Source organism: Arthrobacter sp. 01T419 (assembly GCF_056398865.1).
On sequence record NZ_JBFTQF010000011.1, the window covers coordinates 1 to 54,946 of the forward strand.

The following is a 54,946-nucleotide window of genomic DNA, read 5'->3' on the forward strand; positions in this document are numbered from 1 at the left end:
CGCCGACGGCACCGAGCTCGCCGCGCAGAAACTCGAACGCCTCCTCACCAACGACCCCGGCATGGGGCAGAAACTCGAACGCCTCCTCACCAACGACCCCGGCATGGGCGTCATCCGCCACGTCGACGCCGGCTACCCCCGCGCCGTCGAAGTCGCCCACGAACGCGGCGTCCGCATCCCCATGGAAGAAAGCAAGTAGGAACATCGTGACTGTTACAGCAACATCCCTTGGCCGTCAGACGGTCATCCTCGGCTCCAGCGGAGTCACGCCGGAGGACGTCGTCGCCGTCGCACGCCACGACGCCAAGGTGACCATCTCCCAGGAAGCCCTGGACACGGTTGCCAAGGTCCGCGCCCACATCGACGGCCTCGCCCACAGCGAAGTTCCGGCGTACGGCGTCTCCACGGGCTTTGGTGCCTTGGCCAACCGCCACATCCCCAACGAGCTCCGCACCCAGCTGCAGAAGTCCCTCATCCGCAGCCACGCCGCCGGCATGGGCCCGGCGGTGGAGCGCGAAGTGGTCCGCGGCATCATGTTCCTGCGCGCCAAGACCCTGGCCTCGGGCCGCACGGGCGTACGTCCCGTGGTCCTGCAGACCATGGTGGACGTCCTCAACGCAGGCATCACCCCGGTGGTCCGTGAATTCGGCTCCCTGGGTTGCTCCGGCGACCTCGCCCCGCTGTCCCACTGCGCCCTGGTCCTGATGGGCGAAGGCGAAGCCACCGGACCCGACGGCGAGCTTTACGGCGCTGTCGGAAAGAAGCCGGTTGCCGAGCTCCTCGCCGCCCACGGCATCGAGCCGGTTGTCCTTGCGGAAAAGGAAGGCCTCGCGCTGGTCAACGGCACCGAGGGCATGCTCGGCATGCTCCTGATGGCCATCGCCGACCTGCACCTGCTGCTCACGAYGGCGGACATCACTGCCGCGCTCAGCGTCGAGGCGCTGCTCGGCACCGACCAGGTGTTCCTGCCAGAGCTGCACGCCGCACTGCGGCCCCACCCGGGCCAGGCTGCCAGCGCGGACAACATGCTGCGTGTGCTTTCCAACTCGCCGATCGTTGCATCGCACCGGGTGAATGACACCAAGGTCCAGGATGCGTACTCGCTCCGCTGCGCACCCCAGGTGGCCGGCGCGGTCCGCGACACCGTGACGCACGCTGAACTCGTGGCCTCCCGCGAGTTGGCTGCAGCCATCGACAACCCCGTGGTGCTCCCGGACGGCCGCGTGTCCTCCAACGGAAACTTCCATGGCGCCCCGGTGGCCTATGTGCTGGACTTCCTGGCCATCGCCGTCGCGGACTTGTCCTCGATCGCCGAGCGCCGCACGGACCGCATGCTGGACCCCGCACGCTCGCACGGACTCCCGGCGTTCCTTGCCGACGATCCCGGCGTGGACTCTGGCCTCATGATCGCCCAGTACACCCAGGCCGGCCTCGTCTCGGACAACAAGCGACTGGCCGTTCCGGCGTCGGTGGACTCGATCCCGAGCTCCGCCATGCAGGAGGACCATGTCTCCATGGGTTGGCACGCGGCCCGCAAGCTCCGCAAGGCCGTGGAGAACCTGCGCCGCGTCCTCGCCGTGGAACTCGTGACGAGCACCCGTGCCCTCGACATCCGCGCCAAACTGTCCGGTGGGGAACTCACTCCGGGGCCTGCTGGGGCCGCCGTGATCGAGGTGCTGCGCGGCGTCGTCGATGGTCCCGGAACTGACCGTTTCCTCTCACCTGAGCTGGAAGCGGCGGACCGTCTTGTAGGCGCTGGCGAGGTGCGAGCGGCCGCCGAATCCGCCGTCGGAATTCTCGCCTGACGCCGAACAAAATACCGTTCGAGTGAACAATAGGAAGCGCCCCGGAAATGTTTGGCAATACGTGCCCCGGGGCGCTTTCTGTGTAGTAGAACTTATGGGGTACGGCATGTCCACGCCGACGATGTCGTGGGCCTGCCGGGGAAATTGCATACACACAACTGAAACAACGAACATCCACAAAGGGGTAGAAGTTCAATGAAGGCACGCGGGACAGTCCTGTCCAGGCGAATCGCACATTCCGCCGTCGTTTCCAATTGGGGAACGTTGAAGGTGGGGGAGCGGATCGAAGTCGTAAGGCACGCACACGTGGTCGCGGCGGGGGAGGTGCAGGAAGTCTCGGGCAGCGGCAACGTTGTATGGCTTGAACCCGCAGGACCCGGCGCCGACGAGGCCGCCAAGCAGCTTTTCATGAAGTCCGACGGCGTGGAGTTGCGTCGGGTGTAGCCGGCAGAGTCGCCGTCTACACCAGAGAAGGTCTTTTAAACCAGAGAACCCGGGGCTTGTTTCCCATTCCGTGCCATCTTGGCGCGGTTGACGAAACAAGCCCCGGGTTTTTGTTTCTAGCTACCTAGCCTGCGACTAAGCGGCGACGATCTCGCGGGTCTGGCCGAATGGCACTGACTCGTCCAAGGCAACCGTGTAGCTTCCGGGCTCGCGGCGGGTCACAAGGATCCCACAACGGCCGTTTTCGGCTGCGGCTTCGATGAGCGTGCCGACAGCACGGTCAAGTCCTGCATGGACCTCATCGACGGATGAAAAGGACAAATGGATCTCGCTGTTTTCAATCGTGGCTGTGCTCATTGGGGGCCTCCTTCTGCAGGATGCCGCGGGGGGAGCGGCAATTCCTGCATAAAAGATAGCAAACTGTCATGGGATGTCTGTCATTCTGGGAGCTAGGTCACCGACGGACCATGGCCCGAAGGAGCTTCACGGCTACCGAGAGTGCCGCGATGTCCACTGGACCGGGCTTGATCGCCGCCTTGATGGTGTCCTGGACGCGCGAGAGCTGTTCGATGTTTCCGCGTTCCCAATCCATGATCCGCTCTACGGGGTCCGCACTGGCCTCCGAGGCGCGGGGAGTATGCCGGACAACTGCCTTGGTCATGTCGGCAAGAACCAAGTACATGTCATCACGGAGGGCTGCACGCGCCAACGCTTCCCAGTGCGTGTCCCGCGGCAACAGCGTGATGTGTTCCAGCAAGGGAATGGCCGAGATCCGTTCGAACACGGCAAAGTAGACTTCCGCCACCGCCGCGACGGGCTCCTGCAGTTCTTCTGCGATCGCCGAAATGTCCAAGAGGCCGTAGCTGACAAGGAGCTCGGAGGCCCGGATGCCCAAGTCGTGTGGCAGGCCCACCGAATCTGTGTGGGCAAGGCGGTTCAACGAGTGGGCTAGGTTGATGCCGTGCAGGAAGCTCGTGAAATTGGCCCGCATCAGGGACATGGGCCGTTCGAGCCGTGCAAAGGCGTCCGCAATGGGTTTGTCCCGGAAATCGTGGGTGACGTACCAGCGGGTGGACCGGTCAAGGAGGCGCCGCATGTCCAAGGCCACAGCGCATCCGTGTTCCTTGGGAATGCCCGCCGGCACCCGGGCGATGGCTACAGTGACCGAATCCAAGTCCCAGATATGGCGCATCACCACGAATCCACGCGCCACCGCGGCCGCCGAAACGGTGGTTTCCTCCATGGCACGGAACGCGAAGGCTATGCCGCCGAGGTTGATCATGTCGTTGGCGACCACCGTAGCCACGATTTGGCGGCGCAAGGGATGCGTGGAGAGGTCATCCCCGAAGCGTTCCGAGAGTTGGCGAGGGAAATACTCCCGCAGCGTCTGCGAAAACCATGGATCGTCCGCGAGCCCACCCTCCGTCAGTTCCCGGGCCAGTTCGATCTTGGCATAGGCGGCCAGTACCGCGAGTTCAGGCGAAGTCAGCCCGGCTCCGGTCTCTACGCGGGCCCGCAATTCCTCGGTAGTCGGCAGGCATTCGAGCTTCCGGTCCAAATCCGTGGCCGAGTCGAGCCAGTCCATGGTCCGTTCGAAGCTAGGGCTCCATTGGAGGACCAATTGCTTGTCATTGAGTAGGAGGACGTTTTGGTCAACGTTGGTTTTCAACACCAGGCGGCCAACTTCAGCCTGGAGCGAATGCAGGAAGTTCGTCCGTTCTTTCGGGGACATCTTGCCTGCCGCGATCATCTGGTCCAGGAAGATTTTGATGTTCACCTCGTGGTCCGAGCAGTCCACACCGGCGGAGTTGTCGATGGCATCGGTGTTCACAAGGATCCCGGCCAGCGCGGCCTCGATCCTGCCTCGCTGGGTGATTCCCAGGTTTCCGCCTTCCGCCATGATCCTGGTGCGCAGTTGGGCGGCGTCGACCCGAATGGAATCGTTCGACTTGTCTCCGACGTCGGCATGCGTCTCCGTGGAGGCCTTGACGTAGGTGCCAATTCCACCGTTGTAAAGGAGGTCGACGGGGGCCATGAGGACTGCCTTGAGCAGCTCAGGCGGGGACATCGCCGTCGTGCCTTCATCCAACCCCAAGGCGAGGCGGACCGGTTCGGTAATGCCGATTGATTTCTCGAGCCTGGAGAACACCCCACCGCCGGGACTGAGCTTCGCGGGATTGTAGTCGGCCCAGGACGAACGGGGGAGCCCGAAAAGCCGTTTCCGCTCGGCGAAGGAAGTGGCCGGGTCAGGGGTCGGATCCAGGAAAATGTGCCGGTGATCGAAAGCCGCCACGAGCTTGATGTGGTCCGAGAGCAGCATGCCGTTGCCGAACACATCGCCGCTCATGTCCCCGATGCCCACCACCGTGAAATCCTCCGTGCTGGAGTCGATCAGCAGTTCGCTGAAATGCTGCCGCACGGACTCCCAGGCGCCGCGCGCGGTGATGCCCATCTGCTTGTGGTCATAGCCCACCGAACCTCCGGACGCGAACGCATCCCCGAGCCAGAACCCGTAGTCCGCGGCCAGCGCGTTGGCGATGTCGGAGAACGTGGCCGTGCCCTTGTCCGCAGCAACCACGAGGTAGTAGTCGTCGCCGTCGTGCCTCACCACGCGGGCAGGCGGGACGACGCGGGCCGGCGAGACGACGCGGCCGTTCGCCCCGCCGTCGGATCCCGCAACCAGATTGTCCGTGATGTCCAACAGCCCACGAATGAAGATCCTGTAGCTTTCCTGGCCCTCGGCCAGCCAGGCTGCCCGGTCTTCTGCGGGGTCCGGGAGCTGTTTGGGGTAGAAACCACCCTTGGCTCCCGTGGGAACGATCACGGCGTTCTTGACGGTCTGGGCTTTCACGAGTCCCAGGACCTCCGTGCGGAAGTCCTCACGCCGGTCGGACCAGCGCAAGCCGCCGCGGGCAATGGCGCCGAAGCGCAAATGGACGCCCTCCACCCGCGGCGAGTAGACCCAAATTTCGTACAGCGGGCGGGGTGCCGGTGCGGCGGGGATGTTGGAGGGATTGAGCTTGAAACTCACGTACGGCTTGTCCAAGTAGAAGTTGGTGCGCAGCGTTGCTTCCACCAGGCTCGCCAGAGAACGCAACAGCCGGTCGGCGTCGAGGACCGGTACGGCGTCGATCGCTTCCGTGAGTTCCTTCCGGGCGGCGTTGGTGGCCTGCGTCCGGGAGGTGTACTTGCTGCGGTCCACGTCGAACACGTCGCTTCCATCCGGCACCGGCTCAGCCGGCTCCGGCCCGATCAGTTCAGGATCGAAAAGCTCGGGTTCGAACCGGTCCGGATCGAATTTCGCCTCGAAAAGTGAAAGCAAGGCGTGGGTGGCGCGGACATTTTCGCGAAGGGTGTCCGCGATGAACCCGTACGAGTTGGTACTCCCCAGCTGTCGAAGGTACTTGGCATACGCGCGCAGGATGGCTGTCCGCCGCCAATCGATCCGCTCCCGGATGACCAAGGCATCGAAGGCGTCGGACTCCGCGTCTCCCCGCATCGCGGCACAGAACGAACCGGCCAGAAGATCGCCCGTTTCCAGCGGATCAACTCCGCGCGGGTACACGAGTCCAAGGTCGTACAAGAAGAAGGATCGCCCGTCGGCACGCTGAACATCGAACGGCCGCTGGTCCAGGACGCGCAAACCCAGGTTGTGGAAGAACGGCAAAATCTGGGTCAAGCTTTGTGGGCGGGTCAGATAGAGCCGAATCCGGGCATCTTCGGCAAGCACGGGTGTCCCAGGGCGCTTGTACACGGTCAGCAGCGGGTCAGCAGTGTGGTCCTCTGTCATGTCCCCGTCCCGGGGACCGAAGCTCTCGAACCGGACGATGTCCTGAATCGCGTCTTCCACGTCGTAGTCTGCTTTGTAGCTGGCTGGAAAGGCGGTGGCCCATTGGCGGGACAGCCGGCTGGCTTCGTCCGCGGGGAACCTTGCATGCAGGGCCTCGTCCAGTCCTTCGGCCCAGGACCGCGTGGCGGCGATGATCCGCTGCTCCAGTACCGCGGAGTCGACGACGGCGGGCGCCCCCTCGTGTGGCAACAGCACCCGGAAGAACACGCGGGCCATGGCGGATTCGCCCAGGCGGAGCTCGAACTCGATCGCTTCGGAGCCGAAGGCCTCGCGAAGCTCACGTTCAATATTGAGCCGGACGGCTGTGCTGAAGCGTTGGCGCGGCAGGAAGACCAGGGCCGTCATGAACCGGTTGTGCGAGTCAAGGCGAAGGAACAGCCGTGTGCTGTGCCGTTCTTGCAGACGCAGGATGTGGCGCGCGTGTTCGGCCAACTGGCGCGCATCGATGTGGAAGAGCTCGTCGCGCGGATAGGCCTCCACCACGGCCAGGAGTTCCTTGCCACGGTGTGATGTGGGCGAGTAGCCGAACGTCCGCAACACCTCGTCCACAGTGTCCCGGATGACCGGAATCTGGAGTGCCGAGCGGGAAGCCGAACTGGGAGCGAACAGTCCAACGAAGGTGTGCTCGCTTTTGCCACCCGTGGCGAGGCTGACTTCATCGAGGTAGGCGCGCCGGAGGACGGTCGAGCGGAGGGTCGATTTGGTGAGAGTCAGGAGGGGTGCCGTGGACTGCTCACCTTCGGAAGCAGTGACTGCAACATTCCTGAGCAGCCCTAGGCTCCGCCGGCCGCGGTAGCCGAGGAACACGAAATTCCCGTCGTCCAGCCAGCGCAGCAACTCCTGGACCTCTTGCCCGCCGGTCACTCCGTCCAAGCGGCGGACCTCGTGTGCAAGTTCCTGGTGGATGGCAGCCGTGTCTTCTGCTGCCGCCCGGACGTCTCCAAGGACGGTCTGCAGCCGCTCAACGAGGTGCTCGGCACTCGCTTCGTCCGGAAGCCGGGAGATCTCGACGGCGATCCACGCCTCGGTGAGGGGGCCGCCGTCGTCGTGGTCCAAGAGGGTGACCGATGCGGAAGGCTCGACGCCGGACGGAAGTCCCGTCCGCAGTGGCCCCTTGTGGATGTCGGTCAAGCGATGGGTGGCCGGATCCCGGATGACGCTGAACGTGGGGTGGACCAGGAGGCGGATGGAGGAGTTGTCCCTGGCGATTTCCGCAGTGACCGACGGGACCAGGTAGGGCATGTCGTCGGTGACAATCGCCACGAGGCTGGCATCGGCCTCGTTCAGGACGCCGATCACAGCTTGGCCAGGCGCCCGTCGTTCCGCCAACGAGCGGTGGTACCGTGCACGCTCCAGGAGCGTATCCGAGGTGTAGTTGCCAACATCGTCGTCGGCAACGTGTTCGTAGTAGTCGGTAAGGAATCGGTCCGGGGCGCCGGAGGAAATACCTGCCGGGGGCTGATCCGCGGGTTCGATCCTGGGTGACATGTCTTTGTGCCTCCGCCGGGCAGGGAGCGGCCGTGCTGTAGCGGTCGGCGAATTCCCTGCGCCTCATTTCATGATGGCTGGCGCGGGGCAGGGCGTAAAGGCTTGAAAATGCACCGCGAGATGGCACATGAGACGTGGTGGCGGGATTCGAACCCGCGTGCGCTGCTTTGCAGGCAGCTCCCTGGCCTCTCGGGTACACCACGTGCATCGAGGTTAGGCAGGCTGCGGCGCATGAACCAACAATGGTTTCGAAGCCTTTCGCCGGGTTGCGCGGCGTTGCTTCAGGTGACCTCCCGCGACGTCGGCTGAGGCCCAACTGACTCGCAGTAGTTGTCGTTTTGAGGGCTCATAACGACAACAACTGCGAGTCAGTTGGGTTGGGGAACGCCTACCCCAGCAGCGTGTTCACCAAGCGCGCGGCCACCTTGGCGGTCCGCGAGTCGATGTCAAACTCGGGATTGAGTTCGGCGACGTCCAAGTGCAGGAGCTTTCCGCTCGCGGCGACCTGCCGGCACACCGCGCTGATGACGGGCAGCGGAACGCCATACGCCGCGGGAGCGCTCACCCCGGGAGCCACCGACGCCGGCAGCACGTCCAGGTCAATCGTCAGGTACAGCGCGTCCACGCCGTCCAGGAACGAAACCACAAACTCCCGCACGGCCTCCGTGGAGCACTCCTCGTCCAGGAGGTATTTCACGCCTAGGCGGTCCGCCGTGTTGAAGAGGGTGCGCGTGTTGTTGGGCTCGGAGATTCCGACGACGGCGTAGTTCAGTTCGCGGCCGGCGGCGGCTTCCGCATGTGCCATCTGTAGGAACGGCGTGCCCGAGCTCGGCACAGGCTCGTCCCGCAGGTCGAAGTGCGCATCCAGGTTCAGGACGCCGAGGCGCTTGCCCCTCGTCACAGCCTCCGAGCGAGCTACGCCCAGGTAGCTGGCGAAGGCGGTTTCGTGTCCGCCTCCGAGCAGCACCGTGAGCTTGCCGGCGTCGAGCAGTTCCGAAATGACCCGGCCCGCCCGCTCCTGGCCCTCCTCAAGGGAGCCATCCTCCACAACGACGTCGCCGGCGTCGAACACCTCCCTGTCGAGATGGAAAGCCAGCGGAGCCAAGGCTTTGCGGATTGCCGCCGGGGCTGCCGCCGCGCCAATGCGGCCCTTGTTGCGGCGCACGCCTTCGTCACTGCGGAAGCCCACGACGACGGCGGGCCGGGAGCCCGCTTCGGTCGCACCCGGGGTGTCCGCGCCGGGAGTGTGGGGCGCCACCGCTTGCCACCAGCGGCGGTGCTCGTCGCCGTCGCCGTCGAAACGGCCGGTCCACGGCGTCGGGCGGACATCAGCGACGGTGGGTGAAATCTCCATGATTCAAGCTCAACGCATGGCGGCGTCGAAAAGCACCGCTTGCGGGTGGCGGGTGTCCGGTATTCCGGAAAGGGCTACTTGACGCCCAGGATTTCCTCGACGGAACCGATCCCGAAGAACAGCAGGAACGCTGCGGCCACGGCCCACATGAGCGGGTGCACCTCGCGGGCCCGGCCCTGGAAGGTACGGATCAACGCGTAGGAGATGAATCCGGCGCCCAAGCCGTTGGCGATCGAATAGGTGAACGGCATGAGGGCCATGGTCAGGAACGCGGGAATTCCAACGCCCCAGTCCTGCCAATGGATCTTGCCCACCTGGGACACCATCATGAAACCCACCACCACCAGGGCCGGTGCCACAGCCTCGAACGGGACCAGGTTGATCAGCGGGGTAAAGAACATGGCCACCAGGAACAGCAGGCCGGTCACGATCGAGGCCAAGCCTGTCCGTGCACCTTCGCCGATGCCGGCACCCGATTCCACGAAGATCTGGTTGGAGGACACAGACGAACCGCCGCCCACGATCGCGCCGAGCGCGTCCACCTGCAGGACGCGGTCCACATTGGGGATGTTTCCGTGCTTGTCGATGTTTCCTGCTTCCCTTGCCAGGCCCACCATGGTGCCCATGGCGTCGAAAAAGATGCTGAGCAGGATCACGAACGCCAGCAACGTGGCGGCGATGATGCCGAGGTGCTGGAACGCGCCGAGGGGGTTCGCCTTGCCGATGAGGGATAGGTCCGGGGCGGCCCATTCGGTGAACTTGGGGGCCACCAGGGACCAGCCGCGGGGGTTGTACGTCTTGCCGTCGAAACTCGGACCGATGTGGAGGGTGAATTCCAGGATGGCCGCGAGGGCGGTGGAGGCGACGATGCCGATCAGGATGGCGCCACGTACTTTGCGGACCACCAAGGCGATGGTGAGGATCAGGCCCACGACGAAAACCAAGGTAGGCCAGCCCAGCAGCTTGCCATCCACGCCCAGGCCCAGCGGGACCGTGGTGCCGGCGGCGTCCGGGATGCGGCGCACGAAGCCGGCGTTGACCAGGCCGATCAGGGCAATGAAGAGGCCGATGCCCACCACGATCGCAGTCTTCAGCGCTTCAGGAACGGCTTTGAAGACCGCGGTCCGGAAACCCGTGAGCACCAGGATCAGCATGGTCAGGCCAGACAGCATGACGAGGCCCATCATGTCCGGCCACGTCAGGCCGGGGTGCGAGGCAATCGTGACGGCCACGAAGGCGTTGACGCCCAGACCTGTAGCCACGGCAAAGGGGTGCTTGGCCCACGCTCCCATGAGGATCGTCAGGATGCCGGCTACGAAAGCAGTGGTGGCGGCGACGGCGGGGAAGCCGAGGGACGCGCCGCTTGAGTCCGCACCGGAGAGGATCAACGGATTGAGGACCACGATGTAGCTCATCGCAAAGAAGGTGGCGAAGCCGCCCCGGATTTCACGGGAGTAGTTGGATCCGCGCTCCGAAATCTTGAAGTAGCGGTCGATGGTTGAACCCTGTTTGAGCATGGAGGTCTCCGGGAATCGGGGAAGCGTGCTCTCAAATCCTATGCCCGCGGCTTCGGGCCTCCCGCGAATTCGCCTAGTCTGTAAGGAATCCAACACCAAGGGAGTCACTCGCTCATGCGCCCCATCCGCCAGTTGCTGGCCGTCGTCGTCGCTTTCACCGCGGTTCTTTTCTCTGCCGCCCTGTTCTCGGCGGCACCGGCCTTCGCGCACGACGTCGCCGAGTCAACGTCACCGGCCAACGGCTCAACGGTTGCCAGCGTCCCGGACTCCGTATCGGTCACCTTCAACAACCGGCCGCTCCTGCTCGGTTCGCAGATCCGGGTGAACGACGCTTCCGGCCAGAACTGGGCGGATGGCTCCGTGGAAATCGTGGACGCGGTGGTGTCGCAGAAGCTGAGGCCCGGCGCCCCTGCCGGGGCATTCACCGTCATCTGGCGCGTTGTCAGCTCGGATTCGCACCCCATCGAGGGCACGTTTACCTTCACTGCGAAAGCAGGAAGTACGACGCCGGGCGGCGCCTCCTCAGGCACCCAGACCTCCGCGCCAGTCCCCACCGCCGGCACAGTCGCGCCGGGTTCCACCACGACGCCGGATAAGGCGCCTGATGCTTCCCAGCCGTTCCCCTGGAGCATTGTGATCTTCGCGGTGGTGGCCGCGGCGCTGCTGGTGTTCCTGGGCGTCACCGCGCGACGCCGACTGGCAGGCGGGGACCCTGGCGACTCCAGCGATTCCGGGGATTCCCGTGACTCCGCGGATTCCGGGCGCGACGAGGACTCATAGGAGAGTCTGCACCAACCTCGCCTCACAAAACCGGCGCTTGTTTTCCAGACCCGCCCTTGAAGGGCCGGAACGGAAAACAAGCGCCGGTTTTTTGTGCGCGGGACTCTTTCTAGGCCAGGGCGGGAACCGCCGCAAACGTCCCCGTAAGGGCCGCATGGACGCTGTCCGGGTGGACTTTGGCGGAGATCGCCTGGCCCACAACCTTGGCTTGGCGCAGGACTTCCTTAGGTGTGGGCGTGGCCAGTTCGCCGACGCCTACCAAGTACATTCCAATCGCACGCATAGCAGCGACGAGGTTCTGGCCGATGGCGATGCCGAGCTCGGCGAGCATCCGGCGCAGCTGGCTCTGTCCGCAGCGAGTGACAACAATATGGTCGGCCAGAAGCACTCCGTTTGCAGTGTGGACAGCCCATTGGTGGTGGGGCATGCCAGTGGACGTCAAGTCCATTCCGGCTGAAACGGAAACCGCTGCGCCTGAAACCATGGATCCCAAAGCAGCGTCGTCCAAGCGGTCCAGGCGGACAGCTCGTGTGGTGTTCCGTACATCGAGGCCGTGGCTGGCTGCGTAGTTGCGCAGGTGCCTCAGGATTTCGCTGCGCTCCTGGAGGCCGGCGTCGGCCGCGTCGCAACGTTGCAGGATGCCGGTGTTGAGCGGTTGTGAGGCACCGGGGACTTGCAATCCGTCCACCACAATTGCGTCTACGCCGTAGCGGCTGAGCTCGCTGGCCACTGCCAGGCCGGACATGCCGGCACCGATGACCACAGCGGTGGTGCGTTCCGTACTCGCAGCAGGCATGGTTGACACAGCTTGGCTCCTCCTTGAAAGGTGCGTTGCCGAAGGCAACACCGGGGTGGCGTCCGAGTCCCCAAGCGGTCGCGAATGATGGCCGTTGATGTGTTGAAAAACGCCATCCCCGGTCACCAGTGCCTCGAACATTACAGAAGAAATCGCGTGCTGGATAGCCCCGGCACCGGCATGTCCGCCAATGCATTTTTCACGCTGCGATGCGGCCGAATCCAACACCCTCCGGCGGGTTTCCACATACGCTTCTTCCCGCTTGATTCGGCCCTTGCAAACGAGAATAGTGAGCATTGGAGACCGCAACTCACGGCAGTCAAGCGAGAAACACGTTGTGGGCGCGGCCTCTGGCAGAATAGCCGCAACATCAGCCAGCAGTGCGAGGAGGCGGGCCCCATGGACCAGCACGGCAAACACTCTGAAAGCCATCATGCAGAGACCGAAGGCAACGGAGAGGAACCATCGATTGCCCCCGGAGGCATCGTGGTGGGCGTTGACGGCAGCGAACACGGCCAATGCGCCCTCATTTGGGCCGCCCGCGAGGCCGAGCGCAGGCAGCTTCCCTTGCATGTAGTCACGGCCTACTCGGTGCCTATCTTTGCGGCTTCCGGCTTGGACGGCGGCTACGCAACGGTGGATGACTCCGTCATCCGGGACGGCGCCGAGGCGATCGTCAAGCAGGCCCTTGAGAAAGTTTCCGGCTACGCCATCGACGTCGATGGCTCGGTGGAGAACGGAGATGCTTCCGGCGTGCTGCTGGACTTGTCCGAAACGGCCGAACTCCTGGTCTTCGGCACCCGGGGACGTGGCGGATTCGTGGGTCGGCTTTTGGGATCGGTCAGCAGTGCCCTTCCGGCACATTCGAAGTGCCCCACTGTGACGGTCCCGCTTTTCTGCGCGGACCGCTTGGGTGAAACCACGGAGGACAAGCACATCAAAGCCGAGCGCGCCAAGTCCGGCCCCCATGTGATCGAAAATGTGGTGGCGGTTGGTGTGGACGGCTCGGAACAGGCCCGTGTTGCCGTGTTGGAAGCCGCCGAGCAGGCCCAACGCATGGGCGCGAAGCTGCGCGTCATTTGCGCCGTGCCTGAGTACAGCGGCTCCTTGGCTTGGGTTCCGGCGCCCCTGGACCGGGAGGCACTCTTCAAGGACATCAGGGTTCAGCTGGACGCAGGATTGGCATGGCTTAAGAGCCACTTCCCCAAACTTCCTGTGGAAACCCAGTTGCTGGATGGTGCGCCCGTAGAGGTTCTCGTAGAAGTGAGCCGGGGTGTGGAACTCGTGGTGCTCGGGACACGCGGGCGCGGAGGCTTCGCGGGGATGCTCCTCGGTTCAACGTCGGACGGCGTCCTGCACCATGCCAAGGGGCCCGTGCTGGTTGTTCCTGACCGCGAGGATCCGAGGCTTGCGGACCGCGTCAACTTCGGTCCCATGCTCGGCGCCGCATAACCGGCACGTCACCAAGGACCGGCGGAGGCAAGCAGGCGGCGATGGCGGAGAATCCAAGGCCGGGGCACACAGAGCCGGAGCACACGACGCCGGGAGATGCGTCGCGCCTCGTTATCGAGTTGCGCCGGATCCGGGCAACCATGCTTCCAGAGGTCGGCGGCAAGGCGGCCAACCTCGGCGAGCTGATCTGGGCGGGCCTTCCGGTCCCGCCCGGGTTTTGCCTGACCACACAGGCCTATCGGCGTGCACTGCAGCCGGGTGGAGGCCTTGAATCGGCGCTCACGGATATTTTCCGCGACCTTGAGACAGTGGATCCCGGCGACCTTGAAGAGCTCGCATCCCTCGCGGCCCGCGCCCGGGATACGGTGCTCGACGCCGCCGTCCCCGCCGACGTCGAGGATGCCGTCCGCTCGGCCTACGCGGCGCTCGGCCCGGAATCCGCAGTGGCCGTCAGGTCCTCAGCGACGGCCGAGGATCTACCCTTTGCGAGCTTCGCCGGACAGCAGGACACCTACCTGAATGTCGTAGGGGCAGACGCCGTGCTTCAGGCCGTCCGTAAGTGTTGGGCCTCTCTGTGGACGGACCGGGCAGTCAGCTACCGGGCAAGCAACGGGATTGACCATGCCGGGGTGACACTCGCCGTCGTCATTCAACGGATGGTGGATGCCGAGACCGCCGGCGTGCTGTTCACGGCCAATCCGGTGACAGGGCGGCGCCGTGAGGCGGTCATCGACGCCAACCCCGGACTTGGCGAGTCTGTGGTCTCAGGTGCGGTGAATCCGGACCACTTTGTGGTGGACTCGCTCACTGGCAGGATCACGGAGCGAAGGATCGGGGACCGGAAACTGGTGATCCGATCCCTTCCCGGGGGCGGTACCGAAAGGGTGGATTCGCCTGGGCACCACGGCACGAAAGCGTCGCGGGACGCTGCCGGGCCCGCAGGTGTTGCCTGCCTTAGCGACTCCCAAATCAGGGCGCTCGCCGTTCTCGGCCAACGCGTGGAGGATCACTACCGGGCACCTCAGGACACCGAATGGGCCATCGACGGGGACGGCAAGCTGTGGCTCACCCAAGCCCGACCCATCACCACCCTCTACCCGCAAATGACCCGCCAGCCCGCAATCCCCGGTCCGCACGCGTACCTTTGCTTCAGCCTTGCCCAAGGCCTGACCCGTCCGCTGACTCCGATGGGCCTCGCTGGGATCAGGCTCATGGGGTCCTCGGTGGCCAGGGCTGCGGGATTCCGGGTGGTTGAACCACGGAACGGCCCTTCGCCGTACTACGAGGCAGGCCAGCGCATCTACTTTGACCTCACTGCCGTTTTCCGGAGCGAAGCCGGCCGTGTAATCGTGCCCAGGATCTTCGACGTCATGGAGGCACGTTCGGCGGCCGTCATGCGCGTGCTGTTCGACGACCCGCGATTCGCCGTCACCAGCAGGACGCCCTTCAAACTGATCAGGCATGTCGCCCCGATTTTGCTCCGCTACCGCGTCCCTGAAACCCTCGTTCGCGCCCTTTTTCGGCCGAAAGCCGCCCTCGGCAAGGTGGAACAGGTGGGCGAGAACCTGAAGGCTGCGCTCGAAATCCCCGCCAATGCCACCGCCCGTGAAAGGCTGGACCACGCAGAGCGGATACTGGGCGAGGAATTGTTCCCCATGCTCCCCAACATGTTGCCCCCGGTAGCGCTTGGCTTCGGGATGATGGGGTTGGTCCGCAAGCTACTCGGAGAGCAGGCCTCCTGGGGTGAGCTACAGACCATCATCCGCGGACTGCCTCACAACGTCACCACGGAGATGGACCTTGCGCTGTGGCGGCTCGCAACCAGTATCCGTGACGACGCCGCTGCCGCTGAGGCCTTTACCGTTGATCCCCCTGCGCTCGCGGAGAGCTACCGCGACGGGGGGCTGCCCGCCGTCGCGCAATCGGGTCTGGCTGCGTTCCTCCGCGACYACGGGCACCGGGCCATCGCGGAAATCGATATGGGTGTGCCCCGCTGGTCCGAGGATCCCACCCACATCATCGGAGTCCTGGCCAACTACCTTCGCCTGGACAATACCCGCCTGGCGCCGGACAAACAGTTCGAGAAAGCAGCCCGCGACGCCGAGGAACAGGTTGCCGTGCTGGTGGCCCGTGCGCGGTCCAAGAGTCCGCTCCACGCCAGGATCGTGAAAATGGCACTTGAGCGGACACGCATGTTCGCGGGACTGCGGGAGCTTCCCAAATACAACCTTGTGCTCGCTTTTTCCGCGGTCCGCGCCCAACTGGGCCTAGTGGGGGAGACCCTGGCGGAAGCGGGAGTCATCGACGACGCCGGGAATATCTTCTTCCTGGATTTCGATGACGCCCACCGCGGCCTGGACGGCGAGGATCTCCGTGCCATGGTGGCGCAGCGCCGGGAGGACTACGAGCTTGAACTCAGGCGCCGGCACGTTCCCCGCGTGCTGCTCTCAGACGGCACCGAACCGGAAGCCCTGCCCTCCGGGCCACGCCCCAAGACCGGGGCTCCGACGTCGGACGGCGCACTGCTGGGAACCCCTGCTTCGGCGGGAACGGTGACTGCCGTAGCCAGGGTGATCATGGACCCGGTAGGCGCGCACCTCGAACCCGGGGAAATCCTGGTGGCTCCCTCCACCGATCCCGGCTGGACTCCACTCTTCCTGACTGCGGGAGGACTGGTGATGGAGATGGGTGGACCAAACTCCCATGGCGCCGTCGTGGCCCGTGAATACGGGATTCCAGCAGTGGTGGGCGTCCCGGATGCCACGTCCCGGATCAGCTCAGGCCAAACGATCACGGTGGACGGCGCCACCGGGACGGTGGTACCTGAGCTCTAGCCCCTAGGCGTGCTGGTGTGTTTCGTGCGCGGAGTGGCCTGCCGGTTCCAGTTGGAAGGTGCAGTGCTCCGTGTCGAAATGCGAACCGAGGCAGGAACCGAGCTGGTCCAGGAGCCGGTCCGCGCCCGTGGCGTCCAGGATCCGGTCCTCCACCACCACATGGGCCGAGAAGACCGGAACGCCGGACGTGATGGTCCAGATGTGGATGTCATGAACGGCCACCACGCCCTCGACGGAGAGGATGTGCTCGCGGATCATCTGTACCTCGACGCCCTTTGGTGTTGCCTCCAGCAGCACGTCAACCACGTCGCGCAGCAAATGCCAGGCCCGGGGCAGGATCATGAGCGAGATCAGGATGGAAGCGATGGGGTCCGCGGCCCGGAAACCGGTGGTCATGATGACAATCGCAGCGGCGATCACAGCGAACGAACCCAACAGGTCGCCCAGGACTTCAAGATACGCGCCGCGGACGTTCAAACTTTCTTTTTGCGCCCCGCGCAGGATGAGGAGCGATACCAAGTTGGCCACGGCGCCCAGAATGGCGGCAAAAAGCATGACGTCCGTGTGGATGTCCGGGGTCTCCCCGAAGCGGCGGATCGCCTCGATGAAGATCACCACTGAGATCACGATCAAAATGAGGGCGTTGGCCAAGGCGGCCAGGACCTCGGCGCGTTGGTACCCGTAGGTGCGTTGATCGCTCGGCGGCCGGGTGGCTATCCAAGCGGCAAGCAGCGCAATGAAGACCCCTGCGGCGTCGGAGAGCATGTGGCCCGCGTCGGCCAGCAGCGCCAGTGATCCGGAGACGACGGCGCCCGCCACCTGGATGACGACCACTGCGAGGGTGATGGCCAGGACAGCGATGAGCCGCTTCCGATGCTTGCCGGTAGCGGTGACGCTGTGTGAGTGGTTGTGATCGTGCCCCATGCCTACAAGGCTATCCCCAGCCGAGTTCGTGCAAGCGATCGTCGCCGATTCCGAAGTGATGGGCGATCTCGTGGATCACCGTAATGGCGACCTCGTCGATCACTTCCTGGCGCGATGAACAAATGTCCAGGATTGGTTGCCGGAAGATGGTAATCCGGTCCGGGAGGGAACCGGCATCCCACCAGGAGTCCCGTTCCGTCAGCGGAACTCCCTCGTACAGGCCGAGAAGTACGGTGTCCGGGTCGTCGCCGGGCTGCGGCGTGTAGTCGTCCTCGATGAAGATGGCCACGTTGTCCATGGCACGGGCGGCCTTGTCCGGGATCAGGAGCAGGGCATCGCCGACCGCCGCCTCGAAGTCTTCCGGCGACATGTTGAACGGCGCCGCACTCAACGCCCCGGTTCCGTGAAGCGGGGAGGAAGTGCGCTGGCCGCCGGGGGCATCGCCGTCGGGAATGATCGGCAGGCCGGGAGGCAAATTCGCGGGCATGTTCCGACTCTAGTCCGTGGCCAAGCCGTTGACGCTGGATGTGATGACAGCTACAGTTTTCCGGGCTGGTAATTCGTATAACCACGCCCCAGGTTAAGCCCAGTAAGCCGTGCGGATCCTGTGACAAACACCGTTCAGCTCGCAACAGACAGGCCCGCCCATGACCCGCCCCGGCAGCCGATCCGGCACGACGATGAACGACGTCGCTGCCGCCGCGGGTGTTTCCCAGGCCACGGTTTCGCTGGTGCTCAACGACGCCGCGGGAACCAGGTTCTCTGAAGAAACCCGACGCAAGGTCCACGCAACCGCCCATGAACTGGGGTACCGGACCAACGCCCACGCCAAGGTGCTCCGCGACGGCGTGGCGGGGATGATCGGCTTCGTCGGCGATTTCGTGGCCACCGCGCCCTTCGCGGGCAAGATCATCGAGGGAGCCCAAGCGAGGGCTTGGGAGGCTGGACTGCTGCTCCTGACCGTCAACACCGGCGGGGACAAAGCACTCGAAGCCGCTTCGCTGGAAACGATGCTGTCCTACAAGGTCGCGGGAGTGGTCTACGCCGCCATGTACCACCGGGTCCTTGACGTGCCCGACGTCCTGGCGGAGGTGCCCGCCGTCGTGCTCAATTCACGCGACCGTTCCGGACGCTTCCCGAGCATCGCTCCGCAAGAAGAGCAGGGCGGCTACACCGCCACCAAATGCCTGCTCGACGCCGGTCATCGCCGGATCGCGATGATCAACATCGGTGACGTGGACGGTGAGCTTCTGGCCGCCGTCGGGCGCTACGCGGGCTACCTCCGGGCGCTCGAGGAGGCCGGCCTCCACCCCGATCCCGAGCTTCACCGGATAGGCGACGGGCATGAATCGGGCGGTTTCGACAACGCCCTTGCGCTCATGACCGGTCCGCAGCCGCCCACGGCGATCTTCTGCGCCAATGACAGCACGGCCTGGGGCGCCTATCAGGCGGTGGCCCAGCTCGGTTTGTCTATTCCGCACGATGTGTCGCTGGTGGGTTTCGACAACCAGGAAACGCTTGCCCAGCACTTGCGGCCCGGACTGACCACCCTGGAACTGCCCTTCCTTGAGATGGGCCGCCGCGCCATTGAACTTCTGCTCGCGGGCGCAGACAGCGACGGCAGGACCGAATACTTTGAATGCCCCCTCGTGGAACGCCATTCCGTGGCGGCGCCACTGAAATTCACTAATAGCCACTGAAACTCCCCAACCAAGGAACAGGAACCGCATGAACCACTTCGCGCCCCTCGCGCCAGAGCCGCTTGACGTCGTCGTGGTCGGCGAAGCGCTGATCGACATCGTCAACTCGCCCGAAGGGCAGACTGAATACCCCGGCGGCTCGCCGGCAAACGTCGCCTACGGCCTCGGGCGGCTCGACGTGAAGGCCGGGCTGCTGACCGCCGTCGGGCGCGACTCCCGCGGCGAGTCCATTGCGGCGCACCTGGCAAGCGCAGGCGTGGTGGTGCTGCCGGGCTCGCAATCGCTCGAGAAGACCGCGACGGCGACGGCGGCGATCGCCGCGGACGGCTCGGCCGAGTACACCTTCGACATTGAATGGAAGCTGGCTCCCGCCGCCCTCCCTTACGCCCCGAAGGTGCTGCACACGGGCTCGATCGCCACGTTCCTCGAACCCGGCGCCGGCGTCGTCAGGACCCTCCTGGAACAGGCCCAGGGCGGGTGCATCGTCACGTACGACCCCAACATCCGCGCCGATCTCCTGGGCAGCCACGGCGAGGCGCTTCGCATTTTCGAGGAGCTCGTACCGCTGACCAGCGTAGTGAAGCTCAGCGACGACGACGCATTCTGGCTCTACCCGGGAAAATCCTTGGAGGAGACTGCCAGGCACATCCTGGGCCTCGGCGCAGGGCTCGCCGTTGTCACGCGAGGGGCAGAAGGCTCCCTGATGGCGACGCCGCACACCCAGCTGTTGGTTCCCGCTGTGACCTCGGTGGTGGCGGACACTATCGGCGCCGGAGATTCCTACATGTCAGCCCTGATCCTCGGACTGCTGCTGCGCGGGAGCCAGGGGCTTGCGCCGACGGTGCTTGAGCGTATCGGCCAGACCGCCTCAATGGCCGCGTCCATTACCGTGGGGCGCCCTGGAGCAAACCCGCCCACGCACCGCGAGCTTCTCGCCGGGATGGCAAGGTAGGGCCGGGTCCTTCGACGACGGCGCCGCGGGCGCGCCTTTGCGCCGGCGCGGCGCAGGTGGCCCTAGCGGGACCGTCGACGCGTCAGCCCGACGCCGACGAGGCAGATCACACCGCCCACCAGCCCCCAGATGGTGGGGATTTCCTTGAGCAGCGCCCAGGAGATCAGGATGGTGGTGCCCGGGACCAGGTACGTCGTGGCGGCGAGCTTTCCGGCCTCGATGAGGGACAGGGCGTAGGCCCATGTAGTGAAAGCGATGGCCGTGGGGAAGATTCCCAGGTACACCAGGCCAAGCGTGGCCGGAAGTGGCGCGGACTGGACTTCAGCCACCAGCTGTCCGGCCCACGGGAGGCAGCACACGGCGCCCACCATGATGCCGAACCACGTGGCCTGCGCAGCCGAGAACGTGCGCAACACTGGCTTCTGGACAATCACGCTCACGGCGGCGAGCACAGCGGCGAGGAGACACAACAGCACTCCGGCGACGTCCGCCGTCGAGCGCTGTCCCGATCCGAGGGCTATCAGCGCAACCCCGCCGAACGCCACGAGGCTGCCGATGATCAGCCAGCGCGGAAAGCCTTCTTTCAAGATGACGCCGGCGAGGACCGCGATCAGGATAGGCGAGACGTTGATGAGCATGGCACTAGTTCCGGCGTCCAGCATGTGCTCGGCGGCGTTCAGGGCAAGGTTGTAACCCGCGAACCACATGACGCCGTAGGACAGGATGGGCCACCATTCGCGGCCTTTCGGCCAGCGCTTGAGCCTGGGCAGGGCGACAATACCGAGCCCGACGGCGGCAACCGCCAGCCGCCCGAGCGTCAAGGATCCGGGGGAGAAGCTGGGCCCCACGGCGCGGATGCCTACGAAGGCGGACGCCCAAAGGACGACGGTGACGACGACGGCAGCGATGCCGAGCTTGCTGATGGTCCGGGAGTTGGTGGTCGCCGGAGAGGTTGGGGTGCTTGTGGCCATGATGCCAATCTAGTCCGCCAAGGGCAGGACGGACTGGCGGAATTCGGACGTCTTCCAACAAGAAACCGCCAACTCTGACCGCGCGGATTTGAACAGTGGTTTGACGCCTTGGCCTGAGTCCAGGTTCCGTCCTCCGTTTGAGCCTCGTTTGCGTTCCGCAGCGCGCGATTTGGGAATATCCCTGACTATGCTCTAAAGTTTTAGAGTCCAGTTCGGACGAGCGAGAAGCGGGAAAACGCATAGCGTTGTTGTCCGCCGCGAATTCGGATTGTTCCAGGCCCCCATCGTCTAGCGGCCTAGGACACCGCCCTTTCACGGCGGCGGCACGGGTTCGAATCCCGTTGGGGGTACGCAAGGAACTGGTCAAGCCGGCCTGAAAAGTCTGGTAGGCTGGAAGCCTTGAAAAAAGCGGTAGAGATGCTGCAAACAAGCAAGGCCCTGTAGCGCAGTTGGTTAGCGCGCCGCCCTGTCACGGCGGAGGTCGCGGGTTCAAGTCCCGTCAGGGTCGCTCTGATTGCCGGAAGAAATTCCGGCAATCATGGTGACATTGTCACCTAAGGCTCTGTAGCTCAGTTGGTAGAGCGTTCGACTGAAAATCGAAAGGTCACCGGATCGACGCCGGTCGGAGCCACCAGCTAGAACCCCGCAATTCCCAGTGTTTATATGGGAATTGCGGGGTTTTTTTCTTTGCCACAGAAGCGCCGCTCTTCAGGGGGCAGCCATCTCTTGCCCTTTATCGGCAGATGGACTTTGTCTATTCGGCCGTTACCGCACCCCGAGAGAGTGTCGCGGTGGACGCCTACCGGCGCTGATGTTAGAAGGCGCAGCCGGAAGTCTCATGCATTCGGAGTGTGGGCTCGGAGGTGGCGCTGTGTGCGGAAAAGTATCCACCCCTCGTGCGACCTGGTTCGCCCTTGCGGAGGGCTTGACAGCCTACGCTTTGTGCATGACCAAAATGAAGGGCAAAGAACTCACGTACCAGGCACTGGTCGCCCGGCGCTTGCAGTGGGACAACCTGCTATGGCAGGTGCCCGTACTCTCATTCACCGCGCAAGCTTTCCTTTTTTCAGTAGCGCTCGGAGCTGGAACCTCAGCCTTTGGTCGCCTCGTTTCTGCGGTCCTTTCGTTAGTCATATGGTTTTTGTCCGTGACGTTGATGAAGTCACATCGAAAGGCAGAGCTGACGGACGCCCATTGGTTGCGGGACTTAGAAAGAGCCGAGCTTGGATCGGAACTACACGTTCATGGCGAGGTGTATAGGGATCGTCGAGACAACACCTCCACGGATGCCGGAATTGCCGACGCCTTCGTTCCAAACATGCGTGGATACCGAACGTGGATACTCGGGCTATCCATGTTCGGTTTGGCTGCCCTTCTCATTATTGCCGTGACGCTCCTCGCTCCCGGGGTATTGGAATAGGTACGCTGGCCAATCGGCAAATTTTCGTGCGTAGGCGTCTTCTTACGAAGGCGTGAGATTCTGCTCAATCATTCGAATGGACAAACCCCAAGACCCTGGAATCACGGGGCAGGCGACGTCTGCGAAGGGGGATGATCGAGCAGAATCCGACAGCAGGTCGGATGTGAACGCTGGTAGGCGGGCGGCCCCTTCGCCGGGCTGCCGCCTTGGACGTGCGGCTCGGACACACCTTGGAGGTGCCTCGCCCTATTCACTCAAGTCTCCGGGGCATATTCTTTCCACATTGGCACGTCTTACGCGCGAAAAAATGGGGAGAAAAAATGAAGAACATGCCGCGGCTGCTGCTTGCCACTTTGGTGGCCTCAACCTTGGCCTTGAGTGGCTGTGCATTCCAATTGCCAACAGCCCAAGGCACCCAATCAGCCCAGAAGACCCAATCAGCCCAGGGCAAGCAACAGTCGTCAGCTGCTCCTTCGCCCACACAAAGCAGCGAGCCGAGCGCTGGACCCAGCAGCACGGATGGCTTGTATGGCGCTTTCGGTTCGATGAACGAAGCCTGCGTTTCGGTCAGTGCCACATGGCTCAGCATTTCCCTCCTACCGTTAGCGAGCTTGGCCGGCGGCAACCCCGATGACATCAAGAAGGCCCAGGACGAGCTGGCCAAGATGCAGGGCAAGGTTCCGGACGAACTGAAGCCGCATTTCGCAAAGCTCAAGGCCTTCATCGATTCAGCCGGCAGTGACTACAGCAAGTACGGCACTGGTGAGTTCGAGGCACTCTCCAAGCCGATCGAGGACTGGGTCAACAAGAACTGCAAGTAACAGGCCTGAGCTGCCGTCTTCCTCTTTGTATTCCCCTTTGTCTCCGCCTTGTCACAGGCAAGCGCTAGGGTGGTACTCAACAGAAGGGAGGGCTATATGGAACAGCAGGAAAGCTTCACCGCGCCTGAACCGGAAGCCATTGGGGCTCCGGTTTCGGAGGACCGGCAAATGGTGGCAGGAAGTGGCCGCACAGTGATCTCGGATTCCGCTGTCGCCAAGGTTGCCGGCATTGCCGCGAGGGCGGTTGCGGGTGTTTACTCCCTCGGCTCCGCCCCGTCACGCGCCCTCGGTGCCATCCGCGATGCCGTCGGTAGCCAGGACCATGCTGCGGGCGTCCGCGCCGAGGTCGGCGAAACCCAGGTAGCCGTGGACATCAACCTTGTGGCCGTCTATGGGTACCCATTGCATGATGTCGCCAACCAGGTCCGGGCGGCCGTCTACAAGGCAGTCGAATCGTTGGTGGGACTGGAAGTCATTGAGGTCAACGTCGAGATCAACGACGTCTACGTTGCCCCAACTGTTAAAGCCGGAACAAAGAGCGCATCATCGGAAAGGGAGCCACTCCAGTGAACATGACCATTGTCGGGATCGGGATCGGCGCCTTCGTGGCGTTCATGGCTTTCCAATTCGGGCTATGGGGTTTTGTCATTGCCCTTCTGTTCATGGGCATCGGCGCGCTTCTGGGCCGCGCGGCGGACGGAAAGCTTGACCTGCGCAGCGTGCTGGACGCCCTCACCGGCCGGCGCTCATCGTCATGAGCTCTATGGCTGAGGCGGTGCAGCCCGCCATCACGATGGCCGGCCACAACCGGATCAGCACCCAGGCCCTCACCACTTTGGCGCGGGCCGCCGCTGCGGAGGCACTGGGTGTCTCGCCGCAGGATGTCCGAGCCGATTGGTCAGACGACGACGGCCTTCTGGCGCTCTCGGTGGCCGCCCCGATCCGCGTGCCCTCGCTGACGGAGGTCCTCGGGGATCCTCAACGGATTGAGGGATTCGGCGGGTCGGTTTGGGACCGCGCTGTGGCTGCCAAGACGGCCATCCTTGAACGCGTCACCGAGCTCAGCGGTTCCACTCTGAGCCGCGTCGATATCCGGATCAGTGGCGCACGCATCAGTGAAGGAGTCCGTGTCCGATGAGCCACGTGCAGACCCCGCACGGCCAGGGGCTTCCGGGCGAAATCCAAGTGCCCGACGGCCAGCACCCCGGCGGCCAGGAGCCGGTGACCGCAGAGGGCGGCGATCCGATCGACGCCGGACTCCGGCGCATCCTCAAACGCGAGACACGGTCCTCCCGTGCGGGAGTGTCCGGGCTCGCCGCAGTTCTTGTTATCGGGGCCTGCGTCTATGCACTCCTCGAGTCCGCCTTGCGCGCCATTGGCCAACCACCGTGGCTCATTGATCCGCAGACGGCCGCTGAACGTCTCATAGCCCTGCCCGAAGGTATTTCGCCGTTGCTTCTCGGCTCGCTCGGCGCCGTCGTAGCCATGGTGGGATTGATTTTCTTCTTGAATGCCGTTCTGCCCGGCCGGAAGTCCCGGCACTTGCTTGAGGATCCCCGCGCCGGAGTGGTGGTGGATGACGAGGTCATTGCTTCAGCGCTCGCCAGGGCCGCCCGGACAGCGGCGAACGTCACCCAGGAGCAAGTCATGGTGGTTGTTTCGCGGCGTCAGGTGGTAGTCAACGTCCGGCCCACCTCGGGTGTGCCCATACACGAGGAACAGATCATTGCCGCCGTCGAAGCTGAACTTCAGAAGATGGCGCCTTCGCCTATGCCGGCTGTCCGCGTCAACGTGACTACCTCCGGGGTGATCGGCGCATGAATGGTACTCCGCACATCCTCAACCGCATCCTGATCGGAATTCTTGGACTGAAGCTGATGCTGATCGGCATATTCCTGGTGCTGCTCGCCACTGTTCCCGCGGTGGGGCATTGGTGGCAAAGCTGGTCCGCAGGAGTCTGGGAGCACGCCAAGTTCCTCTCGGAGCAGACCCGGATTCCAGGCCGTGAGGAAAGTTGGCTCTGGGTTGCCGCGCTAGTGGTGCTGATAGTGCTGATCGTGCTGATGGTGGCTTGGGTATCGCAGCAAGGCAAAGGCCGCGCCAATCTCATCGTGTCGGACTACGACGATCGCCGGATCTCTGGCGATGTTCGCATCGGCGGGAATTTGGCTGAGCAAGCACTGAAGGCGGCGCTCGCCGATCGTCCGGATCTTGCGGGCGTTACGGTGGCAACCTATGAGGTCAAGGGCCGTCCCGGCCTCAAGATCCGGGTCCAGCCCCGTCAAGGCGTATCCCCACGTACCCTAGCCGCGGACGTCTCCCGCCTCGTGGAGGCGCTGGATGCGGTGGTCGGACGCAGGATCCCCGTGTTGATTCATATTGTGGCCGGAGCGCGGGCCAGGTTTAGCAAGGCGGAGCGCGTCCGTTAGGCCCGGAGGCGAGGCCAATGTTAACCGCGCCGCAATGTTCCTACCCGGGCGTTTTGTGTTGCAGAGCTGAGCACGGGGCCATAGTTTGAAGGGTGAAGGGGGAACTCTTCCCTTTGGTTGGGCTTGCCCGGCCGGCACCGGACCCTGGGTCTGAGTCAAGCCGATGGACCAGAACATTCTGGACCAGGAACAAGGAGAACACCATGAGCGAAGAAGTTAACGACATCAAGAAGACCGCCGAGGCCGCAGCGGAACAGGCGAAGCATGTTGCTGCCGACGCGGTCGAGAACGCGAAGCATGTTGCTGGCGACGCCGCGGAGCACGTCAAGGAGTTCGCTGGCGACGCCGTCGGGAACGCGAAGGAGTTCGCTGGCGATGCCGCAGAGAACGTCAAGGAATTCTTCTCGGGTGACGTGACTGAGAATGCCAAGGAACTCGCGGGCGACGTAGCCGAGAACGCCAAGGAGATCGCCGGAGACGTAGCCGAAAACGTCAAGGGCTTGGGCTCCAAGATCGCCGGCTTTTTCAAGGGGGGCAAGTAGGCTCCGACTCCGCGATAGTGGCGCCTTCCTGACCCTTTTGCCCATCGAGCGGGGCCGACACGCAGCAAACTCTGCGCGTCGGCCCCGTTTTTGCGCGAAAGAAGGGCAGGAAGGGCGGCCCTTACTGCGCCAAGAGGTACGATCCGCTATTCGGGAGAATCGAAGTCCCACCTGACCCGCCGTCACTGGAAAGGCCAACCTGGAAGCCCGCCGGTGCTGCGAGGGCCGTGGTGCCCATGTTGACCACCACCAACACGTCCCGATTGTGGAAGGCAAGGACTCCGTTGGCCGGATCGTGCTCCTCCGCCCACCTGAACGTGCCTGATCCCAGGCGGTGGGCCTTACGGAACGACAGAATCGAGCGGTATAGCTCCAGGGTGGAACCGTCGACGCCGGCCTGGAGGTCCGCGGCAAGCTCGCCGAACGATTCAGGCTGGGGCAGCCATGGCGCCGCAGGCGCATCCGCCGAGGCCGCTTCCGAGAATCCGAAGCCCGGCTCGGCGGACCTCCAAGGTAGCGGCACCCGGCACCCATCGCGGCCGCGCTCCACACCCTTGGTGCGGAAGAACGTGGGGTCTTGGCGCGCCTCGGCCGGCAAGGACGTGTGCTCCGGCAGGCCAAGTTCCTCACCCTGGTACAGGTAGGCCGAGCCGGGCAGGGCGAGGGACACCATGGAAGCGGCGCGTGCCCGTGCCAGGCCAAGGGCGGCGTCGGGCTGTTCGTCTTCCGCCGCGATTCCCTTGGGGAAGGTAGTGGGGTCTGCCAGGCCGAAGCGGCTGGGGTGACGGACGGTGTCGTGGTTGCTCAGGACCCAGGTGGAGGGCGCTTCAACGGATCCCGCGGCGTTCAGCGACGATTCGATTGCCTCCGCCATGCGCTCTGCGTCCCAGCCGGCCAGCAGGAAATCGAAGTTGAAGGCCTGCTGCATCTCGTCCTTGCGGATGTACCGGGCCAACCGTTCAGCAGGCTCAACCCAAGCCTCGGCGACCAGCATGCGGTCGCCGTCGTACTCTGAGAGGACATCGTGCCATTCCCGGTAGATGTCGTGGACGCCGTCCTGGTCGAAGAAGGGCGACGGCGGGTCCAGCGGCGGTTTGACCTTGTGTTCGACGACGGTGGCCACCGTACCCGCGATGTTCCCGGCAGTCGCTTTTCCATCAACGGCGTGGGGATGGGCCGTGTGCGGTTCGAGGGCCTCGCTGTGGGCGCCGGGTGCGGATAAGCCGCCTTCGACCATGGCGGCAGCGCCGTCCCAGTCCGGCAGTCCTGCTTCCTTGACAAGTCCGTGGGCAACATCCACCCGGAAGCCGTCAACTCCTCGGTCCAGCCAGAAGCGTAGTACCGAGCGCATCTCTTCGTGGACTTCCGGGTTCTCCCAGTTGAGGTCCGGCTGCTTCGTGTCGAAAAGGTGCAGGTACCACTGGCCGGGAGTGCCGTCGTCGTTCGTCAGGCGCGTCCACGCGGGGCCGCCGAAGATGGATTTCCAATTGTTCGGGGCCAAGGCCCCGTCGCCGGAGCCCGGCTTGGAGTCCCTGCCGGGGTGGAACATGTAGCGCTCGCGTTCGGGGGAGCCTGGAGCGGCGGCGAGGGCCTCGCGGAACCAGGCATGCTCATCCGAGGTGTGGTTGGGGACCAGGTCGACGATCACCTTGATCCCCAGGCCGTGCGCCTTGTCCAGCATCGCGTCAAAGTCAGCCAAAGTGCCGAAGAGGGGGTCGACGGCCCGGTAGTCCGCGACATCGTATCCGGCATCAGCCTGTGGGGATTTGTAGAACGGGGAGAGCCAGACGGCGTCCACACCCAACTGCTGCAAGTACGGCAGTTTTGCCGTGATTCCGGCAAGATCGCCCATCCCGTCGCCGTTGGCATCGGCGAAGGAACGGGGATAGATCTGGTAGACGACGGCGCTTGCCCACCATGCTGAAATGCTGGAACCGGGGGTTGGGATCGGGGAGCGCGGCACTGGATTCCTCTCGATGACATTTTTTGTGTAAACGCTTGCATTACCAGCAGGAAGCTTACTAGTGTGAGGCTCACCACATCAACCGCACTGCGGAAATACCTGGTCCACTCACTRAGGAGTTCCCAGCATGAACACACGCAAGTACCTTTTGCCGGCGGCTGTTGCCGGCGTGCTCGCCCTCTCCCTGTCCGCCTGTGGTGGCGGCGGTGGCGGCAGCACAGCCTCAGGCGGCGGAGATGCCGCAGCAAACCTCGACGGCCGCGGACCCATTACTTACGTGCAGGGCAAGGACAACAGCAACGTTGTGCGCCCGCTCGTCGATAAATGGAACGCTGCGCACCCGGACCAGAAGGTCACCTTCAAGGAGCAGTCCGACGCAGCCGACCAGCAGCACGACGACCTCGTGCAGCACTTCCAAGGGAAGGATGCGAACTACGACGTCGTCGACGTCGATGTCATCTGGACAGCGGAGTTCGCGGCGAAGGGCTGGCTGCAGCCGCTCAAGGACAAGACGGCATTCGACACCTCGGCCATGCTCCCCGCGACCGTCAAGACGGCCACGTACGGCGGCACCCTTTACGCGGCACCGCAGACCTCCGACGGCGGCCTGCTGTACTACCGCAAGGATCTCGTCCCCACGCCGCCCAAGACCTGGGACGAAATGATGAGCATGTGCTCGATCGCGAAGCAGAACAACATGGGTTGCTACGCTGGCCAGTTCCAGAAGTACGAGGGCCTGACGGTCAACGCCTCTGAGGCGATCAACTCATGGGGCGGCAAGATCGTAGACGACTCCGGCAAAGCGGCGGTCAACTCGGCCGAGGCGAAGGCAGGTCTCGGCAAGCTCGTAGAGGCGTTCAAGAACGGCAACATTCCGCAGGAGGCCATCACCTACAAGGAGGAGGACAGCCGGACCGCCTTCCAGGACGGAAAGCTCCTGTTCCTCCGCAACTGGCCCTATGTCTACAACATCGCAGGCAAGACCGACGGTTCCTCGAAGGTAGCCGACAAGTTCGGCATCGCCCCGCTTCCCGGCAAGTCCGGCCCGGGCGCCTCGTCCCTCGGCGGTCACAACCTGGCGATGAGCGTTTACTCCAAGAACAAGGCCACGGCGCTGGACTTCATGAAGTTCATGACGAGTGAGGAAACCGAGAAGTTCTACGCGACACAGGGCTCTCTGGCTCCTGTCCTCGGCAGCCTCTACACGGACCCGAGCCTGACGTCCAAGCTCGCTTACCTGCCCGTCCTCAAGACATCGATCGAGAACGCCGTGCCCCGTCCGGTCACGCCGTTCTACCCGGCTGTAACGAAGGCCGTGGAGGATAACGCCTACGCCGCCCTCAAGGGGGAGAAGACGGTCGACCAGGCAGTGGCCGACATGCAGTCGGCCATCGAAGCTGCCAAGTAGCCAAGTTGTGAGCCGATGGTCCGGGCGGCGGAACCGCCCCCCGGACCATCGGCCCCCTGAACAGGAGAGACTCCATGTCTACGAAACTCCCGGAGCGCACCACAGCCGGGGCACCAGCTCAGACCCACCATATGCCCGGCCGCGAGAGCGCGGACCGGAAGCTGGTGACCCAAGGTCGCTGGGCCTCCGTCTTGCTGGTCCCGACGCTCGTCCTGCTGGCCGTCGTCATCATCTACCCAGTGGCCAACGCCATCATCATGTCCTTCCAGAAGGACGCGGGCCTCAATCCGGCCACCGGGTTCTTCGAGCAGGGCGGCCCCGCTGGATTCGAGAACTACATGCACTGGCTGTTCCAGCAGTGCAATGGGCAATCCTGCCCGCCAGGAACCCTCGGGTCCCAGTTCTGGAACGCGATGGGCACCACCTTCTTCTTCACGGTCGTGACTGTGGCCCTCGAAACTGTCCTGGGATTCTGGATGGCGATCATCATGACGCGATCCTTCCGCGGGCGAAGCGCAGTCCGCGCCGCCGTTCTCGTCCCATGGGCTATCCCCACGGCCGTCACGGCCAAGCTCTGGTTCTTCATCTTCGCGTTCGACGGCATCGCGAACAAGCTGTTCGGTACCCAGATCCTCTGGACGGGGTCGGAATGGCCTGCCAAATGGGCGGTGGTCATCTCGGACGTCTGGAAGACGACGCCGTTCATGGCGCTTCTCATCCTCGCCGGCCTCCAGCTCATTCCGGATGAAGTCTACGAGGCCGCGAAGGTCGACGGCGCAAGCGCATGGCAGCGCTTCACGCAGATCACGTTGCCGCTCGTCAAGCCGGCACTCATGGTCGCGATCCTGTTCCGCACGCTGGACGCGCTTCGTATGTTCGACCTGCCGTACATCATGACCCAGGGCGCCAACAACACGACGACGCTCTCGATTCTCGTCGTCGACCAGATCCGCGAAGGGTTCAACAGCGCTGCAGCGCTCTCGACCATCACCTTCATCGTGATCTTCCTCGTCGCGTTCATCTTTGTCCGCTTCCTCGGCGCCAACGCCGTGGGCGCGGCCACCTCCTCGGGAAGGAAGTAACATGGCCGCCACCGCCACGCTTCCGCGCGCTGCTACCGTGCCAGATCGCCGTAAGACCTTCGACTGGTCGCAGCTCCGTACCTATGTCTCCGCAGCTGTCATCCTCGTTTGGTGCCTGATTCCCGCGTACTGGATGATCGTGACAGCCTTCCGCGACACAGCGTTCACCTTCGATTCGACCTTCTGGCCGACACACGTCACGTGGGACAACTTCGCGACGGTCTTCGACGAGAGCCTCGGCAACCACTTCGGTCGGAACCTGCTCAACAGCCTCATCGTGGCGGGAGCCACCACGATCGTCGCCCTCGTAGTGGGCGTGTTCGCCGCCTACGCCCTGGCACGCCTGAACTTCCGGTTCAAGTTCGCCGTCATGGGTTTCATCCTCGGGGCGTCCATGTTCCCGGGCGTCGCGCTCGTCACCCCGTTGTTCCAGCTGTTCACCAACATCGGCTGGATGGGCTCGTACCAGGCGATGATCATCCCGGATATCTCGTTCACCTTGCCGCTCACGGTCTACACGCTGACGTCGTTCTTCCGTGAGATGCCGTGGGAGCTCGAAGAATCCGCCCGTATCGACGGGTGCACGCAGGGCCAGGCCTTCAGGAAGATCATCCTGCCCCTCGCCGCGCCCGCAACGTTCACCACTGCGATCCTGGCCTTCATCGGGGCATGGAACGAGTTCCTTATCGCGAGCCAGCTGTCCTCGGACGCAACCCGCCCGGTCACCGTTGCGATCGCCTACTTTGCAGGGGCGCAGCCGCACCAGGAGCCGTACACCGCCGTCATGGCCGCGGGCACCATCGTTACCATTCCGCTCGTGATCCTTGTGTTGGTGTTCCAGCGCAAGATTGTGGCCGGCCTGACTGCGGGCGCCGTCAAATGAGCGGGGGAGCGCGCGGCAGCGACGCGCACCATCCCGAATTGCGAAGGGTCCGCTCGGGTGAGGACCTGGATATCGTCCTTGGGCTCCTTGGCTTTTGGGCCCTCGTCCTGTTGGTCGTGACCCTCAGTGCGGAACTCACGGCCCAGCCTGCATTGGGCTGGGCCATGGGCCTGCTGGCAGTACTGCTGGCTATGTGGGGGGTGCACCGTCTTCGCCGTCGGCTCCCCGCACGAACATCGAGGCGCCTCAACTAAGCGGCGGTCCGAAATAAGTAGCGCGGAATCGGCGGAGGGCCACCAGGCGGAATACGCTGGCTATCTGCCGTCTGGGAAGGAACCCCCGGCTTCCGCACGGATTCTTTGAGGGGGCTCGAGTGGCAAAAACGAATGAACGGTCCCAGCGTGGCGGCCACGCGGGAGCCAGCATTGAGGATGTCGCACTGGCCGCAGGCGTTTCCACCGCCACCGTTTCGCGCGCGGTCCGGGGCCTTCCCCGAGTGTCCCCGGCTACACGGGAAAAGATCCTGCGGGTCGCCGGGGAACTCGGGTATGTGGCGTCATCCTCCGCTTCGGGCCTGGCCACGGGCCGCACCAAAACGGTGGGCGTCCTGGCCCCCTATGTGGACCGTTGGTTCTTCTTCAAAGCGATCGAGGGCGTAGACCGCGAGCTTCACGCCCGCGGCTACAACCTCTCCCTGTTCAACTTGGGTGGGCAGCGTGGAGCGCGGGAACGCCTGTTCAGCAAGACCATGGTCTACAAGCAAATCGATGCGCTCCTGGTCCTGTGCATGTCCCTGACGTCGGAAGAAATCGCCGATCTCCAGCGGATCGACATCCCTTTGGTTATTGTCGGGGGCCCAGTGGAAGACTGCCCGAGCATCGGCATTGACGATTACGCCGCGTCCGTCGAAGCCACCATGCACCTGTTGAACCTGGGCCACCGGGAGATCGCACTGCTTCATGGCCAGGACGACTCCGACTTGAACTTCACCGTGCCGCGGCTGCGCGTTGATGGCTTCACTGATGCCATGACGAGCGCGGGCTTTTCCATGCCACCGGAATGGGACATTTTCGGAAACTTCACCGTCGGCAGCGGCCAGGAAGCCTTCGACGAGCTCTGGGACAAGCCCGGACGCAAGCCGACGGCGATCTTCTGCGCTTCCGATGAAATGGCCATGGGTGCCATGTTGCAGGCGCGGCGCCGTGGCGTCCGGGTGCCGGAAGACCTGTCCATCATCGGTATCGATAACCACGAATTCGCCGAAGCCATGGGGCTGACCACAGTGGCCCAGGACCCCGTTGAACAAGGCCAACTGGGTACGCGTATGTTACTGGACGAATTGGCTGGCGCCGCAGGCTCCGTGCGGTCCATGAAGGCGGCCCACCGGTTGATCGTGCGGGAATCCACGGCCCCGCCCGCGCCGAAGCCCAGTAGCTAGGCAGCCCAGTAGCTAGGAAGCCCGGGCCAGCTGTCTGATGGGGATCCAGCGGGAAGCCAGCCTTCGGTAGGCTGCGGCGGCCCCTGTCATGTCCCCCTCGGCGAGGCACTCGATGCCGAGGCGGACGTCCATGGGCGACTCATCTGGGTACACCTTGTCTGCCACTGCGCCGTAGTCCAGCTCCACCATTGACTGCACATGGAACAATTCGAGCCATTCCGTGAGCTGGGTGAGGTCATCCAGCATATCCAGGTCCGGAGCTGCCAGTGCAAGGTTGGCTACGGCGAAGCGTGCGCGGTCCAGAGCGTCAGTCAGTGAGGTCCAAACCCTGACTGTGAGGATGCGGCCTCCCGATTCCACGACGTCCTTGCGGTCCGACTCCTGGAACAGCGAGAACCAGCTGAAGGGGATGCCCCAAGTGGAAGCCCGGGTATGCACCCGCTTCGCGTCGTGGCTGGCATTGATACGGTCGATGCGTGCCTGGTGCCGGTCGCGCTGATCCACAGGAATGAGCAGGTCCGCGAGCGGTCCGTGGATACCTTCCATGAGGGCGTTTGCCGCAAGGCCAGCCCGGATCACCAGTTGGCTGGGGCAATACAGCAGCCGCCCGGCGTCGGGGTCGTTCAGATCTCCGGACGGAACCCGGGTGATGCGGACCAGATCCGTGCTGCCGGTAGGGAAGGGATCCCCGCCCTTACGGGTGACCCGTCCCAGGGATGCAAGCAGCTCGGCATTCTCGACGGCGGCCCGCGAACCGCTACGGGTTCCGCTCGCGACGAGCTGCTGCCGCTGGTCCTCCGGGAAGGCTTCGAGTGGTTCGTAGACGCGCAGCGCTGAAGAGAACGGCAGTCCCGCCTGACTCCCATATAGCTTTCCGCTCATCGCCGGTCCGCCTCCTCCATCGGTTATTTGCGTCTCAGTCCGTAAGCTCCACGATCACCGGAGCGTGGTCAGAGGCACCTTTGCCCTTGCGTTCCTCGCGGTCGATCGAGGCCCCCGTGACGCGGGCGGCCAGGGCGGGGGAAGCCATGACGAAGTCGATCCGCATGCCTTCCTTCTTGGGGAACCGCAGTTGCGTGTAGTCCCAATAGGTATAGACGCCGGGACCGGGGGTGTAGGGGCGGACGACGTCGGTGAAACCGGCCGCTTCGAACGCACGGAAGGCCTCGCGTTCGGGTTCGCTGACGTGGGTCATCGCGTTTGCCCGGAAGAAGTCGATGTCCCAGACGTCGTCATCCAACGGGGCGATGTTCCAGTCGCCCATGAGCGCCACCTGCGCCTCGGCGTTCTCCGAGACCCAGCTGGCCGCGTGGCCCTTCAAGGTGTCCAGCCATTTGAGCTTGTACGGCATGTGTTCGTCATCCAGCGAACGGCCGTTAGGAACGTACAGGCTCCACACCCGTACCCCGCCACACGTTGCGGCGATGGCGCGGGCTTCCTGGACGGGGTCCTTGCCGGCTTTTCCGAAGGCGGGCTGGTCAATAAAGGTGCGTTCGACGTCGTCGAGCCCTACCCGGGAGGCGATCGCGACGCCATTCCATTGGCTCAGTCCGAAGTGGGCAACCTCGTAGCCCATGCGTTCGAAGAGCTCCCACGGGAAGTTGTCGTCTTTGCACTTGGTTTCCTGCATTGCGAGGACGTCGCAGTCACTGCGCTGCAGCCAGGCCTCTACGCGGTCGGCACGTGCGCGGAGCGAGTTCACATTCCAAGTAGCTATCTTCACAGCCACTAACTTACCGAACTTGGGACCCAGCGCATCCCCTCACGGCGGATTGCTCCCGCAAAGGGCTAATGGGCAAGCATCACCGAAGAGCTGGCACGCCTGCGGAGCTTGATGCCAGAGGCGATCAACAGCAAACCAACGACCGCGGCGTATGTCGCCAGCAGCCCTACCACGCTCAGGAATCCGGCGCTGGGATTGACGAGCACAAAAAGCCCGAACAAGGTGGTGACTAAACCTGTCAACATCCAGATCCACCAAGCCCTGATTGTCGACCGCGCATCCATGGCAAGGATGATTTGCGAAATCCCCAGGACCAGGGCCCAAGCTCCTATGAGGACGCCCAGTGCCGCGGCGGTGATGCCCGGCCACGAAACGGCCACGATGCCAGTCGTCACGGAGATGAAGCCGCCAATCATGCTCCAGCGGGAGTGGCGCGCAGGGTCGTAGAAGTAGTGGGCCATGTCCGTGAGCCCGTCGGTGATGGCGTAGACACCGAACACGTAGACGAGCGCAAATACAGTGGCAACCGGCAAAGAAGCGACCAGGAAAGCCAAGAGAAGGGCCAAAGCTCCCCGGAAGATGAGCGCCGTTCCGGAATGCTGAAATAACTTGCGTCCTGCTGCGTCGGACATAGCGTCAGTTTAGACCCGGCGCGGTAGCTGGTGAAGGGGCCGCTGGAACTCCCCGCCTTTGGACTTGAAGCCCGACAGCGGCCCGCACCACTACACGGGCGGTGCCGGCGTCGGGTGCTAAAAGCGGGGAGTTTCAGCGGGCTTCCCGCTCCACCGGGCACGCGTGAGGCCACCTCTCCGTTATCGGCGGGTGTAATGGGCGATGATCACGCCCTTGGTGGTGGTGACGGAGTCGGTGAGTTCGAACTCGGTCAGCGGGGCCGGGCCTTCGAACAGCCGCGTCCCGGTACCCAGCGTGAGCGGGTGGATCAGCAGCGTGAAGTTGTCGATGAGGCCGGTGGCGTGCAGCGAGCGGACCAGCGACGCGCTGCCGATGATCGTCAGATCGTTGCCCGGCTCGGCCTTGAGCTGGGCCACCGTCTCGGCGGCCTCGCCGGACAGCAGGATGGAGTTCTGCCAGGCATCGGCGTTCTCCAGCGTCCTTGACACAACGTACTTCGTCGCTGCGTTCATGTACACGGTGAACGGGTTGTCGTCGGCGCGGGTGCCCCAGGCGGTGATGAAGTCGGTCCAGGTCCGGTGTCCGAACAGCATGTCCGTGCGTTTCGCCATGCCCTTGCCCATCTCACGACCCATGACCTCGTCGTTGTACCTGCCGCCCCACCCACCGTGGGTGAAGCCACCGCGGGTGTCCTCGTCCGGACGGCCCAGGCCCTGGATGACTCCATCGAGGGTAATGGACAACGTGGCATTGATCTGGCGCATGGCATGCTCCCTTGCTTCTGCGGACCGCTCTCTGCGGCCCGGTCACCCCCTATACGAATGGCGACCGGCCAAATCGACATCTGCATCCGAATTTTTTCTTAGCCCGTCATCACGTGGCCGGGCGCCGGATGGCAGCGAACCCCACGACGGCGGCCAGCCGTCCCCCTAGCGCATCCCTTCGCGACGAATGGCCACCGCAATCGCGGCTGCCCGTGTTTCGACGCCGAGCTTGGCGTAGATGTGCGCCAAATGGGTTTTCACCGTGGCCTCGGAGATGAACAGTCGTTTTCCGAGCTCACGGTTGCTGAGGCCTTGAATGAGGAGGCTGAGGAGTTCGGCTTCCCGCGGGGTGAGGACCTCGTCCGGGTTGCGCAATTGCTGGAACAACTTGCTCGCCACGGGTGCGCTCATGACGCTCTTACCTTGCGCTGCGCCCCGGACCGCCGCGAAGATCTCCTCGGGCGCGGCGTCCTTGAGTACGTAGCCCATGGCACCTGCGTCCACGGCCCTCACGATGTCGGCATCGGAATCATAGGTAGTGAACACCAGCACCGCCTGCTGCTTGCTCGCTTGGCGCAGCCGCTTGATTGCCTCGATTCCGTCCATGCCCTCGCCCATGGCGAGATCCATCATGACGACGTCCGCCGGGTGCTGTTGCACCGCGGCGAGGGCCTCCTCGCCGGATGCCGCTTCGGCAACCACCGTGATGTCCGGCTGGGTGCCGAGCAGCGCCTTGAGTCCGCTGCGGACTACCAAATGGTCATCTACGAGCAGGACCGAAATCGGCTTCATAAAGTGTCTTTCTCGATCGGCATCGATGGTGCGAGTTCTGTACGGGGAAGCGGCAGTTGGGCGGCCACGACGGTTCCCTCGCCGGGGGAGCTTTCCACCGAAAATACCCCGCCGAGTTGTTCCACCCGTTGGCGCATGGCTCGCAAGCCGTAACCGCCCTTGTCCGACGGCGGTGGTACCGCCCCGGGATCAAAGCCGCGGCCGTCGTCGAACACGTCCAGGGTGACCGCCCCGGGGAGGAAGCCCAGCGTCAAGCTCGCGTGTTCGGCCTGCGCGTGAAGTTTGATGTTGGCCGCCGCGCTTTGGGTCACCCGCATCAGGGCATGGCGGACCTCCGCTGGCACTGGATGGGGATCGCCGGTGACCTGGAGGCGCACTGCATCGAGGTATTGGCGGGCCGCTTGTTCGAGGGCTTCGGGCAACGGACCGCTGTCCAGCCCCGGCGCCGATAGCTCGTGGACCAGGCTGCGGGTGTCGGCCAGGTTCTGGCGCAGGAGGGTGCCGGCCTTCTGCACCTCTGCTTTCGCGCCCTCTTCGGGCCATGAGTGTTGCGCGGCTTCGAGCAGCAGCAGGCTGCTGGCAAGGCCTTGGGTGACAGTGTCATGGATTTCGCGAGAAACACGCTCGCGCTCCGCGGCGATCCCGGCCGCACGTTCGCTCGCGGCCAGGCGTTCCTGCGCTCGCGACACCTCCGCATGCAATTGGCGTTGTAGCGCGGCGTCGTGCTCGATCCTGTCGTAGATCAACGTGAGCAGAACGGCTGCTGCGATGGGCCCGAGCAGCATGGCGACGTCGGTGTCCCCGCTCAGACGGAACAGCCCGATAGCCGTCGCAATAGCCGTGACGGCCCCCGCCAGAGAGGCGATCCAACCGCTGAAGGCCACGCGGGACAGGAAGAACAACGCGAAGGAGCACCATGCAAAACTCGGCGCGGCGATGACCAGCACAGCCCAGGCGAGCACGAGCGCGACCATCCACAGCAGCCACGGCTGGCGCCGTTGGGCAAGCACGGCCACCACGGCGTAGAGAACGCACACTGCGGCAGCCAGGGCCACTGTCCAGAGGTTGTCGGCCGGGCTGTGCCGCAGGACGTAGCGCACACCGGACGCCACCATGAGCACGGCGAAACTGAGGTGAACCACTGCGTCGATCCGACCCATGGTGGGGCGGAAGGCAGGGGGACGGGAGGCCGTCCCGTTCGGAGATTCCGGCATTCTTCCCATGCTAGGCGCGTTCCGGCCCTTGGTCTCTCCGCCTTTTGGCTGATGCCGGGGGCGGAAAGGATGAGGCCAAGGGAGACGAGCGCCGGATGTGCCGCGGAGGCCTGGCCGGAAGCATGGAACTGTACCTGCTGCCGACCTCCCGGAGGACCACCATGAAGAAGTCGAACAAGATCTTTGCCGCCGCTGCCGCCGGAGCCCTGCTCCTGACCGGCGGGGCAACCGCCGTCGCGAATGCTGTGACGCCAGCCGCCGCCAAAACTGCGACGGCCGCCGTCGACGTCAATCCGTCCGCGGAAAACGTCGTCCCGCAGAACCGCATCACCGTGGGTGCTTCCAGCCAGGCGGTCAACGCCGCCTTGGCGAAGTGCCAGGCCGACAAGCTTCCGTTCGTCACCGTTGCCCTCGTAGACCGCTTCGGTACCGTCCAGGCCGTGCTCCGCGGCGACAACGCGGCCGAACACACCATCGAAGCCGCCAAGAAAAAGGCCTACACTGCCGCCGCCTTCGGTGCCCCCACCAGCGAACTCGCCAAGCGAATCAATGGCAACGGCCCGTCGATCGCCGACCTCCCCGGCACCCTGTTCCTCCCCGGCGGCGTGCCGCTCAAGGTAAACGGCGTCTCGGTGGCCGGGATCGGCGTCGGTGGCGCACCGGACGGTGCCCTGGATGAAGCCTGCGCGGCAGCCGGAGCTGCCGTGCTTGAGGCGAAGTAGCCAGCTCTCGCTGGAATTCCCCACCTTTGGACTTAACCCCGACGGCGGCCCGCGCCACTTAGCGGGAGTCGCCGTCGTCGGGCGCCAAAAGCGGGGAGTTCCAGCGGGCATCCGCTAAACAGATTCCAGGATGCTCACGTAGTTCGCGATGCCCACGCCACCCATGTTCTGCACTGCCCCGCGGCGGGCGTGGGGGATTTGCATGGCGCCCGCGGTGCCCGTGAGCTGCATGGCGGCGATGACGTGCTGCGACACGCCGGTGGCGCCTACGGGGTGGCCCTTGGCCTTGAGTCCACCCGACACATTGATGGGCAGCTTGCCGTCCCTGTAGACCCAGCCTTCCTTGAGGGCGCGGGCGCCTTGTCCCGGTTCGGTGAGGCCCATGGCTTCGTACATGATCAGTTCGGCGATCGTGAAGCAATCGTGCACCTCGGCGAAATCCAGTCCGTCGATCCCGACGCCGGCCATCCCCAGCGCGCGCTCCCAGGAGACCCGCGTGGCGGCGAACTCCGTGGGGTCGCGGCGCTCTGCCGGGAAGAAGTCGTTCGCGTGCCCGAAGCCCGCCAACCGGACGGGTTCAGTAGCAGCGCCCGACGCCGGTCCGAGGGAGAGCACGACGGCGGCGGCGCCGTCGGACACGGGGGAGCAGTCGGTGCGGCGGAGCGGCTCGGCGACCAGGGGATTCTTCTCGGAAACGGTCCGGCAGAACTCCTCGCCGAAGTCCCTGTGCATTTGCGCGTAGGGGTTGTCCATGCCGTTGTGGTGGTTCTTGGCGGCGATGGATCCAAGGACGTCGCTCAGGCCGGCCCCGGAAAAACCAGAGCGTTCGATGCCCGCGCCATAGCGCTTCTCGTAGTGCTTGGCCACCTCGGCGAACAGCCCCGTGAAGCCGGTGGTGGAGGCCTTTCCGGCCATTTCGTAGGAGGCCCCAAGGAGCGCCGCTCCTACAACGTCGGCTCCCGCGTCGGTCATCTTCTCGGCACCGATCACCAGGACGTTGCGGGCGGTCCCGGCCAACACGGATTTCACGCCCTGTTGGAATGCCGCCGAGCCCGAGGCGCAGGCGTTTTCGGTTCTCGTTGCGGGCACGTTGGCAAGCTGCTCGGACACCTGCAAGGCAAGCGAGGACGTGAACCCCAGCGGCATCATGCCGGAGTTGAACTGGCCGAGGTAGATCTCGTCGATATTCCTCGGCTCAAGGCCGGAGTTCCGGATGGCCTCCGCGGACACCTGGACGATCAGGGACTCCAGCGTCTCGTCCGTGAGTTTGCCGAACTTGCTGTGTCCCCAGCCGGTGAGGAGGACATCTTTGCCGAACTGGTCTCGCAGGCTCATGCCAGGGTTCCTTCCAATGCAGGTGTTGTTTCCAATGCGACGTTGAATGCAGCGTCGGTCTTTTCGCGGAGCYCCCCCACGGTGACGCCGGGGGCAAGTCTTGTCAGGGTGAACTGCCGGCCGCCGTCGTCCGTCTTTTCAAGGTCAAAGACCGCGAGGTCGCTGACAATGCGGTCCACCACTCCCAGGCCGGTCAGCGGCAGGGTGCATTCCCGGACGATCTTGGCGCTCCCGTCCTTGGCATTGTGTTCGGTGAGGACCACGACGCGCGGGGTCCCGGCCACGAGGTCCATGTCACCGCCCATGCCCTTGACCATCTTGCCGGGGATGGTCCAGTTGGCGAGGTCGCCGTCGCAGGAAACCTGCATGGCGCCCAAGATGGCCACCTTGACGTGTCCGCCGCGGATCATGCCGAAAGACGTCGCGGAGTCGAAGATGCTGCCGCCGGGCAGGACCGTGACGGTCTGTTTGCCGGCATTGATGAGGTCGGCGTCTTCCTCGCCTTCATAGGGGAAGGGCCCCATGCCGAGCAGCCCGTTCTCGCTTTGCAGCACAACACGCACGCCGTCGGGCAGATGGTTGGCAACAAGGGTGGGGATGCCGATACCAAGGTTGACGTAATCGCCGTCGTTGAGTTCCTGGGCCGCAATGGCGGCCATTTCGTCGCGGGTCCATGCCATGGTGGTGCTCCTTCGCTGGTGGGTGCTTAGACGGCCAGGGCTTCAACGCGTGGACGGACTGTGCGCTGTTCGATGTCCTTTACGCGTGCGCTCGCCTGGACCAGCCGCTGGACGTAGACGCCGGGTGTCACGATGTGGTTGGGGTCAAGTTCGCCCGGCTGCACGATCACCTCGGCTTCGGCGATGGTCATGATTCCCGCCGTTGCTACCACCGGGTTGAAGTTCCGGGCCGTGTAACGGTAGATCAGGTTGCCGTCCGTGTCAGCGGTGTGCGCGTGGACCAGTGCGACGTCGGCCACGATCCCGCGCTCGCGAACGTACGTGATGCCGTCGAACTCTTCCAGCGGCTTGCCTTCGGCGACCAGGGTTCCGACGCCGGTCCGCGTGTAGAAGGCGGGGATGCCGGCCCCGCCGGCGCGGAGGCGCTCGGCCAGGGTGCCCTGGGGAGCGAATTCGACCTCGAGCTGGCCGGAGAGGTACTGCTCGGCGAAGAGTTTGTTCTCGCCCACATACGAGGCGATGACCTTGCGGACCTGGCCGGTTTCGATGAGGACGCCAAGCCCCTTGCCGTCAATGCCCATGTTGTTGGAGACCACGGTCAGGTCCTTGACGCCCGAATCGCAGACGGCGTCGATCAGGTCCGCGGGGATGCCACTGAGCCCGAAGCCGCCGACGGCGATCGTCTGGCCGTCGCGCAGGACGTCCTGGAGGGCTTCAGCGGCGCTGTGTTGGATTTTGGCCATGGCTTGTCCTCGTCTTTGAGTAGCTTGTTGAGTGCGGAGCTATCCACTTTGTGGACACGCCGTCTGGGTAAGTCGCTTGGTAAGTCGCCTAGCAAGGAGCTTATGGCGGTCCGGCGCGGACGGTCAACGGCGTGCTAAAGGTACCGCGGGCTGAATTTGCACAGTGTGGACGCTAGTCTTTGAAGTGTCCACATTGTGGAGGAAATCTTGAAGGAGACTGTGATGGTGGCTCAGCAGCCGCAAAACAAGCCGGTCCAGGGCGCCCAGGTGGTAGGACGTGTTGCCGCGCTCCTGCGGCTTGTGGGGCGCAAGCCGGAGGGCATGTCCATCGCTGGCCTGGTCCGCGAATCAGGACTGACGCGCCCCACGGTGCACCGCTTGCTCGCATCCCTCGCCGCCGAAGGCCTCCTGGACCACGATCAGCGGACCGGCAACTGGATCTTGGGTCCGGAGATCTTCCTGCTGGAATCCGTGGCGGCAGCGCGGTTCCCGTTTGAGGACCTTGCCCGGCCCAGCCTGCGCCGTCTGGCCGAGGAGAGTGGGGAGAGTTCCTTCTATTCCATCCGGCGAGGGCACGAAACGGTGTGCGTGCTGCGTGAAGAAGGCAGCTTTCCCGTGCGCTCGTTCGTGTTGCACGAGGGCGTCAGGTTCCCCCTCGGCGTGGCGTCGGCGGGCACGGCAATCATGGCCTTCCTGCCGGAAGACGAGCAGGCCGCCATCCTGTCTGGCTGGGAACGCCATGCAGGGGGTTTCGCCGTCGGCCACACCGAGAGTGTGGTTCGCGGGAACCTCGAGCAGACCCGAATGGCCGGGTACTCGGTGAATCCCGGCTTGGTCCTGGAGGGCAGCTGGGGGATGGGCGCCGCCGTTTTCGACCAACTGGGTAGGCCCATCGGGGCGTTATCCCTCACGGGCATCGAGCCGCGATTCCGCCCGGAGCGCCAGGAATTCCTCGGCAAATTGCTCATGGAAGAAGCCCACAAAATGAGCAGCGCAAGAACCGACCACCTTTGAGACAGAACCCGGGCACCCAGGGCCGCCATCCGGCGTCGGGGTTTCCAAAAGTGGTCGGTTGTGGAGGGCCGCGAGAGACCCCTAGAAATTAGTAGGAAGTCCGAGTATATTCGGGATCAAAGACGTCCCGAAGCACAAGTGAGCACGGCTGGACACGTGCCTTCGAGGCCGCGGGCAGTCACATATGCAAAGGAGCATTCCATGGTGCGCGAACTTTCCCACTACATTGACGGCCAAAGAGTCGACGGGACCTCCCCACGTTTCAGTGATGTCTACAATCCGTGTACAGGCGAGGTGCAGGCCAGGGTTCCCTTGGCCAGTGCCGATGAGGTCCGTAGCGCGATTGCCAACGCGGAGAAGGGCCAGCTCGAATGGGCTGCCATGAACCCGCAGCGTCGCGGCCGGATCCTGCTGAAGTTCGTGGACCTCGTCAACGAGCACATGGATGAACTCGCGACGCTCCTCTCCTCCGAGCATGGCAAGACCTTCCCCGATGCCAAGGGCGATATCCAGCGCGGCATCGAGGTGGTGGAGTTCGCCGCCGGTGCACCGCACCTGCTCAAGGGTGAGTTCTCGGACAGCGCCGGCCAAGGCATCGACGTCCACTCGTTGCGCCAGCCGCTCGGCGTCGTCGCGGGCATCACGCCCTTCAACTTCCCGGCCATGATTCCGCTCTGGAAGTCCGGGCCCGCGCTCGCGGCCGGCAACGCCTTCATCCTCAAGCCCTCGGAGCGCGACCCCTCAGTGCCGCTGCGCCTGGCCGAGCTCTTCACCGAGGCAGGCCTGCCGAACGGCGTCTTCAACGTCATCAACGGCGACAAGGTAGCCGTGGACACGCTCCTTGAGGACCCGCGCGTGAAGGCCATCGGCTTTGTAGGATCCACACCGATCGCCCAGTACATCTACGCGACCGCAGCAGCCCACGGCAAGCGCGCCCAGTGCTTCGGCGGCGCCAAGAACCACATGGTCATCATGCCCGACGCTGATCTCGACATGGCCGCGGATGCCCTCATCGGCGCCGGCTTCGGCTCAGCCGGCGAGCGTTGCATGGCCATTTCCGTGGCGGTGCCGGTCGGCAAGGAGACGGCGGATCAGCTGGTCTCCAAGCTGCAGGACCGGATCAAGGGCCTGAAGGTAGGACCCAGCCTGGCCAGCGATTCCGACTTCGGTCCCGTGGTGGCGGCTTCCGCGAAGCATCGGATCGAGGGCTACATCCAGGCAGGCGTGGACCAAGGCGCCACGCTTGTCACGGATGGGCGCGGCCTCACAGTGGACGGCTACGACGGTGGTTTCTGGGTTGGTCCGACGCTCTTCGACAACGTGACGAAGGACATGTCCATCTACAAGGAGGAGATCTTCGGCCCGGTCCTAAGCGTCCTCCGCGCGGCCGACTACGAAGAAGCTCTGCGTCTCTGCTCCGAGCATGAGTTCGGCAACGGCGTTGCGATCTTCACCCGCGACGGCGACGCCGCCCGCGACTTCGCCAGCCGCGTCGAAGTGGGCATGGTGGGCATCAACGTCCCCATTCCCGTGCCGATTGCGTACTACACCTTCGGCGGTTGGAAGGCATCCGGCTTCGGCGACCTCAACCAGCACGGCGCGGACGCCTTCCGCTTCTACACCAAGACCAAGACGGTCACCACCCGTTGGCCCTCCGGCATCCGCCAGGGCGCCAGCTTCGTGATGCCGGCCGGCAGCTGATGGCTGAGGTCCTGTTCGAGAAGCGCGGCCACCTCGGCGTCGTCACTCTGAACCGTCCCCAGGCCGTCAACGCCCTCACGGCCGGGATGGTGAAAGCCATGCTGGAGCGACTCACCGCCTGGGCGGACGACGACGCCGTCAAGACGGTTTTGGTGCATGGCGCCGGGGACCGCGGGTTGTGCGCGGGTGGAGACATCGTGGCGATCTACGATGACCTGCTGCGCCATGGGGACCAAACGGCGGACTTCTGGGCAGCGGAGTACCGTTTGAACTCGCTCATTGCCCGCTACCCGAAGGCCTACGTGGCTTTCATGGACGGGCTAGTGCTCGGGGGCGGTGTGGGGATTTCCGCCCACGGCTCAGTGCGCGTGGTCACCGAGCGGACCCGTACCGGCATGCCGGAAACCACCATTGGTTTTGTGCCCGACGTCGGAGGGACCCTTTTGCTGTCCCGCTCACCTGGCGAATCGGGCACCCATGCGGCTTTGACGGGTGCCCACTTGGATGGGGCCGATGCCCTGTTCCTCGGGCTCGCAGACCACTTCGTGCCGTCAGAAAAGCTGCCCGCACTCGCGGAAGCGCTGGAAAGCTCGACGGCGGAAGCCGCCGTCGAGCGCTTTGCGCAAGAACCGCCGGCCTCCGGTTTGGAAGCCCAGCGCGAGTGGATCGATGACGCCTACGCTTCCGACGACGCCGACGACATCGTCGGCAGGCTTCGTGCCGCCGGTGGGGACGCCGCTGCAGCCGCGCAAACAATCGAGGCGAAGTCGCCCACGGCCGTGAAAGTCACGCTCGAATCGTTGCGGCGGGTGCGGGGGCTCTCGCTCGAGGAGGCGCTGGAACAGGAATACCGTGTGGGGATCCGGTGCCTGACCGGGCCGGATTTCCGCGAGGGGATCCGCGCCCAAGTGGTGGACAAGGACCGCAACCCACAATGGAAGCCAGCTTCACTGGCAGAGGTGTCGCCGGCCGCCGTCGAGGGCTTCTTCGCGTCGCTCGGCGACCGTGAACTCAAACTTCATTCAAAGGAGTCCGACCATGTCTGAAAACGCAGCTTCCGGCACCATCGCTTTCCTCGGCCTTGGCCACATGGGTGGCCCCATGGCCGTGAACCTGGTCAAAGCAGGGCATCAAGTGGTCGCGTACGATCCCGTGCCGGCAGCGCTCGAAGCGGCCCGCGAACACGGCATTGCCACGGTGGATTCCGCTGAGGAAGCCGTTGCCGGAGCGGCCGTGGTCCTGACCATGCTCCCCAGCGGCAAACACGTCCTGGACGCCTACCGGGGAGTGGACGGAGCCCAGGGTCTGCTTACGGTGGCTGCGCCGGACACCCTGTTCCTGGACTGCTCCACCATCAACGTTGACGAGGCCCGCGAGGCTGCGGCCATTGCGTTGGAAGCCGGCCACCGTTCCGTGGATGCGCCTGTTTCCGGGGGCGTGGTGGGTGCAGAAGCAGGAACCCTGACGTTCATGGTGGGGGCGCTGCCCGAGGACTTCGAAACGGTGAAGCCGATCCTGGAACTCATGGGCCGGAGGATCGTTCACTGTGGGGACCACGGAGCCGGGCAGGCCGCCAAGGTTTGCAACAACATGATCCTGGGCGTCTCCATGATTGCCGTCAGCGAGGCGTTCGTCCTGGGTGAGAAGCTGGGCCTGACCCATCAGGCGCTTTTCGACGTCGCTTCCAACGCCTCCGGGCAATGCTGGGCGCTGACCACCAACTGCCCGGTTCCCGGACCGGTTCCCACCAGCCCGGCCAACCGCGACTACCAGCCCGGATTTGCCGGAGCGCTCATGGCGAAGGACCTGCGGCTGGCGGTCAACGCGCTCGAGAGCACCGGGGTGGACGGTCAAATGGGGCACCTGGCATCGCAGATTTACGATGCCTTCGCGGCCGAAGGCGGAGCCGGGCGCGACTTCTCCGGCATCATCACGGACATCCGGGACAAGTCCGCCAAGTAGCCTTGGCGGGTAGGTCATGGGCAACTGACAAACTTGGGCAACCGACAAAACTAGGCAACAGCGAAACTTGGGCAACCGACAAAAGGGGCACGGCTTGGCGCAGCAGTACGAAAACATCCTGGTGGAACTCCGTGGACGGGTGGGCCTGGTGACCCTGAACCGGCCCAAGGCGCTCAATGCGTTGAACCAGGCCACCATGGATGAGTTGGTGGCTGCTGTTTCCGCGATGGATTGCGATCCTGGTGTCGGCGCGGTGGTGATCACCGGCTCCGAGAAGGCGTTCGCCGCTGGAGCGGACATCAAGGAGATGGCCTCCAAGGGGTACATGGAGATGTACGCAGCCGACTGGTTCCGCGGCTGGGAAAACCTCACGCGCTTGCGCATTCCCGTGATTGCCGCGGTGTCCGGCTTTGCCCTGGGCGGCGGCTGCGAATTGGCCATGATGTGCGATTTCATCATTGCCGGGGACAACGCCAAGTTCGGTCAGCCGGAGATCAACCTCGGTGTCATTCCGGGCATGGGCGGCTCGCAGCGGCTCACCCGCGCCGTGGGAAAGGCCAAAGCGATGGACATGGTCCTCACTGGGCGGTTCATGGATGCAGCGGAAGCCGAGCGGTCGGGACTCGTTTCCCGCGTAGTACCGGCTGATTCCGTGGTGGAGGAGGCGCTCAAGGCCGCCGAGGTGATCGCTTCCAAGTCCAAACCGGTTGCCATGGTTGCCAAGGAAGCCGTTAACGCGGCCTTCGAAACCGGCCTGTCCCAGGGCGTTTTGTTTGAGCGTCGGATCTTCCACTCATTGTTTGCCACCGAGGACCAGAAGGAAGGCATGGCCGCGTTCACCGAGAAGCGGCAGCCGGAGTTCAAGCAGCGTTGAGTCCCTCGGACCCGGCTACGCGGGTCCGAGCTCGACCGGGAGTTCGAGCGCGTGGCCGTATTGGGACCACCCGCCCGTGAAGAGCCTGCCGCGTCCGAGGCCAGCAAATTCCAGGGCCAAAAGATTGTGGCAAGCCGTCACTCCGGAGCCGCAATAGCTGATGACGTTCTCGGCCGATGCGATGCCTGCCTCAGCGAAGATGCGCAGCAACTCAGCCTTGCTGTGCAGTTTCCCGGAAGCATCCAGGTTCTCCCTGCACGGTACGTTGCGCGCGCCCGGGACATGCCCCGGCCTTGGATCGATGGGGTCCTGCCTGCCTTCGAAGCGGTCGCGGTTGCGTGCGTCCACCACGAGATTTGCTTCGGTTGAGAGCTCGTGGATTTTGGCCAGTCGGGCGCTGGGCCACGGTTTGGCGATGAAATGTCCGGTGGGCCTCGAAGGATGTTCGGTTTCCAGGGGCCCTTCATAGCTGGCCATGCCGCCATCCAGAATTGCCGAGTTGTGACCTGTGGCGCGCAGCATCCAGACTAAGCGTGCGGCGATGACTCCGCCGGCGTCGTCATACGCCACCACGATGTCATCGTCGCTGATTCCCACTTCCCGCATCCCGAGGGCAAAATCATGCGGGGCAGGCAGCGGGTTCCGTCCTTCGAGTGGCGAGCCTTCAGCCGAAAGCCATCGATCCAGGTCGACGAAAACGGCCCCGGGGATATGTCCGCCGTCGTAGGCCTCCCGGCCAGGGCTGCCGTCGAGGTACCAGCGCACATCCGCCAGCACCACGCGGCGACGGTTTTGCTTGCACCATTCGACGTCGACAAAGGGTTCCACGGCTTCACGTTTCATACCCACGACACTAAATCATCGTCTCATTATTTGATATGAGGATCTCACCATGCGGTCCTGTGCGGAATCCGGGGGCTGTCCGCAGGGACCAGCGCTGCGTCGAAGAACGAGCGTTCCAGCCGGACGGCCTCGGCGAACGTCCCGGCCACGCGGGCACGGCCTTCGGCGGAGACGGGCTCGACGGCGTTGAACTCGGCGCGCAACCACTCGACCCACGTGTTGTACTCGGGGTTGTTGTGCAGGCGGATCCACTCCGAATGCTTCGCTGCTGTCGGCCATAGAGCGGGGTCTCTGGCCCGGGCAGCCCAGTCGCCGTACAACCATTCCGCCACCAGTACCACAGCCAGCACGTCCGGGTAGGAGCGCGTGGCGATAGCGCTCCGCATGAGGGCTCGAAGTCGCGGGTCACAGGACCCAGTGAAGGCGCTATCCGGTCGGACTCAGGTACGGATAACTCCTCAAGGCAATCCTGGAAGTACGTGTTCTCGTCCGAGGCGAAAGCCCCGAGCACCCGTGCGAACACGAGCCGCGAAGGAAGCGACTGTGCTGAGGCAACTGCCTGGCCTAGGAGCGCTGTGAACGCATCGCAGAACTGGTAATCCTGCACGAGGTAGCGGCGCAGGTCGTCGTCGGAAAGGCTCCCGTCCAAGAGCTGATCCACGAACGGATGGTTGACGGCTGCGTCCCAATCTGCGGCGCAGTTGTTCCTGAGTACTTCGGCAAAGCCCACAGCGTTCCTCCTGGAAGTTCAGAACCGGAGCCTAGCAGCCGGCGCCGGCAGGCAAGCCTGGATGACGCAGAAAGTCCGAACTGCGGGGCGCCGCGCTTGTGGGGGAAACGATGGGCGGTGTTGCCCGGGGGACGACATGGGGCGTCACTGGACACAGGCAACGCGTCAGCCGTCCGTGAAGTCGCCCGCGGCCTTGCGGAAGTCTCCCAGGACGCGGATCAGGTGCTCCACGTCTTCGTCGCCGAAACCGGACTGGCCGAACACCTCGCTGTTGAGTGCCGCCGTCGCGCGCTTCGCGAGGGTGCGGCCCTCCGCGGTGAGCTCGATCAGCGTGGTGCGCCCGTCCGTGGGGTGTGGGGAGCGGACCACGAGGGCGGCCTTTTCGAGGCGGTCGACGGCGTTGGTGACCGACGTCGGATGCACCTGGAGCAGGGCACTGGCTTTGTTCATGGGCAGCGCGCCGCTGCGGGCGAAACTGAGCAGCGCCAAGAGCTCGTAACGCGCGAAGGTGAGGCCGAACGGCTTCAACACGCCTTCGATCCGGGCCAGCAGGATTTGCTGGGTGCGCATGATCGCGGTGATGGCCGCCATGGGCGCGGCGACTTCGCCCCAGCCGTGGCGTTCCCAGTTTCGCTGGGCGTCGGCGATGGGGTCGCGGGGGAGCGGGCTGCCCACGGTGCCTCCTGACATTGGTTGGTGGCTGCCTATTCTTTCAGGCTCGGGAACTCGTCCTCGGTGTACTCGACGCCGAGGCCGGCAGGTAGCGGGCCGTCGCCGTGGCGGGCTACCTCCGTGCCTCGAAGTTCGACACGCCGAATCTTGCCGGAAATCGTCTTGGGCAACTCGCCGAATTCGAGCCGACGGATGCGCTTAAACGGCGCCAGATGCTGCCGGCAATACCTGAGGATGTCCTCAGCTACGGCCGGACCGGGCTCGTACCCGGCGGCCAGCACCACGAATGCCTTGGGTACTGAGAGCTTGACCGGATCCGGAGAAGGCACGACAGCAGCCTCCGCCACTGCGGGGTGTTCGATCAGGACGCTTTCGAGCTCGAAGGGTGACAAGCGGTAGTCCGAGGATTTGAACACGTCGTCTCCACGTCCGACGTAGGTGATGACGCCGTTCTCGTCCCGGCTGGCCATGTCGCCCGTGTGGTAGTAGCCGTCGCGGAAGGCTTCGGCCGTCTTGTCAGGATCGCCGAAGTAGGACTTCATGAGCCCGGCGGGCCGGGGGTCCAAGCGCAAGCACAGCTCGCCGTCGTCGGCCTCTTCGCCGGTGGCCGGGTCCACAAGCACGACGTCGTAGCCGGGCAGCGGCCGCCCCATGGAGCCGGTCTTGACGGGCTGTCCCGGGGTGTTCGCGACCTGGACCGTCGATTCCGTCTGTCCGAAGCCGTCGCGGATGGTCTGGCCCCAAGCCCTCTCCACTTGCCCGATCACCTCGGCGTTGAGCGGTTCGCCAGCCGAAACCACCTTGGTGGGTGGAGTCTTCAGCAGGGTCAGGTCCGCCTGGATGAGCATGCGCCATACGGTCGGCGGAGCGCAGAAACTCGTGACTCGCTCGCGCTCCATCTGTTCCATGAGGGCCTTCGCGTCGAAGCGATCGTAGTTGTAAACGAAAACGCAGGCCTCGGCGATCCACGGCGTGAAAACGTTGGACCACGCGTGTTTTGCCCAGCCGGGCGAGGCCACATTGAGGTGGACATCCCCGGGTTCCAGGCCGATCCAATACATCGTGGACAAGTGCCCTACGGGGTACGACGTGTGGGTGTGCTCCACCAGCTTGGCCCGGGAGGTGGTGCCCGACGTGAAGTAGAGGAGCATCGTTTCGTCGGCGGCAGTGGGGGCATCCGGGATGAATTCGGTCTCGGCCGAGTCCGATTCGGCGTACTGGAGGGCTGCGCCGTGCGGGCTGACCGATTCGGTGCCCTTGCCGCCGTCGCCCACTTCAATCAGGGCGTAGTCGCCCGGCACCTCGGCGAACTTGGCGATGTTAGCGGTCCCGACGGCGGCCCAGCGGGCGCCGCCGCGCTCCACCCGATCTGCGATGTCACGTGGGCCCATGAGCGTGGTAGTGGGGATCAGGACCAGTCCGAGTTTGATCCCGGCGAGCATGAGTTCCCACAGCTCCACTTGGTTGCCTAGCATGATGATCATACGGTCGCCACGGCGGACGCCCTTCCCTCGGAGCCAGTTGGCAAGCTGCGAGGACCGAGCAGAGAGCTCCGCGAAGCTGCGGCGCGTGGAACTTCCGTCCTGTTCGACGATGACCAGCGCAGGATTGTTGGCGGTTCCGGGGTTGGCTGCGATCTGGTCGAACCAGTCGAGGGCGAAGTTGAACTCACTGAAGCGGGGCCACTGGAACTCGCTGTGTGCCTGGGCGTAGTCGGTGCGCAGCTCGAGGAGCCGGTCGCGGGCTGCGCGGAAGTCGTCGGTGACTGTCATTGTCTGCCTTTCGCCTGCGCGGACGGGATCTGCGCGGACCGGGGACAAGTTGGCCGTGTGATCCGCCTCACCTGCAATATACTAGGACATCCAAGGGTTTGGAAGAGGCGGTGTTTTGCGGCTGCGTCCCGTCACGCCGGACACACTTTTGCGGGATGACGACGGCGGCGCCCCAGCAACGGCGCGGCAGGCCGCCGTCGTGCGCTGCAAAAAGTCGCTCACCGTGACGGAGGCCCTGGGTTCAGGCGACTGCTACTTCCACCAGGTGTCGAAAATGGTGACCGGAACGGTCCGCTTGTGCTTGGTCCGAAGGTACTTCTGCTCGATCACCATTGCGGCGGCTTCGGGGATGTCACGGCCCTCAAGGTAATCGTCGATCTGGTCGTAGCTGACACCGAGTTCATCCTCGTCGGTGCGTCCGGGCGTGCCGTCGAGGAGGTCCGCCGTCGGAATCTTCTCCCAAACCCGCGCAGGGGCCCCCAGTTCCGCGAGGAGTGCGCGGTTCTGCCGCTTGTTCAGGCCGAAAAGCGGCAGGATGTCCGCGCCGCCGTCGCCGAACTTGGTGAAGAATCCGGTGACGGACTCGGCTCCGTGGTCCGTGCCGATCACCAGGTAGTTGTATTCGCCGGCGAGGGCGTACTGGGCGGTCATGCGTGCCCGGGCCTTCGTGTTGCCCTTGTGGAAGTCCGAGATGCGCGCGCCCGTGGTCTTTTCGAACTCGTCCTCGAAGCCGTCAACGGCCCGGGAGATGTTGAACGTCCATTCGGTCTTAGCCTGGATGAAGTCCAGCGCGGCCTGGGCGTCGTCCTCGTCGTGCTGGGTGCCATAGGGGAGCCGAACCGCTACAAAGTTCGCCTCGATCCCCTCGGCTTCGAGTTCCTCGACGGCAAGTTGGGCAAGCCGCCCGGCGAGGGAGGAATCCAGCCCGCCGGAGATGCCCAAGACGAAGCCCTTGGTTTGGGTGGCCTTGAGGTACTCCTTCAAGAACGTGACGCGTTTGCGGACCTCCTCGGCGGGGTCGATCCGGGGCTGGACGCCCATTTCCGCAATGATCGTGGCCTGGAGTGTGCGCATGTCTCCAACACTAGTAATGAGTGCTTGAAACACTCAACTGTGTCACTTCATGCGCATGCCGCGCACCCGGGCAATTTACCGCTCCGGTGCCGGCCCCGTCGACGCACGAACAGTGAGGTGCGTGGGCATGACGGCCAAACGCCGGCTGGTGCCGCCGTACTGGGGATTCAGCCGGGAAAGGAGCATGGAGACGGCTACGCGTCCGGCCTGTTCGATGGGTGATGCCATGGTGGTCAGCGGCGGGTTGCAGAAATCGGCTCCGAAGATGTCGTCGCAACCCACAATGCTCATGTCTTCTGGCACCCGGATGCCACGTTCGCGCAACCGCTGCAGCATGCCTATGGCCAACAGGTCATTGAAGACGATGCATGCCGTGGCTCCTGTGTGCACTGCGGCGTCCGCTGCAGCCGCGCCGGATGTCGTCTTGGGTGCGAACGGCCCCACCCTGGCTGTGGTCAATTCCCGTTCCTTGGTCTCGACCTGGAACGCCTGCCACCGCTTGGCGTTGGACCAGGAGGTTGCTGGGCCACCGACGAAGCAAATCCTCGTGTGGCCCAGTGAGACCAGGTGTTCCAGTGCCTGGATGATGGCCGACGGCGTATCGATCACCACCGTGGGCGCAATGGCGGGAGCCCGGTTGATGGTGACCAGGGGCTGCTGTGCCGCTGCTTCAGTGAGCTGCTCGTCCGTCAGGCGGGACGCGGCAAGGATGAAGCCATCCGCTGAGCGGCGCATTTTCTGCAGGGCATCTGCCTCCATCTCCGCTGATTCCTCGGTGTCGACGAGCAGCTGTGTGTAGCCTGCGGCCTTGAGTTGGTGCTGCGTGCCGCGGATGATGTCGAAGTAGAACGGGTTGGTGATGTCCGGAACCAGGACGGCGACCGTTTGCGTGCGTCCGGAACTGAGGCCGCGGGCCTGCGAGCTTGGTATGTAGTTCAATTGCGCGGCTGCTTCTTCGATCCGCTCGCGCGTCACATGGTTCACCCTCCCGGGTTTGGTCAAGGCCCGCGAGACGGTGGACGTAGCTACTCCTGCGAGCTCGGCGACGTCGCGGATAGTGGGCTGCTTGCCCGGTGACTGGAGCTGGAGTTCTGCCATGGTCTGGGTGTTCCTCATCTGCCGCAGCCCCTCAACGGTGAGTGACTTGTCCCACAATTGCAGCACCGATGACAATTTTTGGCAATCGCTTGTCAACCTTGTTGCGCATGCCTAGACTCGGAGAAATCACCCGATGTGACGCGCACCACGCCATTGAGGCCATCGGGTCTCCAGGGAGGAAAACAATGAAGTTTGCATCGTCCGCCAAATTTGCCGCTGTTGCAGTAACAGCGGCCCTGGCTTTGACCGCCTGCGGAGGCGGGAGCACCAGCTCCGGGGGGAGCGCGGGTCCCGTTGACGGAAAGGGCAAGAAGCTGAGCGTCCTGGTCAACTCCAACGCAAACTATCCGGCACAGCAGAAGCAGTGGTTCACGGATATTGCCGCCAAGTTCAAGGCACAGACCGGTGCCGACGTCGAATTCGAAACGTTCGCGTCGGGAAATGACGAACTCACAAGGATCCAGACCTCCGTGGTGTCGGGTCAAGGCCCGGACGTCTACAGCCTGGGTACCACCTTCACCCCCACGGCATATGCAACCAAGGCCTTCGTGACGTTGTCCGATGACGACTGGAAGAAAGTGGGCGGCAAGGACCGGTTCAACCAGGCAGCCCTGGGCATCTCCGGCCCGGACGCCCAGCACCAAGCGGGCATTCCGTTTGTCAGCCGGCCGTTCGTGATGGCCTACAACAAGGACATCCTGAAGGCAGCCGGGATCGACAAGCCCGCCACCAGCTGGGACGAGCTCGCCGCCCAGGCCAAGAAGATGACCAACCCGGCCACCGGAACCTTTGGGCTCGCTACCGGGTACAAGGACAACTTTGATCCGTGGAAATTCATCTGGGCTATGTCCGTTCAGGCGGGCAACCCGCTCGTGGACGGCAAGACACTCAAGCTCGACGACCCGACCGTCAAGAAGGCCTACGAAACCTACTTCGGATGGCTCACCAAGGACAAAGTTGTCGATCCGGCCTCAGTTGGCTGGAGCAACAGCAACGCCCTGGCGGCATTTGCGAGCGGCAAGGCCGGCTATCTGATGATGACGACCTCGAGCTCCGTCCCGACGCTCGAGAAGTCCGTTGTTGCCGGTAAGTATGCCTACGCAACCATGCCGACGACGGCCCCGGGCCAGACGTCTCCGCAGGGCGACGCCGCGAACGCAGCCAGCATCCTCTCCGGTGACAACGTGGTTGTTGCCGATTACTCGAAGCAAAAGGACCTGGCCTTCGCTTACATCAACCTCATCACGTCCAAGGACGAGCAGCTGAACTACCAGAAAATCTTCGGAGACCTGCCCGCCAACGCCGAGGCGCTGAAGTCTCTGAATAACCCGATACTCCAACCGGTTGCCGATACTGCCGCCAAGTCCAAGGCAACGCCCTTCACCGGCGCTTGGGGCGACATTCAGTTGGCCCTCGTGAATGTAGTGGTCCAGTCGATCCCGGACCTTTCCAAGGGTTCCGTGGACGATTCGAGCCTGCAGACGCGCCTCAAGGACGCACAAACCAAGGGCCAGGCCTCACTTGACCGGGCTTCAAAGTAAGTAGGAACTGACATGTCCACCGATTCGTTGACTGCGGGCAAGGCATCGCGCCGCAAATCGTCCCATGCTGCCACGCCGGGCCCGCAGTCGCCGGAGAACGCGCCGCAGCGCCGCAAGGGGCTGAGCGAGCGCAACCGCCCCTTGTGGATGCTCATCCCGGGCGGCCTGCTGATGGTAATCATCATCGTGGTACCGCTCCTGCTCGG

53 protein-coding genes, 4 tRNA genes and 1 pseudogene (1 of these 58 cut by a window edge) are annotated in these 54,946 nt (G+C 64.2%); 32 read left to right on the top strand and 26 right to left on the bottom strand.

The window, feature by feature from the left end; genetic code table 11:
* The 3 genes from AC1DLO_RS15665 to AC1DLO_RS15675 form a co-directional block, all read left to right on the top strand.
* Positions 1-199: hypothetical protein (locus AC1DLO_RS15665; RefSeq protein ID WP_476914520.1), on the top strand; the 199-nt coding region annotated here is incomplete at its 5' end.
* Between the two features lie 7 nt (positions 200-206).
* A complete protein-coding gene (hutH, locus tag AC1DLO_RS15670) occupies positions 207-1,805 on the top strand; it encodes a histidine ammonia-lyase (protein ID WP_476914521.1) in 1,599 nt (532 codons plus the stop codon).
* Positions 1,806-2,000: 195 nt separating this feature from the next.
* Positions 2,001-2,249 carry a hypothetical protein gene (locus AC1DLO_RS15675; protein WP_184741423.1) on the top strand — a complete coding sequence of 83 codons (249 nt, stop codon included), beginning with the start codon at positions 2,001-2,003 and terminating at the stop codon, positions 2,247-2,249.
* A gap of 135 nt (positions 2,250-2,384) precedes the next feature.
* Here AC1DLO_RS15675 and AC1DLO_RS15680 read toward each other — a convergent pair whose 3' ends face one another.
* The 5 genes from AC1DLO_RS15680 to AC1DLO_RS15700 all read right to left on the bottom strand — a co-directional run bounded on the left by AC1DLO_RS15680 (position 2,385) and on the right by AC1DLO_RS15700 (position 10,458).
* Positions 2,385-2,606 carry a hypothetical protein gene (locus AC1DLO_RS15680; protein WP_184741422.1) on the bottom strand — a complete coding sequence of 74 codons (222 nt, stop codon included), beginning with the start codon at positions 2,604-2,606 and terminating at the stop codon, positions 2,385-2,387.
* A 97-nt stretch (positions 2,607-2,703) separates the two neighbouring features.
* Positions 2,704-7,587 (bottom strand): NAD-glutamate dehydrogenase, encoded by a 4,884-nt coding sequence (locus tag AC1DLO_RS15685; protein ID WP_476890487.1) that lies wholly within the window; start codon positions 7,585-7,587, stop codon positions 2,704-2,706.
* Between the two features lie 132 nt (positions 7,588-7,719).
* Positions 7,720-7,790: transfer RNA gene (locus tag AC1DLO_RS15690), tRNA-Cys, on the bottom strand.
* 185 nt (positions 7,791-7,975) lie between these two features.
* Positions 7,976-8,941, bottom strand: a complete 966-nt coding sequence (gene hutG / locus AC1DLO_RS15695) for a formimidoylglutamase (protein ID WP_476890488.1) — start codon at positions 8,939-8,941, stop codon at positions 7,976-7,978.
* Positions 8,942-9,015: 74 nt separating this feature from the next.
* On the bottom strand, positions 9,016-10,458 hold the full coding sequence (locus tag AC1DLO_RS15700; protein ID WP_184741419.1) for an NCS2 family permease: 1,443 nt from the start codon (positions 10,456-10,458) through the stop codon (positions 9,016-9,018).
* 114 nt (positions 10,459-10,572) lie between these two features.
* Between AC1DLO_RS15700 and AC1DLO_RS15705 the strand changes: the two genes are divergently transcribed.
* Positions 10,573-11,238, top strand: a complete 666-nt coding sequence (locus AC1DLO_RS15705; protein ID WP_476890489.1) for a copper resistance CopC family protein — start codon at positions 10,573-10,575, stop codon at positions 11,236-11,238.
* Positions 11,239-11,347: 109 nt separating this feature from the next.
* Here the strand turns inward: AC1DLO_RS15705 and AC1DLO_RS15710 are convergent, their stop codons facing one another.
* Positions 11,348-12,034 (bottom strand): NAD(P)-binding protein, encoded by a 687-nt coding sequence (locus AC1DLO_RS15710; protein WP_476890584.1) that lies wholly within the window; start codon positions 12,032-12,034, stop codon positions 11,348-11,350.
* Between the two features lie 399 nt (positions 12,035-12,433).
* Here AC1DLO_RS15710 and AC1DLO_RS15715 point away from each other — a divergent pair, with 399 nt between their 5' ends.
* Together AC1DLO_RS15715 and AC1DLO_RS15720 are read left to right on the top strand one after the other, a co-directional pair.
* A complete protein-coding gene (locus AC1DLO_RS15715; RefSeq protein ID WP_476890490.1) occupies positions 12,434-13,486 on the top strand; it encodes a universal stress protein in 1,053 nt (350 codons plus the stop codon).
* 41 nt (positions 13,487-13,527) lie between these two features.
* On the top strand, positions 13,528-16,320 hold the full coding sequence (locus AC1DLO_RS15720; protein WP_476914522.1) for a PEP/pyruvate-binding domain-containing protein: 2,793 nt from the start codon (positions 13,528-13,530) through the stop codon (positions 16,318-16,320).
* Positions 16,321-16,323: 3 nt separating this feature from the next.
* On the opposite strand, the gene AC1DLO_RS15725 is transcribed toward AC1DLO_RS15720, so the two are convergent.
* On the bottom strand, positions 16,324-17,244 hold the full coding sequence (locus tag AC1DLO_RS15725; RefSeq protein ID WP_476890492.1) for a cation diffusion facilitator family transporter: 921 nt from the start codon (positions 17,242-17,244) through the stop codon (positions 16,324-16,326).
* Between the two features lie 10 nt (positions 17,245-17,254).
* The gene (locus tag AC1DLO_RS15730) at positions 17,255-17,731 is read right to left on the bottom strand and encodes a metallopeptidase family protein (protein WP_476890493.1); all 477 of its coding nucleotides are present in this window, start codon (positions 17,729-17,731) and stop codon (positions 17,255-17,257) included.
* 160 nt (positions 17,732-17,891) lie between these two features.
* Here AC1DLO_RS15730 and AC1DLO_RS15735 point away from each other — a divergent pair, with 160 nt between their 5' ends.
* Both AC1DLO_RS15735 and AC1DLO_RS15740 read left to right on the top strand, forming a co-directional pair.
* A complete protein-coding gene (locus AC1DLO_RS15735; RefSeq protein WP_476890494.1) occupies positions 17,892-18,944 on the top strand; it encodes a LacI family DNA-binding transcriptional regulator in 1,053 nt (350 codons plus the stop codon).
* Between the two features lie 28 nt (positions 18,945-18,972).
* Positions 18,973-19,896 carry a carbohydrate kinase family protein gene (locus AC1DLO_RS15740; RefSeq protein WP_476890495.1) on the top strand — a complete coding sequence of 308 codons (924 nt, stop codon included), beginning with the start codon at positions 18,973-18,975 and terminating at the stop codon, positions 19,894-19,896.
* Between the two features lie 62 nt (positions 19,897-19,958).
* Here the strand turns inward: AC1DLO_RS15740 and AC1DLO_RS15745 are convergent, their stop codons facing one another.
* Entirely contained in the window at positions 19,959-20,867 is a 909-nt protein-coding gene (locus AC1DLO_RS15745) for a DMT family transporter (RefSeq protein ID WP_476890496.1), read from the bottom strand.
* 277 nt (positions 20,868-21,144) lie between these two features.
* On the opposite strand from AC1DLO_RS15745, the gene AC1DLO_RS15750 reads away from it, so the two are divergent.
* From AC1DLO_RS15750 to AC1DLO_RS15800, 11 genes are all read left to right on the top strand, one after another.
* Positions 21,145-21,217: transfer RNA gene (locus tag AC1DLO_RS15750), tRNA-Glu, on the top strand.
* 84 nt (positions 21,218-21,301) lie between these two features.
* Positions 21,302-21,375: transfer RNA gene (locus AC1DLO_RS15755), tRNA-Asp, on the top strand.
* A gap of 50 nt (positions 21,376-21,425) precedes the next feature.
* Positions 21,426-21,501 (top strand) — tRNA-Phe (locus AC1DLO_RS15760).
* 312 nt (positions 21,502-21,813) lie between these two features.
* Positions 21,814-22,287 (top strand): hypothetical protein, encoded by a 474-nt coding sequence (locus AC1DLO_RS15765; RefSeq protein ID WP_476890497.1) that lies wholly within the window; start codon positions 21,814-21,816, stop codon positions 22,285-22,287.
* Positions 22,288-22,607: 320 nt separating this feature from the next.
* Positions 22,608-23,108: a hypothetical protein gene (locus AC1DLO_RS15770; protein ID WP_476890498.1), complete on the top strand. Its 501-nt coding sequence runs from the start codon at positions 22,608-22,610 to the stop codon at positions 23,106-23,108.
* Positions 23,109-23,276: 168 nt separating this feature from the next.
* Positions 23,277-23,678, top strand: a complete 402-nt coding sequence (locus tag AC1DLO_RS15775) for an Asp23/Gls24 family envelope stress response protein (protein WP_184741437.1) — start codon at positions 23,277-23,279, stop codon at positions 23,676-23,678.
* Positions 23,675-23,866: a DUF2273 domain-containing protein gene (locus AC1DLO_RS15780; protein ID WP_184741406.1), complete on the top strand. Its 192-nt coding sequence runs from the start codon at positions 23,675-23,677 to the stop codon at positions 23,864-23,866. The genes AC1DLO_RS15775 and AC1DLO_RS15780 overlap by 4 nt, the downstream gene beginning before the upstream one ends.
* A complete protein-coding gene (locus tag AC1DLO_RS15785) occupies positions 23,863-24,246 on the top strand; it encodes a hypothetical protein (RefSeq protein WP_476890499.1) in 384 nt (127 codons plus the stop codon). The genes AC1DLO_RS15780 and AC1DLO_RS15785 overlap by 4 nt, the downstream gene beginning before the upstream one ends.
* On the top strand, positions 24,243-24,929 hold the full coding sequence (locus AC1DLO_RS15790; RefSeq protein ID WP_476890500.1) for a DUF6286 domain-containing protein: 687 nt from the start codon (positions 24,243-24,245) through the stop codon (positions 24,927-24,929). Before AC1DLO_RS15785 ends, AC1DLO_RS15790 begins: the two co-directional genes overlap by 4 nt.
* The gene (locus AC1DLO_RS15795; protein WP_476890501.1) at positions 24,926-25,537 is read left to right on the top strand and encodes a hypothetical protein; all 612 of its coding nucleotides are present in this window, start codon (positions 24,926-24,928) and stop codon (positions 25,535-25,537) included. Before AC1DLO_RS15790 ends, AC1DLO_RS15795 begins: the two co-directional genes overlap by 4 nt.
* Positions 25,538-25,740: 203 nt before the next feature.
* Positions 25,741-26,079, top strand: coding sequence for a hypothetical protein (locus tag AC1DLO_RS15800; RefSeq protein ID WP_476890502.1), 339 nt, complete (start codon positions 25,741-25,743; stop codon positions 26,077-26,079).
* 121 nt (positions 26,080-26,200) lie between these two features.
* On the opposite strand, the gene AC1DLO_RS15805 is transcribed toward AC1DLO_RS15800, so the two are convergent.
* Positions 26,201-27,931 (bottom strand): glycoside hydrolase family 13 protein, encoded by a 1,731-nt coding sequence (locus AC1DLO_RS15805; RefSeq protein WP_476890585.1) that lies wholly within the window; start codon positions 27,929-27,931, stop codon positions 26,201-26,203.
* Between the two features lie 238 nt (positions 27,932-28,169).
* On the opposite strand from AC1DLO_RS15805, the gene AC1DLO_RS15810 reads away from it, so the two are divergent.
* From AC1DLO_RS15810 to AC1DLO_RS15830, 5 genes are all read left to right on the top strand, one after another.
* The gene (locus AC1DLO_RS15810; protein ID WP_476890503.1) at positions 28,170-29,450 is read left to right on the top strand and encodes an ABC transporter substrate-binding protein; all 1,281 of its coding nucleotides are present in this window, start codon (positions 28,170-28,172) and stop codon (positions 29,448-29,450) included.
* Positions 29,451-29,524: 74 nt separating this feature from the next.
* Entirely contained in the window at positions 29,525-30,532 is a 1,008-nt protein-coding gene (locus tag AC1DLO_RS15815; RefSeq protein WP_476890504.1) for a carbohydrate ABC transporter permease, read from the top strand.
* 1 nt (position 30,533) lies between these two features.
* Positions 30,534-31,415 carry a carbohydrate ABC transporter permease gene (locus AC1DLO_RS15820; protein ID WP_476890505.1) on the top strand — a complete coding sequence of 294 codons (882 nt, stop codon included), beginning with the start codon at positions 30,534-30,536 and terminating at the stop codon, positions 31,413-31,415.
* Positions 31,412-31,669, top strand: a complete 258-nt coding sequence (locus AC1DLO_RS15825) for a hypothetical protein (RefSeq protein WP_476890506.1) — start codon at positions 31,412-31,414, stop codon at positions 31,667-31,669. Before AC1DLO_RS15820 ends, AC1DLO_RS15825 begins: the two co-directional genes overlap by 4 nt.
* 119 nt (positions 31,670-31,788) lie before the next feature.
* A complete protein-coding gene (locus tag AC1DLO_RS15830; RefSeq protein ID WP_476890507.1) occupies positions 31,789-32,853 on the top strand; it encodes a LacI family DNA-binding transcriptional regulator in 1,065 nt (354 codons plus the stop codon).
* A 12-nt stretch (positions 32,854-32,865) separates the two neighbouring features.
* On the opposite strand, the gene AC1DLO_RS15835 is transcribed toward AC1DLO_RS15830, so the two are convergent.
* The 6 genes from AC1DLO_RS15835 to AC1DLO_RS15860 form a co-directional block, all read right to left on the bottom strand.
* Positions 32,866-33,735 carry a DUF8083 family protein gene (locus tag AC1DLO_RS15835; protein ID WP_476890508.1) on the bottom strand — a complete coding sequence of 290 codons (870 nt, stop codon included), beginning with the start codon at positions 33,733-33,735 and terminating at the stop codon, positions 32,866-32,868.
* Between the two features lie 34 nt (positions 33,736-33,769).
* The gene (locus AC1DLO_RS15840; protein ID WP_476890509.1) at positions 33,770-34,576 is read right to left on the bottom strand and encodes an exodeoxyribonuclease III; all 807 of its coding nucleotides are present in this window, start codon (positions 34,574-34,576) and stop codon (positions 33,770-33,772) included.
* Between the two features lie 65 nt (positions 34,577-34,641).
* Positions 34,642-35,208, bottom strand: a complete 567-nt coding sequence (locus AC1DLO_RS15845) for an HdeD family acid-resistance protein (protein ID WP_476890510.1) — start codon at positions 35,206-35,208, stop codon at positions 34,642-34,644.
* Between the two features lie 180 nt (positions 35,209-35,388).
* The gene (locus tag AC1DLO_RS15850; RefSeq protein ID WP_476890511.1) at positions 35,389-35,973 is read right to left on the bottom strand and encodes a dihydrofolate reductase family protein; all 585 of its coding nucleotides are present in this window, start codon (positions 35,971-35,973) and stop codon (positions 35,389-35,391) included.
* 165 nt (positions 35,974-36,138) lie between these two features.
* Positions 36,139-36,765, bottom strand: coding sequence for a response regulator (locus AC1DLO_RS15855; RefSeq protein WP_476890512.1), 627 nt, complete (start codon positions 36,763-36,765; stop codon positions 36,139-36,141).
* Entirely contained in the window at positions 36,762-37,979 is a 1,218-nt protein-coding gene (locus tag AC1DLO_RS15860) for a sensor histidine kinase (RefSeq protein ID WP_476890513.1), read from the bottom strand. The genes AC1DLO_RS15855 and AC1DLO_RS15860 overlap by 4 nt, the downstream gene beginning before the upstream one ends.
* A gap of 161 nt (positions 37,980-38,140) precedes the next feature.
* Between AC1DLO_RS15860 and AC1DLO_RS15865 the strand changes: the two genes are divergently transcribed.
* Positions 38,141-38,701, top strand: a complete 561-nt coding sequence (locus tag AC1DLO_RS15865; RefSeq protein ID WP_476890514.1) for a GlcG/HbpS family heme-binding protein — start codon at positions 38,141-38,143, stop codon at positions 38,699-38,701.
* 114 nt (positions 38,702-38,815) lie between these two features.
* Here AC1DLO_RS15865 and AC1DLO_RS15870 read toward each other — a convergent pair whose 3' ends face one another.
* The 3 genes from AC1DLO_RS15870 to AC1DLO_RS15880 are packed head-to-tail and all read right to left on the bottom strand — an operon-like array spanning position 38,816 to position 41,459.
* Positions 38,816-40,036 carry an acetyl-CoA acetyltransferase gene (locus tag AC1DLO_RS15870; protein WP_476890515.1) on the bottom strand — a complete coding sequence of 407 codons (1,221 nt, stop codon included), beginning with the start codon at positions 40,034-40,036 and terminating at the stop codon, positions 38,816-38,818.
* Complete coding sequence (locus AC1DLO_RS15875) at positions 40,033-40,716, bottom strand: CoA transferase subunit B (protein ID WP_476914523.1); 684 nt, start codon at positions 40,714-40,716, stop codon at positions 40,033-40,035. Before AC1DLO_RS15875 ends, AC1DLO_RS15870 begins: the two co-directional genes overlap by 4 nt.
* 26 nt (positions 40,717-40,742) lie before the next feature.
* Complete coding sequence (locus AC1DLO_RS15880; protein ID WP_476890517.1) at positions 40,743-41,459, bottom strand: CoA transferase subunit A; 717 nt, start codon at positions 41,457-41,459, stop codon at positions 40,743-40,745.
* A gap of 222 nt (positions 41,460-41,681) precedes the next feature.
* Between AC1DLO_RS15880 and AC1DLO_RS15885 the strand changes: the two genes are divergently transcribed.
* The 5 genes from AC1DLO_RS15885 to AC1DLO_RS15905 all read left to right on the top strand — a co-directional run bounded on the left by AC1DLO_RS15885 (position 41,682) and on the right by AC1DLO_RS15905 (position 47,010).
* Positions 41,682-42,473 (top strand): IclR family transcriptional regulator, encoded by a 792-nt coding sequence (locus AC1DLO_RS15885; protein ID WP_476890518.1) that lies wholly within the window; start codon positions 41,682-41,684, stop codon positions 42,471-42,473.
* 201 nt (positions 42,474-42,674) lie between these two features.
* Entirely contained in the window at positions 42,675-44,174 is a 1,500-nt protein-coding gene (locus tag AC1DLO_RS15890) for a CoA-acylating methylmalonate-semialdehyde dehydrogenase (protein ID WP_476890519.1), read from the top strand.
* Positions 44,174-45,220, top strand: a complete 1,047-nt coding sequence (locus tag AC1DLO_RS15895) for an enoyl-CoA hydratase/isomerase family protein (protein WP_476890520.1) — start codon at positions 44,174-44,176, stop codon at positions 45,218-45,220. The genes AC1DLO_RS15890 and AC1DLO_RS15895 overlap by 1 nt, the downstream gene beginning before the upstream one ends.
* On the top strand, positions 45,213-46,136 hold the full coding sequence (gene mmsB, locus AC1DLO_RS15900; RefSeq protein ID WP_476890521.1) for a 3-hydroxyisobutyrate dehydrogenase: 924 nt from the start codon (positions 45,213-45,215) through the stop codon (positions 46,134-46,136). The genes AC1DLO_RS15895 and mmsB overlap by 8 nt, the downstream gene beginning before the upstream one ends.
* Before the next feature lie 94 nt (positions 46,137-46,230).
* Positions 46,231-47,010 carry an enoyl-CoA hydratase gene (locus AC1DLO_RS15905; protein WP_476890522.1) on the top strand — a complete coding sequence of 260 codons (780 nt, stop codon included), beginning with the start codon at positions 46,231-46,233 and terminating at the stop codon, positions 47,008-47,010.
* A 15-nt stretch (positions 47,011-47,025) separates the two neighbouring features.
* On the opposite strand, the gene AC1DLO_RS15910 is transcribed toward AC1DLO_RS15905, so the two are convergent.
* From AC1DLO_RS15910 to AC1DLO_RS15940, 7 genes and pseudogenes are all read right to left on the bottom strand, one after another.
* Entirely contained in the window at positions 47,026-47,853 is an 828-nt protein-coding gene (locus tag AC1DLO_RS15910; protein ID WP_476890523.1) for a sulfurtransferase, read from the bottom strand.
* Positions 47,854-47,897: 44 nt separating this feature from the next.
* Positions 47,898-48,239: a thiaminase II/PqqC family protein gene (locus tag AC1DLO_RS15915; protein ID WP_476890524.1), complete on the bottom strand. Its 342-nt coding sequence runs from the start codon at positions 48,237-48,239 to the stop codon at positions 47,898-47,900.
* A gap of 95 nt (positions 48,240-48,334) precedes the next feature.
* Positions 48,335-48,583: pseudogene (locus AC1DLO_RS15920) on the bottom strand (thiaminase II/PqqC family protein); the annotation flags it as partial.
* Positions 48,584-48,748: 165 nt separating this feature from the next.
* Positions 48,749-49,258, bottom strand: coding sequence for a MarR family winged helix-turn-helix transcriptional regulator (locus AC1DLO_RS15925; protein ID WP_476890586.1), 510 nt, complete (start codon positions 49,256-49,258; stop codon positions 48,749-48,751).
* 29 nt (positions 49,259-49,287) lie between these two features.
* Positions 49,288-51,027: an AMP-binding protein gene (locus AC1DLO_RS15930; RefSeq protein ID WP_476890525.1), complete on the bottom strand. Its 1,740-nt coding sequence runs from the start codon at positions 51,025-51,027 to the stop codon at positions 49,288-49,290.
* A 252-nt stretch (positions 51,028-51,279) separates the two neighbouring features.
* On the bottom strand, positions 51,280-52,101 hold the full coding sequence (gene nadE, locus AC1DLO_RS15935; RefSeq protein ID WP_476890526.1) for an ammonia-dependent NAD(+) synthetase: 822 nt from the start codon (positions 52,099-52,101) through the stop codon (positions 51,280-51,282).
* Positions 52,102-52,176: 75 nt separating this feature from the next.
* Positions 52,177-53,199 carry a LacI family DNA-binding transcriptional regulator gene (locus AC1DLO_RS15940; protein ID WP_476890527.1) on the bottom strand — a complete coding sequence of 341 codons (1,023 nt, stop codon included), beginning with the start codon at positions 53,197-53,199 and terminating at the stop codon, positions 52,177-52,179.
* A 185-nt stretch (positions 53,200-53,384) separates the two neighbouring features.
* On the opposite strand from AC1DLO_RS15940, the gene AC1DLO_RS15945 reads away from it, so the two are divergent.
* Positions 53,385-54,740, top strand: coding sequence for an ABC transporter substrate-binding protein (locus AC1DLO_RS15945; protein WP_476890528.1), 1,356 nt, complete (start codon positions 53,385-53,387; stop codon positions 54,738-54,740).
* 12 nt (positions 54,741-54,752) lie between these two features.
* Positions 54,753-54,946, top strand: partial view of a carbohydrate ABC transporter permease gene (locus AC1DLO_RS15950; protein WP_476890529.1) — the 5' end (the start) only. It continues 802 nt past the right edge of the window; only the first 194 of its 996 coding nucleotides appear in the window; it begins with the start codon at positions 54,753-54,755; its stop codon lies off the right edge, out of view.

Excerpts from the sequence above, each read along its gene's own strand:
- AC1DLO_RS15675 (WP_184741423.1), top strand. The coding sequence starts at position 2,001 with ATGAAGGCACGCGGGACAGTCCTGTCCAGGCGAATCGCACATTCCGCC.
- AC1DLO_RS15850 (WP_476890511.1), bottom strand. The coding sequence starts at position 35,973 with ATGCGCCAGATCAATGCCACGTTGTCCATTACCCTCGATGGAGTCATC.
- AC1DLO_RS15745 (WP_476890496.1), bottom strand. The coding sequence starts at position 20,867 with ATGGCCACAAGCACCCCAACCTCTCCGGCGACCACCAACTCCCGGACC.
- AC1DLO_RS15810 (WP_476890503.1), top strand. The coding sequence starts at position 28,170 with ATGAACACACGCAAGTACCTTTTGCCGGCGGCTGTTGCCGGCGTGCTC.
- AC1DLO_RS15680 (WP_184741422.1), bottom strand. The coding sequence starts at position 2,606 with ATGAGCACAGCCACGATTGAAAACAGCGAGATCCATTTGTCCTTTTCA.
- AC1DLO_RS15865 (WP_476890514.1), top strand. The coding sequence starts at position 38,141 with ATGAAGAAGTCGAACAAGATCTTTGCCGCCGCTGCCGCCGGAGCCCTG.
- AC1DLO_RS15945 (WP_476890528.1), top strand. The coding sequence starts at position 53,385 with ATGAAGTTTGCATCGTCCGCCAAATTTGCCGCTGTTGCAGTAACAGCG.
- AC1DLO_RS15815 (WP_476890504.1), top strand. The coding sequence starts at position 29,525 with ATGTCTACGAAACTCCCGGAGCGCACCACAGCCGGGGCACCAGCTCAG.
- AC1DLO_RS15835 (WP_476890508.1), bottom strand. The coding sequence starts at position 33,735 with ATGAGCGGAAAGCTATATGGGAGTCAGGCGGGACTGCCGTTCTCTTCA.
- AC1DLO_RS15775 (WP_184741437.1), top strand. The coding sequence starts at position 23,277 with ATGGTGGCAGGAAGTGGCCGCACAGTGATCTCGGATTCCGCTGTCGCC.
- AC1DLO_RS15685 (WP_476890487.1), bottom strand. The coding sequence starts at position 7,587 with ATGTCACCCAGGATCGAACCCGCGGATCAGCCCCCGGCAGGTATTTCC.
- AC1DLO_RS15800 (WP_476890502.1), top strand. The coding sequence starts at position 25,741 with ATGAGCGAAGAAGTTAACGACATCAAGAAGACCGCCGAGGCCGCAGCG.
- AC1DLO_RS15930 (WP_476890525.1), bottom strand. The coding sequence starts at position 51,027 with ATGACAGTCACCGACGACTTCCGCGCAGCCCGCGACCGGCTCCTCGAG.
- hutG (WP_476890488.1), bottom strand. The coding sequence starts at position 8,941 with ATGGAGATTTCACCCACCGTCGCTGATGTCCGCCCGACGCCGTGGACC.
- AC1DLO_RS15790 (WP_476890500.1), top strand. The coding sequence starts at position 24,243 with ATGAGCCACGTGCAGACCCCGCACGGCCAGGGGCTTCCGGGCGAAATC.
- AC1DLO_RS15700 (WP_184741419.1), bottom strand. The coding sequence starts at position 10,458 with ATGCTCAAACAGGGTTCAACCATCGACCGCTACTTCAAGATTTCGGAG.
- AC1DLO_RS15855 (WP_476890512.1), bottom strand. The coding sequence starts at position 36,765 with ATGAAGCCGATTTCGGTCCTGCTCGTAGATGACCATTTGGTAGTCCGC.
- AC1DLO_RS15870 (WP_476890515.1), bottom strand. The coding sequence starts at position 40,036 with ATGAGCCTGCGAGACCAGTTCGGCAAAGATGTCCTCCTCACCGGCTGG.
- AC1DLO_RS15730 (WP_476890493.1), bottom strand. The coding sequence starts at position 17,731 with ATGCCCGCGAATTTGCCTCCCGGCCTGCCGATCATTCCCGACGGCGAT.
- AC1DLO_RS15785 (WP_476890499.1), top strand. The coding sequence starts at position 23,863 with ATGAGCTCTATGGCTGAGGCGGTGCAGCCCGCCATCACGATGGCCGGC.
- AC1DLO_RS15740 (WP_476890495.1), top strand. The coding sequence starts at position 18,973 with ATGAACCACTTCGCGCCCCTCGCGCCAGAGCCGCTTGACGTCGTCGTG.
- AC1DLO_RS15795 (WP_476890501.1), top strand. The coding sequence starts at position 24,926 with ATGAATGGTACTCCGCACATCCTCAACCGCATCCTGATCGGAATTCTT.
- AC1DLO_RS15770 (WP_476890498.1), top strand. The coding sequence starts at position 22,608 with ATGAAGAACATGCCGCGGCTGCTGCTTGCCACTTTGGTGGCCTCAACC.
- AC1DLO_RS15880 (WP_476890517.1), bottom strand. The coding sequence starts at position 41,459 with ATGGCCAAAATCCAACACAGCGCCGCTGAAGCCCTCCAGGACGTCCTG.
- mmsB (WP_476890521.1), top strand. The coding sequence starts at position 45,213 with ATGTCTGAAAACGCAGCTTCCGGCACCATCGCTTTCCTCGGCCTTGGC.
- AC1DLO_RS15825 (WP_476890506.1), top strand. The coding sequence starts at position 31,412 with ATGAGCGGGGGAGCGCGCGGCAGCGACGCGCACCATCCCGAATTGCGA.
- AC1DLO_RS15845 (WP_476890510.1), bottom strand. The coding sequence starts at position 35,208 with ATGTCCGACGCAGCAGGACGCAAGTTATTTCAGCATTCCGGAACGGCG.
- AC1DLO_RS15735 (WP_476890494.1), top strand. The coding sequence starts at position 17,892 with ATGACCCGCCCCGGCAGCCGATCCGGCACGACGATGAACGACGTCGCT.
- nadE (WP_476890526.1), bottom strand. The coding sequence starts at position 52,101 with ATGCGCACACTCCAGGCCACGATCATTGCGGAAATGGGCGTCCAGCCC.
- AC1DLO_RS15765 (WP_476890497.1), top strand. The coding sequence starts at position 21,814 with ATGACCAAAATGAAGGGCAAAGAACTCACGTACCAGGCACTGGTCGCC.
- AC1DLO_RS15910 (WP_476890523.1), bottom strand. The coding sequence starts at position 47,853 with ATGAAACGTGAAGCCGTGGAACCCTTTGTCGACGTCGAATGGTGCAAG.
- AC1DLO_RS15915 (WP_476890524.1), bottom strand. The coding sequence starts at position 48,239 with ATGCGGAGCGCTATCGCCACGCGCTCCTACCCGGACGTGCTGGCTGTG.
- AC1DLO_RS15890 (WP_476890519.1), top strand. The coding sequence starts at position 42,675 with ATGGTGCGCGAACTTTCCCACTACATTGACGGCCAAAGAGTCGACGGG.
- AC1DLO_RS15805 (WP_476890585.1), bottom strand. The coding sequence starts at position 27,931 with ATGGGCGATCTTGCCGGAATCACGGCAAAACTGCCGTACTTGCAGCAG.
- AC1DLO_RS15705 (WP_476890489.1), top strand. The coding sequence starts at position 10,573 with ATGCGCCCCATCCGCCAGTTGCTGGCCGTCGTCGTCGCTTTCACCGCG.
- AC1DLO_RS15860 (WP_476890513.1), bottom strand. The coding sequence starts at position 37,979 with ATGCCGGAATCTCCGAACGGGACGGCCTCCCGTCCCCCTGCCTTCCGC.
- AC1DLO_RS15820 (WP_476890505.1), top strand. The coding sequence starts at position 30,534 with ATGGCCGCCACCGCCACGCTTCCGCGCGCTGCTACCGTGCCAGATCGC.
- AC1DLO_RS15940 (WP_476890527.1), bottom strand. The coding sequence starts at position 53,199 with ATGGCAGAACTCCAGCTCCAGTCACCGGGCAAGCAGCCCACTATCCGC.
- AC1DLO_RS15725 (WP_476890492.1), bottom strand. The coding sequence starts at position 17,244 with ATGGGGCACGATCACAACCACTCACACAGCGTCACCGCTACCGGCAAG.
- AC1DLO_RS15885 (WP_476890518.1), top strand. The coding sequence starts at position 41,682 with ATGGTGGCTCAGCAGCCGCAAAACAAGCCGGTCCAGGGCGCCCAGGTG.
- AC1DLO_RS15710 (WP_476890584.1), bottom strand. The coding sequence starts at position 12,034 with ATGCCTGCTGCGAGTACGGAACGCACCACCGCTGTGGTCATCGGTGCC.
- AC1DLO_RS15895 (WP_476890520.1), top strand. The coding sequence starts at position 44,174 with ATGGCTGAGGTCCTGTTCGAGAAGCGCGGCCACCTCGGCGTCGTCACT.
- AC1DLO_RS15715 (WP_476890490.1), top strand. The coding sequence starts at position 12,434 with ATGGACCAGCACGGCAAACACTCTGAAAGCCATCATGCAGAGACCGAA.